Origin of the sequence: Streptomyces sp. NPDC101225 (genome assembly GCF_044767585.1) — a bacterium.
Lineage (GTDB): Bacteria > Actinomycetota > Actinomycetes > Streptomycetales > Streptomycetaceae > Streptomyces.
In genome coordinates this window covers 1-57,107 of sequence record NZ_JBIWOE010000031.1, presented here as the reverse complement: position 1 = coordinate 57,107, position 57,107 = coordinate 1, and the positions used below count along the sequence as shown (strand labels likewise).

Sequence of the window (57,107 nt, the reverse complement as noted above, 5' to 3'; positions counted from 1 at the left end):
CGTACAGCGCATGACCCTACGGGGCCGCCCTTCACGGGCGTAATGCAGCAACCTTGCTCGTGCGCGCAAGATCGTTGCGTTCCTCGGAGACGGCTCGCCCATTCGTTGCACAGGGGCGGCCGGTCGCCTCACATCCAGCTGGCGTGCAGCGGCTTGCCCTCCGCGTAACCGGCGGCGCTCTGGATGCCGACGACGGCCCGCTCGGCGAACTCCGCGAGGGAGTTGGCACCCGCGTAGGTGCAGGAGGAGCGCACACCGGCGATGATCGAGTCGATCAGGTCCTCGACGCCGGGGCGGGAAGGGTCGAGGAACATGCGGGAGGTGGAGATGCCCTCCTCGAACAGCGCCTTGCGGGCGCGGTCGTAGGACGACTCCTCGGACGTGCGGTTGCGGACCGCGCGCGCCGAGGCCATGCCGAACGACTCCTTGTAGAGGCGGCCGTCGGCGTCCTGCTGAAGGTCGCCCGGGGACTCGTAGGTGCCGGCGAACCAGGAACCGATCATCACGTTGGAGGCGCCGGCCGCCAGTGCCATGGCGACGTCACGCGGGTGGCGCACACCGCCGTCGGCCCACACGTGCTTGCCGTACTTCCTCGCCTCGGCGGCGCACTCCAGGACGGCGGAGAACTGCGGCCGGCCGACGCCGGTCATCATGCGGGTCGTGCACATGGCGCCGGGGCCGACCCCGACCTTGACGATGTCCGCGCCCGCCTCGATCAGGTCCCGCACGCCCTCCGCGGCGACGATGTTCCCGGCCACGATCGGGACGTCCGGGCCGAGCGCCCGCACCACCCTGATCGCGCTGATCATCGACTCCTGGTGGCCGTGCGCCGTGTCGATGACGAGCGTGTCCACGCCCGCGTCGAGCAGCTGCTTGGCCTTGCCCGCGACATCGCCGTTGATGCCCACGGCGGCGGCGACGCGCAGCCTGCCGCGCGCGTCGACGGCCGGGGTGTAGAGCGTGGCGCGCAGGGCGCCCTTGCGGGTGAGGATGCCGGCGAGGCGGCCGTCCTCGTTGACGGCGGGCGCATAGCGCCGGTTGGCCGTGTCGAGGCGGATGAAGGCCTCGCGCGGGTCGATGCCGGCGTCCAGCAGCAGCAGGTCCTTGGACATGACGACCTCGAGCTGCGTGAACCGGTCCACGCCGGTCAGGTCCCGGTCGGTGACGACACCGACGGGCCGGCCGTCCCCGTCGACGACCACACCGGCGTTGTGCGCGCGCTTGGGCAGCAGGGCCAGGGCGTCGGCGACGGTCTGGTGCGGGGTGAGGACGATCGGGGTGTCCAGCACGTGGTGGCGGCTCTTCACCCAGGAGACGACCTCGGTGACGACCTCGATCGGGATGTCCTGCGGGATGACCACGAGGCCGCCGCGCCGGGCCATCGTCTCGGCCATACGGCGGCCGGCGATGGCGGTCATGTTGGCGACGACCAGCGGGATGGTGGTGCCGGTGCCGTCCGGGGAGCTGAGGTCCACACCCTGCCGCGAGCCGACCGCACTGCGGCTCGGGACCATGAAGACGTCGTCGTACGTCAGGTCGTACGCGGGCTGGATGTCGTTGAGGAAACGCACGTGCTGCACATCCCAGTCGATCAGAGGTGGCCCCCGGACAGGTCAGCCAGGGGGAAGAGCACGTACTTCATTGTCCCATGTCGGCCGGAATGCGATGCCCGGGCGGATCGTCCAGGCAGGTCAGGGGGCCGCTAGGAGGATCCTCCAAGCGGGGGTCACGGCGAGGGCGGGGGTCCGGCCGGGCAGCCCCGGCGAAGACCTCCTGGGCGGTCTCCCACGCGCCGGGACGCGCCTTCGCGTACGGCCCCCGGTCCCGTACGACGGGCAGCGGCCCCCGCTCGACCGCGCCCTCGGGCCGGAGGGTGGTCGCCGAGGCGGTCGGCGAGGGCGTCCCCGCCCGGCCGGACCGGCCGGGCAGCCGCAGGGCACCGGCGCGGCGGTCCATCGGGCCCGTCCTGCCGGTGACCCCGTCGAGGTCGAGCGGGACGACGAGTTTCGTCACCGCGGCACCGCCCGAGCGCGGCGTGGTGGCCGCCGGTGCGGGAACCGTCCGCGGGACGCCGCCCCGCGCGGGCGCGGGGGACGCACCGCGCCACCGGGCCGGCGACGGCCCCGCGGCCGTCTCCCGCCCGACGCGATGTCAGGGACCGTCGGGGTCGGCCCGGTTGAGGGCCGGCCTGGGCGTCGGGCCCGCCACCATCAGGGCGTCCGCGGCCGCAGTGTCCGTCACCAGACTGGTGACGAGACCGGACCGCAGCACCGCGTCGATCGCGGTCGCCTTGCGCGCGCCGCCCGCGATCGCGACGACCTCGGGGATACGGCGCAGCTGGTCGGTCTTGACCGTGATGCAGCGCTCGCCCAGGTCCCGGCCGACCCGGCGGCCCTCGGCGTCGAACAGGTGCGCGGACATCTCGGCCGCGACCCCCAGGGAGGCGTAGTGCGCGCGTTCCTCGTCGCTCAGCATGTCGTGCACCGTCGAGATGCCCGGCTCCCAGGAGCCGATGGAGACACAGGCGACCGTGACCTTGTCGAAGTACTCGAAGGCCCGGGCGATCCCGGTCTGGTTGCGCAGCGCCGCCGCGGTGGCGGCGTCCGGCAGCAGCATCGGCGCGTAGATGGGGTGGGCGTCGCCGCCGGACACCTGGGCGGCGCGGCGGACCGCCTCGACCGAGCCGCGCTCGGCGGTCCCGGCGTCGTACACGCCGGTCAGCTGCACCACCGTGCAGGGCGGCAGCCGGTCGAGGGCCGCGGCCATGTGGATGGTGGAGCGGCCCCAGGCGAGGCCGAGCACGTCGCCCTCGCTCACCAGCTCGCCGAGCAGGTCGGCGGCCACCTCGCCGAGGTTCTCGGGGTCCGGCGTCTCCTCCGCCTCGGCCGGGGACTCGACCACGACCGCGTGCCGGAGGCCGTAGCGGGCACGCAGCGCGTCCGAGCGCTCCGCGTCCAGCTCCGCGGGGACGCGGATCTCGATGCGCACGAGATCCCGTTCGAGGGCCGTCTCCAGGACCCGGGCCACCTTGAAGCGGCTGACGCCGAACTCCTCCGCGATCTGGATCTTCGATTTGCCCTCGAGGTAGAAGCGGCGGGCCATGGCCGCCGCCTGCACCAGCTCAGCGGGTCCCATCCGCACTGCTGACCGGCCCGCCGTCATACCCGACACGGCGATCTCCTCACTGCTGTTCACGCACTGGATTCGCCGTTCATCCTTGCAGATTCGGCGTACTTGATCCGCCCTGATGGGCGCCGTTCATATAGCTGTTCACGTTCCTGTCGGTCAGTGGTCGCATGCCCAGGACGCCTTCGAGATCACGTTCTCCGCCCGGGTGCGCAGCGCGCGGACCGCCTCGGCCGCGTCGTCGGCCCCGTAGACCGCCGATCCCGCGACGAAGACGTCCGCGCCGGCCTCGGCGCAGCGGTCGATGGTGGAGGCCGAGACACCTCCGTCGACCTGGAGCCACAGCTCCAGGCCGTGCTTGCTGATCAACTCGCGGGTGCGCCGGATCTTCGGCAGCATGATGTCGAGGAACGCCTGCCCGCCGAAGCCCGGCTCCACCGTCATGATCAGCAGCATGTCGAGCTCGGGGAGCAGGTCCTCGTACGGCTCGATGGGCGTCGCGGGCCGGAGTCCCATGGACGCGCGGGCGCCCTTGGCCCGGATCTCCCGGGCGAGCCGCACGGGGGCGGTGGCCGCCTCGACGTGGAAGGTGACGGAGGAGGCCCCCGCTTCGACGTACTGGGGTGCCCACCGGTCGGGGGCCTCGATCATCAGATGGCAGTCCAGCGGGGTGTCCGTCGCACGGGCCAGGGACTCTACGACCGGCACGCCGAGCGTGAGGTTCGGGACGAAATGGTTGTCCATGACGTCGACGTGGAGCCAGTCGGCTCCCTCGACCGCCTTCGCCTCGTCCGCGAGGCGGGCGAAGTCGGCGGACAGGATGCTGGGGTTGATCTGCGCGGCCATGACCCAAGCCTGCCATGTCCGGGCACGTTTGTTCGCGCCGGTCCAGACCTAAGCCGTTCCAAGGATGTTGCCCACGGTCGGGGCGTGCCATGCTGGGCCGCCGAGCGGCGCCGCATTCGTCTACGGGGGTGGCCATGAGGCAGCTGCAGACCTGGAAGCGGAACGCCATCCGGTTCGTGTGCGGACGGCGCTCGAAGTGGCTGATCGTGGCCCTGTGGCTGGTGGTCCTGGTGATCGCCGCTCCGTTCGGGGCGAAGCTCGGCGACGCCCAGGACAACGACGCCCAGTCGTGGCTGCCGGGCTCCGCCGAGTCCACCCAGGTGCTGAGCACCTCCCAGCACTTCAGGCCCGAGCAGATCCCCGCCGTCGTCGTCTACGCACGCCCCGGCGGGCTCACCGTCCGGGACCGGGCGCAGATCGCCGAGGACGCCCGTCAGATCAAGGGCCTGGACGACCACGGCATCCGCGGCGCCGAGACCCGCGGTCCCGTCTACGACCGCCCGGTCGCCCCGCGCGCCGCCCAGATCTACGTGCCGATCACCATGGACGCACAGGGCTGGCAGCGCATCGCGCCCGCGGTCGACTCGATCCGCGACCAGGTGGGCAAGGGAGGCGGCGGGCTCGCCGTGCACATCACCGGGCCCGGCGGCACGTCCGCGGACTTCTCCAAGGCCTTCGAGGGCATCGACTCGACCCTGCTGTTCTCCGCGATGGCCGTCGTCGTCGTGATGCTGCTGCTGACGTTCCGCAGTCCGACGCTGCTGTTCGTGCCGCTCCTCGGGGTGGTGGCGGCCCTGTTCACGGCGCAGGCACTGATCTATCTGCTCGCCAGGCACGCCGGTCTGACGGTCAACGGGCAGAGCGCCGGCATCCTCACGGTGCTCGTCTTCGGCGCGGGCACGGACTACGCGCTGCTGCTCGTCGCCCGTTACCGGGAGGAACTGCGCCGCCACGAGGACCGCCACGAGGCGATGGAGCTCGCCATGAACCGCGCGGGTCCGGCGGTGCTGGCCTCCGGTCTGACGGTCGTGCTGAGCATGCTGGTGCTGCTGGTCGCCGAGATGAACTCCACGCGCGGCCTGGGCCCGGTGGCGGCCATCGGCGTGACGGTCGCCCTGCTGGCCATGCTCACCCTCTTCCCGGCCCTGCTGCTGATCTTCGGGCGCTGGATCTTCTGGCCGGCCGTCCCGCACCTCGGGTCCCCCGACCCCACCGAGCGGGGCGTCTGGGCCCGTATGGGCCGTCACATCGCGCGCCGCCCGCGCATGGTCTGGAGCATCACGGCCGGTGTGCTCGTCGTCCTGTCCCTGGGGCTGTTCCAGTTGCGCGCGGCGGGGATCGCCAACGCGGACGCCTTCACCAACACACCGGACTCGATCACCGGCCAGAAGGTGTCCGCGCGGTACTTCCCGGCGGGCACCGGCGATCCGCTGGTGATCGTCTCGAACAAGGCGCAGGCCGTACAGGTGGGCCGCGCGGTCGCCGCGGACCGCGGGGTGGTGCCGCAGAGCATCGGCGTACCGCCCGGCACGGCGCCCGAGCACGACGGCCAGGTGCTGTTCGAGGCGACCATGCGCGCCCCGTCGGACAGCGACGCGGCGAAGGTGACCGTGGAGCGGGTGCGCGACGCGGTGCACGCGGTCCCCGGCGCCGACGCCCAGGTCGGCGGGGGCACGGCCGCTCTGATCGACATGGAGAACGCCCAGACCCACGACAACTACCTGGTCATCCCGCTCGTCCTGGCCGTCGTCCTGCTGGTGCTCGGCGTCCTGCTGCGCGCGCTCGTGGCACCTCTGCTGCTCATCGGCACCGTGATGCTGTCGCTGGCCACCGCGCTGGGGCTGAGCGCACTGGCCTTCCGCCATGTCTTCGACTACGCGGGCGAGGACGTGGCCTTCCCGCTGTTCGTCTTCGTCTTCCTGGTGGCCCTGGGTATCGACTACAACATCTTCCTGACCACCCGCATCCGCGAGGAGGCCGTCCGCCAGGGCACCCGCCCCGGCGTGGTCACCGGCCTCGCCGCGACCGGCGCGGTGATCACCTCGGCCGGACTGGTACTGGCCGGCACGTTCGCCGCCCTGGGCACCCTGCCGATGGTGGGCTTCGCGGAGATCGGCTTCGCGGTGGCGCTGGGCGTCCTGCTGGACACCTTCGTCGTCCGGTCGGTGCTGGTCACCTCCCTCTTCCTGGACGTGGGCAGGAAGGTGTGGTGGCCGCACCACCTGTCCCGGCAGGACGGCCCGGCCGCCGCCGTGCCGCCCGCCCAGGACCGGGTCAGCCAGTCCTCCGAATGAGCGCGAGGTACATGGCGTCGGTCCCGTGCAGATGCGGCCACAGCTGGACGTCGGGGCCCTCGCCGAGATCCGGTACGCCCGGCAGCAGCGGGCGCGCGTCGAGGAGTTCGGCGTCGGGGTGCTGCTTGAGCAGGTCCTCGACGACCGCCCTGGTCTCGGCGAGGTGCGGCGAGCAGGTGGCGTAGCCGACGACACCGCCCACCCGTACGGCGTCCAGGGCGCTGCGCAGCAGGGCGCGCTGCAGCGGCGCGAAGCCCTCCAGATCCTCGGGACGGCGCCGCCAGCGGGCCTCGGGACGTCTGCGCAGGGCGCCGAGCCCGGTGCAGGGCACGTCCATCAGCACGCGGTCGAAGGAGCCGGGCTGCCACGGCGGCCGTGTCCCGTCGGCGGCGACGACCTGGTAGGGCCCGGGGTTGCCCGCCAGCGCCCTGGCGACCAGGCCCGCCCGGTGCGGCTGCTTCTCGGCGGCGAGCAGGACGGCACCGCGCCCGGCGGCGAGCGCGGCCAGCAGCGCGGCCTTGCCGCCGGGCCCGGCGCACCCGTCGAGCCACCGCTCGTCGCGCCCCTCGACGGGCGCGGCGGCCAGCGCGAGGGCCACCAGCTGGCTGCCCTCGTCCTGCACGCCGGCCCGGCCGTCCCGCACCGCCTCGATCGCCCCGGGCTCGCCGCCCTCGGTCAGCCGCACCGCGTACGGCGACCAGCGGCCCGGCACGGCGGCTTCCTCCGCGAGCAGTTCCCCGGTCGTGGCCCGCCCGGGCCGCGCGACGAGGGTGACCTCGGGCCGTTCGTTGTCCGCGGCCAGCAGTTCCTCGATGCCGGCCCGGCCCCCGCCGAGGGAGTCCCACAACGCGGAGACGACCCAGCGCGGGTGCGAGTGCACGACGGCGAGATGGTCCTCGGGGTCCTCGTCGTAGGGCGGCGCCACGCGCGCGATCCAGGTGTCGAGATCGGCCTGCGCGACCTTGCGCAGCACGGCGTTGACGAACTTCGCCCGCCCGTCGCCGAGCACGACCCGGGCGAGCTCGACGCTGGCGGACACGGCGGCATGGGTGGGGATGCGCGTCCCGAGCAGCTGGTGGGTCCCGAGGCTCAGCACGTCCAGGACCGGCGGGTCGACCTCGCGCAGCGGACGGTCCACACAGGCGGCGATGACCGCGTCGTACGTCCCCTGCCGCCGCAGCGTCCCGTAGACCAGCTCGGTGGCGAGCGCCGCGTCCCGCGCGTCGAAGTCGCCCTTCTCCCGGGCCTTGCGCAGCAGCGGCGGCAGCACGAGGTTGGCGTAGGCGTCCCGCTCGTCCACGGCCCTCAGCGCGTCGAAGGCGAGGATGCGGACGGGGTCTTTCTTCGGCCGCCGGTAGGGCTTGCCGGGCCTGCGGGGCCCACGGGAGGTGTCGCTCACGAAAAAGGTGCTCCGGATGTCTGGGGGAGGTACGCACCCAGCCTACGTCGGGCCCGCACCGCCGCCGCCCGGAGCCTCGCCCCGTGCCGGGCTCAGCCGCCGAGGGTCTCCTCGTCGCCGATGCGCACGCCGCGCGCCCAGTCCGCCGCCCGCATCGGCTTCTTGCCCTGGGCCTGCACCCACAGCAGCTCGACGGCGTACGAACCGGTGCCGGCGTGCACGCTGTTCTTGCCGACGGACAGCTGCGCCGGTGCGAGGTCGGTGCGGTCCGGCACCGACCTGACCTGGACGAGCTTCAGACGCTCGCCGCGGAAGGTGGTCCAGGCGCCGGGCGCCGGCGTGCAGCCGCGCACCACCCGGTCGACCCTGAGCGCGGGGGCGGACCAGTCGACCGCGGCGTCCTCGACGGTGATCTTCGGCGCCAGGCTGATGCCCTCGGCGGGCTGGGGCACCGCCTTCAGCGTCCCGTCCTCGATGCCGTCCATGGTGGCGGCGAGCAGCCCCGCGCCCGCGAAGGCGAGGCGGGTGAGCAGGTCGCCGCTGGTGTCGGTGGGCCGGATCGACTCGGTGACGGTGCCGTAGACGGGCCCGGAGTCGAGCCCCTCCTCGATGAGGAAGGTGGAGGCGCCCGTCATCTCGTCCCCGGCCATGATCGCGGCCTGTACGGGCGCGGCCCCGCGCCAGGCGGGCAGCAGCGAGAAGTGCAGGTTGACCCAGCCGTGGGCGGGGATGTCGAGGGCGACGCGGGGCAGCAGGGCGCCGTAGGCGACGACGGGGCAGCAGTCGGGGGCGATCTCCCGCAGCCGCTCCAGGAAGGCGGGGTCCCGCGGCTTGGGGGGCCTCAGCACCTCGATGCCGGCCTCCTGGGCCCGCTGCGCCACGGGCGACGCGATCAGCCTGCGGCCCCGGCCGGCCGGGGCGTCGGGCCGCGTGACGACGGCGGCGACCTCGTGCCGCTCGGAGGCGATGAGAGCGTCCAGGGCGGGAACGGCGACCTCGGGGGTACCGGCGAAGACGAGCTTCATGGGTGGGCGGGGCCTCTCGGGCGGGGGCTGGTGCGGCGACCTACAAGTCTATGGCCCCGGCCCCGGAGCGCCGCGTCCACGGGCGCGTACGGGACGGGTCGCGCCGAGGCCCGCGGCGCGCAGCCACCCCTGGGGGCGTATGCATATGCCCCTACGCCCCCTGAGCGTGACCCTCGGAGCAAAAACACGTTGGTCAAGTGAGAGTTGACCACATCGGGCCGCGACCGCGCGGCCCGGATCCGTTTTCAACGCCGGTTCGAGAGGCTTGTTCATGGCCGACCACGCAACCCACGACGCCCAGGCTCGGGCCAGCCTGCACTTGCTGGTGCGGGACATCGAGCGGGTCCGCCGGCAGGTGGACGCACTGCGCACCCTCACCGCCCAGTTGGGCAACGTCTACCGCCCGCGTCGCTCCGGTCCCTCCACGGGCTTCGTCGTCTACGGACGCGCCCCCGCCCCGACGGTGCGCCTCGCCCAGGAGTTGCGGGACAGCGTCGAGACCCTGGTCACCGCCGCGGTCGACTTCGACCGCTCCCTCGGCTTCTCGTGGGACGCGGTGGGTTCCGCGCTCGGGGTCACCAAGCAGGCCGTGCACCGCCGGTACGGCGCCCGTCGCGCCGCGACCCAGGCGGCCGCCGAGACCGAGCGGACGGCCGAGCCGGCGGCACCCCGCCCGGTGGGCGTCAACAGCGGCGTGCAGGCCATGCCCACGGTCCCGGCCGCCCGCTCCATGCCGACCCAGCCGACGGCCGGCAGTCCGTCCCTCCGCGACGAGGCCAGGCCGACGGCCTTCCCCGGCCCGCGCAACGGCTGAGCCGCTTCCCGCTTCCCCTCCTGCCCTCCCGGCGAGCACCGGGAGGGCAGACGCATGCGGGGGCGTGCCCGCGGCACAGACGGGTTCACGCGGGGCGGCCCGGCCGGCTCATCCGATGTCCGGCGGATCGATCCGCACCCGCACCGCCGCCTCCCCCGGCCCCCGTGCCATCCGTGCCGCCTGCGCGGCCTTGAGCGCCGCGGCCAGGGCGGCTCCGCGGCCCGGCGGTACGCGGACCAGGGCCCGCTCCCAGTGCTCGCCCGCGGGCGGCGCCCCCGGTCGGCGTGGTCCGCCCGCACGGGCGACCGGCAGCGGCACGGGGCCCAGCACCTCGGCCTCGCGCGGCAGTTCGGCCGTGCCGAGGAAGCCGGCGACCGCCTCCGCCGGCCCGGACACCGCCGCCATCCGCGACACCGGCGGGAAGCCGAGTTCGGCGCGCTCGGCCAGTTCCCGCACCGCGTGGCCGACGGGGTCCCACCGCACCAGCGCCTGCACCGGCCGCAGCGTCGGCTCGGCGAGCACGACCACGGTGCCGCCGGCGCCCTGCGGCCGCACGAGCGCGGCGGCCGCGATCCAGCGCCGCAGCGCGTCCTCACCGGCGCGCAGGTCGGGCCGTCCGAGCATGGCCCAGCCGTCCAGCAGCAGCGCCGCCGCGTATCCGCCCTCGGCGACCGGCTCGGCGCCCGGCGTGCTCACCACCAGCGCGGGCGTGCCCGGCACGGTGTCCAGCACCTGCTCGCGTCCGGAGGTGCGCACCGGCACGGCGGGAAACGCCCGCCCGAGCTCCTCCGCGGTCCGCCGCGCGCCCACGACCTGGGCCCGCAGCCGGAAGCCGCCGCACTCCGGGCAGTGCCAACCGTTCTCCTCCCGCCCGCACCATCCGCACCGCAGCGCGGCACCCGACTCCTGTCCCTCCAGCGGGCCCGAGCAGTGCCGGCACCGTGCGGGCTCCCGGCAGTCGGCGCACGCCATCCGGGGGACGTAGCCCCGCCGCGGCACCTGCACCAGCACCGGCCCGTGCCGCAGGCCCTCCCTGACGGTCTGCCAGGCGAGGGTGGGCAGCCGGGCGGCCCGCGCCGCCTCGTCCCGTGCGAGATCCGTGTCCCCGACCGTCCGTACCAGGGGAGCGGCCCGCCGCACCTGTTCGCGCGCGGCGACGAGCGGCCGGGCCCAGCCGCTCTCGACGAGCTGTGCGGCCTCCACCGTGCAGCTCCAGCCGCCCAGCAGGAACCCGCACCGGTCGAGAGCGGCCCGCAGCAGCAGCACCTCCCGGGCATGCGGCTGCGGCGCGTGCTGCTCGCTGTGGCTGTCGTCCCCGTCGTCCCAGACGGCGACGAGGCCGAGGTCCCGCACCGGCGCGAACATCGCGGCGCGGGTGCCGATGACGGCCCGTACCGACCCTCTCCGCACCGCGAGCCACTCGCGGTACCGCTTCTCGGGCCCGGCGTCGGCGGTGAGCACGGCATGCCGGCCCTTCCCCAGCAGCGCCGTCAGCGCGGCGTCGACCCGGGCCACCGCCCGTCCGTCGGGCAGCACGGCGAGCGCCCCGCGCCCCGAGGCCAGGGTCGCGGCCACGGCACGCGCCAGCTCCTCGCTCCAGCCGGGCCCGGGCAGCGCGTTCCACACCGCGCGTGGCGCGCCCCCGGACGCCAGCGCCGTCAGGAACCCCGCGCCCCGCTCGTAGCGCTCCCAGGACCCCGTGTCCGGCTTCTCGGGCGGGGGCAGCGGCTGCGGGGACGGCCTTTGCTCGGCCCGGGCGCTGCGCGGCGGCACGGCCAGCTGGAGCACATCGGCGAGGCTCCCCGCGTAGCGGTCGGCGACGGCGCGGGCGAGCCCCAGCAACTCCTCGCTGAGCACCGGCTCGGGCGAGACGACCTGTGCCAGCGCGGCCAGCGGCCCGGAGTAGTCCGACGCCGCCAGCCGCTCGACGAGGAATCCGTCGATCAGCCCGCCGCCCTCGCGCCGTCCCTCCCGCACCCGGTGCCTCCCGGCCCCGAACCGCACCCGCACCCGCACCCCCGGCCGGGCGTCGGCGTCCAGTTCCTCGGGCACCGCGTAGTCGAAGTACCGGTCGAGATGGAGCACGCCCTTGTCGACCAGCACCCGCGCCACCGGCAGCTCCCTGGCCAGCGCGGCCCCCCGCCAGGTGCGCGGCTTGGCCCTGGGCACCTGCGCCTTGCGCACGCTGTCCCGGATGAGCGCGAGCTGCTCCGGGGGCGCCTCTTCGGCCCCGCCGTCCACCGACCCGTTCTCGCTGCTCACGCTTGCATTGTTCCAAACGGCACCGACATCGACGCGGCCCGAGGCCGGTCCGGCCGCGGATCGTGGACGCCGTCCGGGGCCTGTGCCGCAACGCGCCGAGGCCCGGCTCCCTCGGGGGAGCCGGGCCTCACGGACTTCGGGGAGCCTACAGCCCCACGGCCTTGCGCAGCGCGTCCACCCGGTCCGTGTTCTCCCAGGTGAACTCGGGGATCTCACGGCCGAAGTGGCCGTACGCCGCGGTCTGGGCGTAGATCGGGCGGAGCAGGTCGAGGTCGCGGATGATCGCGGCCGGGCGGAGGTCGAAGACCTCGTCGATGGCCTTCTCGATCTTCTCGGTGTCGACCTTCGCGGTACCGAAGGTCTCGACGAAGAGACCGACCGGCTCGGCCTTGCCGATCGCGTACGCGACCTGGACCTCGCAGCGGGAGGCCAGACCGGCGGCGACGACGTTCTTGGCCACCCAGCGCATCGCGTAGGCGGCGGAGCGGTCCACCTTGGACGGGTCCTTGCCGGAGAAGGCGCCGCCGCCGTGCCGGGCCATGCCGCCGTACGTGTCGATGATGATCTTGCGGCCGGTCAGGCCGGCGTCGCCCATCGGGCCGCCGATCTCGAAGCGGCCGGTGGGGTTGACCAGGAGGCGGTAGTTCTCCGTGTCCAGCTTGATGCCCTCGTCCAGGAGCGCCTTCAGCTCCGGCTCCACGACGAACTCGCGGATGTCGGGGGCGAGGAGGGACTCCAGGTCGATGTCGCTGGCGTGCTGCGAGGAGACCACCACGGTGTCGAGACGGACGGCCTTGTCGCCGTCGTACTCGATGGTGACCTGCGTCTTGCCGTCGGGGCGCAGGTAGGGGATGGTGCCGTTCTTGCGGACCTCCGACAGGCGCTTGGACAGTCGGTGCGCCAGGAAGATCGGCAGCGGCATGAGGGTGGGCGTCTCGTCGCTCGCGTAGCCGAACATCAGGCCCTGGTCGCCGGCGCCCTGGCGGTCCAGCTCGTCCTCGTCGCCCTCGACGCGGTTCTCGTACGCCGTGTCGACACCCTGGGCGATGTCCGGGGACTGCGCGCCGATGGACACCGAGACGCCGCAGGAGGCGCCGTCGAAGCCCTTCTTCGAGGAGTCGTAGCCGATCTCGAGGATCTTGCCGCGGACGAGGGTCGCGATGTCCGCGTAGGTCTTGGTGGTGACCTCACCGGCGACATGGACCAGGCCGGTGGTGATCAGCGTCTCGACGGCGACCCGGGAGGACGGGTCCTCCCGCAGAAGCGCGTCGAGAATGGTGTCGCTGATCTGGTCAGCGATCTTGTCGGGGTGACCCTCGGTCACAGACTCCGAAGTGAACAGGCGACGGGACACAACGCTCCCTGGGGTTGCAGCGGCTGCTGGCTGATCATGGGCGGACGGGCTCGGGGGCTGCGCCCGGCCTCGTCCGAGAACAGTTTATCGGTCGTGCTCGGCCATCGGCCTCCCTGTCTCGCCTCTCGGGAGGGCTGTGACCTGCGGCACGGGCATTCTGCCCAATCCTCTGCGGACTTGGCCAGAGCCGCCACACCCCTGTGGCGGAGGTTTGAGAGGTTCGAGAAGCGAATGAAACATTCAGCGCAGTCGCTCCGCCACCAGGTCCCAGACCGTTTCGGCCAGGTGCTCCTTGGGGCCGTGCGAGACCGGGGTCTCGGTGCCGTCGGCCCCCAGCACCACCGCCTCGTTCTCCTCCGAGCCGAAGGTCTTGCGCTCCCCCACCTCGTTCACCACGAGGAGGTCGCAGCCCTTGCGGCGCAGCTTCGCCCGGCCGTTGGCCAGGACGTCGTCGGTCTCGGCGGCGAAGCCGACGACCACCTGGCCCTGGCGGGCGCGCTCCGCGGAGATCTCCGCCAGGATGTCCGGATTCCGTACGAGGACGATGGGGTCCGGGTCCTTGTCGTCCTTCTTCTTGATCTTCCCGGCCGCGTACGCCGCGGGGCGGAAGTCGGCGACCGCGGCCGCCATCACGACGGCGTCGGCGTCCGCCGCCGCCTTCAGCACGGCCTCGCGCAGCTGCACGGCCGTGCCGACCTGGACGACGTCCACGCCGGCCGGATCGGGCAGGCCGGTGTTCGCGGCGACGAGCGTGACCCGGGCGCCGCGCGCGGCCGCGGTGCGGGCGAGGGCGTAGCCCTGCTTGCCGGAGGAGCGGTTGCCGAGGAAGCGCACCGGGTCGAGGGGCTCGCGCGTGCCGCCCGCGCTCACGACGACGTGCCGCCCCGTGAGATCCGGCTCGGCCGCCCCGCGGTCCAGCACGCGGCGGCAGACGGCGAAGATCTCCGCCGGGTCGGGCAGCCGGCCCTTGCCGGTGTCGACGCCGGTCAGACGGCCGACGGCGGGCTCGATGACGACGGCGCCGCGGCGGCGCAGCGTCGCCACGTTCTCCTGGGTGGCCGGGTGCTCCCACATCTCCGTGTGCATGGCGGGCGCGAAGACCACCGGGCAGCGGGCCGTCAGCAGGGTGTTGGTGAGCAGGTCGTCGGCGATGCCGTGGGCGGCCTTCGCGAGCACGTCCGCGGTCGCCGGGGCGACGACGACCAGGTCGGCGTGCTGCCCGATGCGCACGTGCGGGACCTCGTGCACGTCGTCCCAGACCTCGGTGGAGACGGGGGTGCCGGAGAGGGCGGACCAGGTCGCGGCGCCCACGAAGTGCAGGGCGGAGGCGGTGGGGACGACGCGCACGCCGTGTCCCGACTCCGTGAGCCTTCGCAGCAGTTCACAGGCCTTGTACGCGGCGATGCCGCCGCTGACCCCCAGCACGACCTTCGGCTTGTCCACCGGGCCTCCCCGCACTCGACATCCCTACGCCGCGGCTCCCGGCGTACGCCTCCATCACACACCACAGGCCCGACAGTCGCGCTGCCGGGCCTGTGGAAAAGCTAACCGCGATACGAACGTCCTACTGCGCCGGGCCCTCGATGGCCTCGGAGGTCAGCAGTCCGGCGTTGATCTCGCGCAGGGCGATCGAGAGCGGCTTCTCGTGCACGTGGGTGTCGACGAGCGGACCGACGTACTCGAGGAGGCCCTCGCCGAGCTGCGAGTAGTACGCGTTGATCTGGCGGGCACGCTTGGCCGCGTAGATCACGAGGCTGTACTTCGAGTCGGTGGCCTCGAGGAGCTCGTCGATCGGCGGGTTGATGATGCCCTCGGGCGCGGAGATGGAAGAGGACACGCTCTACCTTCCGATGGATGGGAAAGATTCAGTGCGGATGATCAAGCCTGAAACCATCAGGCACGATCACACAACGTCCATCAAGGCTAGCAGCTCGCGCGCCACGTCCTCGACGGAGGTGTTGACCAAGGTCATGTCGAACTCCGGCTCGGCCGCCAGCTCGATCTTCGCGGCGTCCAGCCGGCGCTCGATCACCGCGGGCGGCTCGGTGCCCCGCCCGGTGAGCCTGCGCACCAGCTCCTCCCAGGAGGGCGGAGCCAGGAACACCAGCCGGCCCTCGGGCATGGTCTCGCGGACCTGCCGGGCGCCCTGGAGGTCGATCTCCAGGAGGACCGGCACACCGGCCTCCAGGTGCTCCAGGACGGCCCCGCGCGGCGTGCCGTAGCGGTTGCCGGCGAACTCGGCCCACTCCAGCAGCTCGCCGTTGGCGATCAGCTTGTCCATCTCGTCGTCCGTGACGAAGAAGTAGTGGACACCGTGCTTCTCGCCCGGGCGGGGCGTGCGGGTCGTCGCCGACACCGAGAGCCAGACCTCGGGGTGTTCCTTGCGCATATGGGCGACGACCGTGCTCTTGCCGACCCCCGAGGGGCCGGAGAGCACGGTCAGCCGCGGACGTTCACTCATGCAGCGATTATTCCAGCAATCCCGGCATGCCCGGGACTCCGGTCCGGAGATCCCGGACTCAGGAGCCGGTGCTGCCGAACTCACGCTCCAGGGAGGCGATCTGGTTGGAACCGAGGCCGCGCACGCGGCGGCTCTCGGAGATGCCGAGTCGCTCCATGATCTGCTTGGCGCGGACCTTGCCCACGCCCGGCAGGGACTCGAGCAGCGCGGAGACCTTCATCTTGCCGATGACGTCGTTCTCCTGGCCCTGCTTGATGACCTCGTGCAGGGAGGCGCCGGAGTGCTTGAGTCGATTCTTGACCTCGGCCCGCTCCCGGCGAGCCGCGGCGGCCTTTTCGAGCGCGGCTGCGCGCTGTTCAGGGGTAAGGGGCGGAAGAGCCACGCCTACGTCACCTCGGATGTCGAACTGTCGGATACGGACCGGTGAGGAACCTAGTCGCCCCACACCTGGGGAGCCACGAGCAACACGCTTGCCCGTCGTCCCCCACTACCTAAAGGGTGTGGGGGTGCCCCCACCCGTCGGAGACTAGCGGGCAAGTCCGCCAGAGTCAGCGAGAACAGCGGAAAAGTCCTGGTCAGCCTCCATCAGGTCGGGCATTTAGGACATACTGCCCCGGATTTGAGGATGTATCCAGGCTCAAGAGGTTCCTAGAACACCCGTCCGGCCGCGCCGCACGGCACCGGCTCGACCGGCGCGAACGCCCGGGAGGGTGACCGCGGCGGCCGCCGGGGGCCGCCCCGAAGATCTCACACGGCCGCCACGGCGGCGCCGATCTCCTCCGCGAAGCGGGACGCGGCGGAGCGCAGCGCAGCGGTGTCGGGGCCGTGCCGCAGCACCCCCCGGCTGACGTTCGGCACGACGTTGTGCACCGCGGAACCGAAGACGGCCGGGAGATCCGCGGCGGTGGCACCCTGGGCACCGATGCCGGGCGCCAGGAGCGGCCCGTTGATGTCCAGGTCGTAGGAGGACAGGTCGCCCAGCGTGGCGCCGACGACCGCGCCGAAGGATCCCAGGGGCCGCTCCCCCTCGTTCTCCGCGGCGAGATGGGCCAGCATCGTCGCTGCGACGGTCCGCCCGTCCGAGCGCACGGCGTGCTGCACCTCGCCGCCCTCCGGGTTGGAGGTCAGCGCGAGCACGAACAGGCCCGTGCCGCTCTCCCGGGCCAGTGCGACGGCAGGGGAGAGCGAGCCGTAGCCGAGGTAGGGCGAGACGGTGAGCGCGTCCGAGAACAGCGGGGAGTCCTTGTGCAGGAACGTCTCGGCGTACGCGGCCATGGTCGAGCCGATGTCGCCGCGCTTGGCGTCCGTCACGACCAGCGCACCGGCCGCCCGGGCCTCCTCGACGGACTTCTCCAGAACGCGGATGCCGCGGGACCCGAAGCGCTCGAAGAACGCGCTCTGCGGCTTCAGGACGGCGACCCGGTCGGCCATGGCCTCCACGACCGTACGGCTGAACCGCTCCAGACCTGCGACGTCGTCGTTCAGGCCCCATTCGGCGAGCAGGGAGGCGTGCGGGTCGATGCCGACGCACAGCGGCCCGCGCTCGTCCATCGCGCGGCGCAGCCGGGCGCCGAAGGGTTCGCCGGACAGGCGCTGCGGCCCGGAGGGGCTCGTCGAGGGGCGGCGGTCGGGCGACGGGTGGGCGCTCATGCGGGCTTCCTTGTGTCGGCGCCGACCGCGTCGGCGAGGGTGGCGTACGGGCTGGTGCGCAGGCGGGCGGCGAGGCCCTTGTGGACGGCACGGCCCCAGAAGGGCCCCTCGTAGACGAAGGCGCTGTAGCCCTGGACGAGCGTGGCGCCGGCCAGGATGCGCTGCCAGGCGTCCTCGGCGTTGTCGACGCCGCCGACACCCACCAGGGTGATGCGGTCGCCCACGCGCGCGTACAGGCGGCGCAGCACCTCCAGGGAGCGGGCCTTGAGCGGCGCGCCGGACAGGCCGCCGACCTCCTCGACCAGCGAGGGTTCGGATCTCAGACCGAGGCCCTCGCGCGCGATGGTGGTGTTGGTGGCGATGATCCCGTCGAGGCCGAGCTCGACCGCGAGGTCGGCGACGGCGTCGACGTCCTCGTCCGCGAGGTCCGGCGCGATCTTGACCAGGAGGGGGACGCGGCGGGTGGTCACCGTGCGGTCGGCGGCCTCGCGGACGGCGCTCAGCAGCGGGCGCAGGGCCTCGGTGGCCTGGAGGTTGCGCAGCCCGGGGGTGTTGGGCGAGGAGACGTTCACCACCAGGTAGTCGGCGTACGGTGCCAGCCGCTCGGTCGACTTCACGTAGTCGGCGGCGGCCTCGTCCTCGGGGACGACCTTGGTCTTGCCGATGTTGACGCCCACGACGGTCCGGAAGACCGTCTGGCGGGAGGCCAGGCGGGCCGCCACGGCCAGCGAGCCCTCGTTGTTGAAGCCCATGCGGTTGATCAGCGCGCGGTCCTTCACGAGCCGGAACAGCCGCTTCTTGGGGTTGCCGGGCTGCGCCTCGCCGGTCACCGTGCCGATCTCGACGTGGTCGAAGCCCAGCATCGACATGCCGTCGACGGCGACCGCGTTCTTGTCGAAGCCGGCGGCGAGGCCGAACGGGCCGTGCATGCGCAGCCCGAACGCCTCGGTGCGCAGTTCCTCGAAGCGCGGCGCGAGCGCGGCGGCGACGAAGGTGCGCAGCACGGGGACGCGGACGGCGAGGCGGATCCAGCGGAAGGCGAGGTGGTGCGCCCGCTCGGGGTCCATCCGCCGGAAGACCAGTCGGAAGAAGAGCTTGTACATCTCGGATGTGTCCTCTGTGTCCTCATGCAGAGGGGGACACCGTTTCCGGTGTCCCCCTCTCCGGCTGCTAGTCGCGGGCCGCGGTCAGATGCTGCGCGTGTTCCTGGAGCGAACGGACGCCCACGTCGCCGTGGTTGAGTGCGTCGATGCCCTGGACGGCGGCGGCGAGCGCCTGGACCGTCGTCAGGCACGGGACCGACCGCGCCACGGCCGCCGTACGGATCTCGTAGCCGTCGAGACGGCCGCCGGTGCCGTACGGGGTGTTGACGATGAGGTCGACCTCGCCGTCGTGGATGAGCTGGACGATGGTCCGCTCGCCGCCCGGGCCCACGCCCTCGGAGAGCTTGCGCACGACCGTGGCGTTGATGCCGTTGCGCTTGAGGACCTCGGCGGTGCCCGAGGTGGCGAGCAGTTCGAAGCCGTGGGCGACGAGTTCGCGCGCCGGGAAGATCATCGAGCGCTTGTCGCGGTTGGCGACCGAGATGAACGCCCGGCCCTTGGTGGGCAGCGGACCGTACGCGCCCGCCTGCGACTTGGCGTACGCCGTGCCGAAGACGGAGTCGATGCCCATGACCTCACCGGTGGAGCGCATCTCCGGGCCGAGCACCGTGTCGACGCCGCGGCCCTGGATGTCGCGGAAGCGCGACCAGGGCATGACGGCCTCCTTGACGGAGATCGGCGCGTCGAGCGGCAGCTCGCCGCCGTCGCCGCTCGCCGGGAGCAGGCCCTCGGCGCGCAGCTGCGCGACGGTCGCGCCCAGCGAGATCCGGGCGGCGGCCTTCGCCAGCGGCACCGCGGTCGCCTTCGAGGTGAAGGGGACGGTGCGGGACGCGCGCGGGTTGGCCTCCAGGACGTAGAGGATGTCGCCCGCCATCGCGAACTGGATGTTGATCAGGCCGCGGACGCCGACGCCCTTGGCGATGGCCTCCGTCGAGGCGCGCAGGCGCTTGATGTCGAAGCCGCCGAGGGTGATCGGGGGCAGCGCGCAGGCCGAGTCGCCGGAGTGGATGCCGGCCTCCTCGATGTGCTCCATGACGCCGCCGAGGTAGAGCTCGGTGCCGTCGTAGAGGGCGTCGACGTCGATCTCGATCGCGTCGTCGAGGAAGCGGTCGACCAGGACCGGCCGGGAGGGGCTGATCTCGGTCGACTCGGCGATGTAGGACTCCAGCCGGGTCTCGTCGTAGACGATCTCCATGCCGCGGCCGCCGAGGACGTACGACGGGCGGACCAGGACCGGGTAGCCGATCTCGTCGGCGATGGCCTTGGCCTCGGCGAAGGTGGTCGCGGTGCCGTGCTTGGGGGCCGGCAGGCCCGCCTCGGCGAGGACGCGGCCGAAGGCGCCGCGGTCCTCGGCGGCGTGGATCGCCTCGGGGGACGTGCCGACGATCGGCACGCCGTTGTCCTTCAGCGCCTGCGACAGGCCCAGCGGGGTCTGGCCGCCGAGCTGGACCACGACGCCCGCCACCGGGCCGGCCTGCTGCTCGGCGTGGACGATCTCCAGCACGTCTTCCAGCGTCAGCGGCTCGAAGTACAGGCGGTCGGAGGTGTCGTAGTCCGTGGAGACGGTCTCCGGGTTGCAGTTGACCATCACGGTCTCGTAGCCCGCGTCGCTCAGCGCGAAGGACGCGTGCACGCACGAGTAGTCGAACTCGATGCCCTGGCCGATGCGGTTGGGGCCGGAGCCCAGGATGATGACGGCCGGCTTCTCGCGGGGCGCGACCTCCGTCTCCTCGTCGTAGGAGGAGTAGAAGTACGGCGTGCGGGCGGCGAACTCGGCGGCGCAGGTGTCGACCGTCTTGTAGACCGGGCGCACGCCCAGGGCGTGCCGGACCTCGCGCACGACGTCCTCGCGCAGCCCGCGGATCTCGGCGATCTGCACGTCGGAGAAGCCGTGCCGCTTGGCCTCCGCGAGCAGGTCGGGCGTCAGCTCGGGCGCCTCGGCGAGCTCGTCGGCGATCTCCTTGATCAGGAAGAGCTGGTCGACGAACCAGGGGTCGATCTTCGTGTGGTCGAAGATCTCCTCCTGCGTGGCGCCGGCCCGGATCGCCTGCATGACCGTGTTGATCCGGCCGTCGGTCGGGCGGACCGCCTCCTCGAGGAGGGCGGCCTTGTCGCCGGGCTCACCGACGAAGGTGAACTGGCTGCCCTTCTTCTCCAGCGAGCGCAGCGCCTTCTGGAACGCCTCGGTGAAGTTGCGGCCGATGGCCATGGCCTCGCCGACCGACTTCATGGTCGTGGTCAGCGTGGAGTCGGCCTGCGGGAACTTCTCGAAGGCGAACCGCGGGGCCTTCACGACCACGTAGTCGAGCGTCGGCTCGAAGGAGGCCGGGGTCTCCTGGGTGATGTCGTTCGGGATCTCGTCGAGGGTGTAGCCGACGGCGAGCTTGGCCGCGATCTTGGCGATGGGGAAGCCGGTCGCCTTGGACGCCAGGGCGGACGAGCGCGACACGCGCGGGTTCATCTCAATGACGATCACGCGGCCGTCCTCGGGGTTCACCGCGAACTGGATGTTGCAGCCGCCGGTGTCGACGCCGACCTCGCGGATGATCGCGATGCCGACGTCCCGCAGGACCTGGTACTCGCGGTCGGTCAGCGTCATCGCGGGCGCGACGGTGATCGAGTCACCGGTGTGCACGCCCATGGGGTCGAAGTTCTCGATGGAGCAGACGACCACGACGTTGTCGTTCTTGTCGCGCATCAGCTCCAGCTCGTACTCCTTCCAGCCGAGGATGGACTCCTCCAGGAGCACCTCGGTGGTCGGGGAGAGCGTGAGGCCCTGGCCGGCGATGCGGCGCAGCTCCTCCTCGTCGTGCGCGAAGCCGGAGCCGGCTCCGCCCATGGTGAAGGAGGGGCGCACGACGACCGGGTAGCCGCCGAGGCTCTCGACGCCCTTCAGGACGTCGTCCATGGAGTGGCAGATGACCGAGCGGGCGGACTCGCCGTGGCCGATCTTCCTGCGGACCTCCTCCACGACGTCCTTGAACAGGTCGCGGTCCTCGCCCTTGTGGATCGCCTCGGGCCGGGCGCCGATCAGCTCGACGCCGTACTTGGCCAGCACGCCGTTGTCGTGCAGCGAGATCGCGGTGTTGAGCGCCGTCTGGCCGCCCAGGGTGGGCAGCAGGGCGTCCGGGCGCTCCTTGGCGATGATCTTCTCGACGAACTCCGGGGTGATCGGCTCGACATAGGTGGCGTCGGCGATCTCCGGGTCGGTCATGATCGTCGCCGGGTTGGAGTTCACCAGGACGACCCGGAGGCCCTCGGCGCGCAGGATGCGGCACGCCTGGGTGCCGGAGTAGTCGAACTCGGCGGCCTGGCCGATGACGATCGGGCCGGAGCCGATGACCAGGACGGACTGGATATCGGTGCGCTTAGGCACGCTGGCCCTCCATCAGGGATACGAAGCGGTCGAACAGGTAGGCGGCGTCGTGCGGGCCGGCTGCCGCTTCGGGGTGGTACTGGACGCTGAAGGCCGGGCGGTCGAGGAGCTGCAGCCCCTCCACCACGTCGTCGTTCAGGCAGACGTGCGAGACCTCGGCGCGGCCGTAGGGGGTCTCGGAGACCTGGTCGAGCGGGGCGTCGACGGCGAAGCCGTGGTTGTGCGCGGTGACCTCGACCTTGCCCGTCGTGCGGTCCTGCACGGGCTGGTTGATGCCGCGGTGGCCGTACTTGAGCTTGTACGTGCCGAAGCCCAGCGCCCGGCCCAGGATCTGGTTGCCGAAGCAGATGCCGAAGAGCGGGGTGCCGCGCTCCAGGACGGAGCGCATGACGGAGACGGCGTGGTCGGCGGTGGCCGGGTCGCCCGGGCCGTTGGAGAAGAACACGCCGTCGGGGCTCACGGCGTAGACGTCCTCGGCGGTGGCCGTGGCGGGCAGCACGTGCACCTCGATGCCGCGCTCGGCCATGCGGTGCGGGGTCATGCCCTTGATGCCGAGGTCGACGGCGGCGACGGTGAACTTCTTCTCGCCGATCGCCGGGACGACGTACGCCTCCTTGGTGGCGACCTCGGCGGAGAGGTCGGCGCCCTTCATCTCGGGGGCCTGGCGGACCTCGGCGAGCATGGTGCCCTCGTCGGGCAGCGCGTTGCCGGAGAAGACGCCGACGCGCATCGCGCCGCGCTCGCGCAGGTGGCGCGTCAGGGCGCGCGTGTCGATGCCGGAGATGCCGACGACGCCCTGGTGGCGCAGCTCGTCGTCGAGCGAGCGCCGGGAGCGCCAGCTGGACGGCACGCGCGCGGGGTCGCGCACGACGTAGCCCGCGACCCAGATACGCCTGCTCTCCGGGTCCTCGTCGTTGACCCCGGTGTTGCCGACGTGCGGGGCGGTCATCACCACGACCTGGCGGTGGTACGACGGGTCGGTCAGGGTCTCCTGATAGCCGGTCATGCCGGTCGAGAAGACCGCTTCGCCGAAGGTCACCCCCACGGCCCCGTAGGCACGGCCGCGGAAGATCCGGCCGTCCTCCAGGACGAGTACGGCGGGAGTCCTGCTGGCTCCCCTGGTGGAGGTTGTCATCGTGCGCCTTCCGTCTTGTTGATCATGTGGTTCAGGGTCTCGGCCCATTCCGTGTGCTCGGCCGCGTGGTCGGAGCGGAAGCCCGAGTCGATCAGCCGCTCGCCGTGCTGCCAGGTCACCACCAGCAGTCCGCCCTCGGTCAGCACCTTGCCGGCGATGCCCTTGTCCAGCCGGGCCTCGCGCAGCTGCCCGAGGGGGACGAAGAAGTCGGTCGCGCCGGGGCGTACGACGTCCAGTCCCGCCTCGGTCAGCGTGAGCTCGACCCGGCTGCGGGTGCCGAGGCCGCGCGCCACGATCCGGTCGAGCCACTGACCGGCGGTGGTGGAGCCGTGGTAACGGCCGCTCATCGACAGCACCGTCAGTCTCGCCTCGCCGGGCTCGTCCGGCGCGCTGGGGAGCTCGGGCAGGTCGCCCTGGAGCGTGCCGCGCCACTTCCAGCCCTCGCGCATCAGCCAGTAGACGAGCGCGACGAAGAGCACGAGTCCGACGAGCCAGCCGACGCGGGCGGCCCAGTCGGTGACCTCGGCCGACTTCTTCGCCTCGGCCAGATACGTCAGATGCAGAGGTGTCACGTGAGCTTCCCGTCGACGAGCGTGGCCTTGCCCCGGAGCCACGTGTGCGTGACACGGCCCGGCAGCTCACGCCCCTCGTACGGGGTGTTCCGGCTGCGCGAGGCGAAGCCCGCGGGGTCCACCGACCCACGGTATGCCGTGTCGACGAGCGTGAGGTTGGCGGGCTCACCAGCCGAGACGGGACGCCCGTGGCCCTTCGCCCCGCCGATCTCGGCAGGCTTGGCGGACATGCGCTCGGCGACCCCGGCCCAGGTGAGGAGCCCGGTGTCGACCATGGTCTCCTGCACCACCGACAACGCGGTCTCCAGGCCCACCATCCCCATGGCGGCCGCGGCCCACTCGCAGTCCTTGTCCTCGTGCGGGTGCGGGGCGTGGTCGGTGGCGACGATGTCGATGGTGCCGTCGGCGAGCGCCTCGCGCAGGGCGATCACGTCCCGCTCGGTGCGCAGCGGCGGGTTGACCTTGTAGACCGGGTTGTAGGTGCGCACCAGCTCGTCCGTCAGGAGCAGGTGGTGCGGGGTCACCTCGGCCGTGACGTCGATGCCGCGGGACTTGGCCCAGCGCACGATCTCGACGGACCCCGCGGTCGACAGGTGGCAGATGTGCACGCGGGAGCCGACGTGCTCGGCGAGCAGGACGTCCCGGGCGATGACCGACTCCTCGGCCACCGCCGGCCAGCCCCCGAGCCCCAGCTCGGCGGAGACGACGCCCTCGTTCATCTGGGCGCCCTCGGTCAGCCGCGGCTCCTGCGCGTGCTGGGCGACGACACCCCCGAAGGCCTTCACGTACTCCAGCGCGCGCCGCATGATCACGGCGTCGTCGACGCACTTGCCGTCGTCCGAGAAGACGGTGACCCCGGCGGCCGACTCGTGCATGGCGCCCAGCTCGGCGAGTTTCCTGCCCTCCAGGCCGACGGTGACGGCGCCGATGGGCTGCACGTCGCAGTAGCCGTGCTCCTGGCCGAGCCGGTAGACCTGCTCGACGACGCCGGCGGTGTCGGCCACCGGGAAGGTGTTGGCCATGGCGAAGACGGCCGTGAAGCCGCCGCTCGCCGCCGCGCGCGTGCCGGTCAGCACGGTCTCGGAGTCCTCACGGCCCGGCTCGCGCAGGTGCGTGTGCAGGTCGACGAGGCCCGGCAGCAGCACCTTTCCGGCGGCCTCGACGACCTCGGCGCCCTCGCCGGACAGCCCCGTGCCGACCGCCTCGACGACGGAGCCGTTGATCAGGACGTCCTGGGCCTCGCCGCCGAGCACCTTCGCACCACGGATCAGGATCTTGCTCATGGTCTTACTTCTCCTCGGGACCGGCGGGGCGGGTGTGGGTGTGGGCGGGCTCGTTGCCGCCGAGCAGCAGGTACAGGACCGCCATCCGGATGGAGACTCCGTTTGCGACCTGCTCGACGACGGTGCAGCGGTCGGAGTCGGCGACCTCGGCGGTGATCTCCATGCCGCGGACCATCGGGCCGGGGTGCATCACGATGGCGTGCTCGGGCATCCTCGCCATGCGCTCGCCGTCCAGGCCGTAGCGGCGGGAGTACTCGCGCTCGGTCGGGAAGAACGCGGCGTTCATGCGCTCGCGCTGGACGCGCAGCATCATCACCGCGTCGGACTTGGGCAGCACGGAGTCCAGGTCGTACGACACCTCGCACGGCCAGGTCCCGACGCCGACCGGCACCAGGGTGGGCGGCGCGACGAGGGTGACCTCGGCGCCCAGCGTGTGCAGCAGGTCGACGTTGGAGCGGGCGACGCGGCTGTGCAGGACGTCGCCGACGAGCGTGATGCGCTTGCCGGACAGGTCCTGGCCGAGCCCGGCGTCCCGGCCGACCAGCCGGCGGCGCATGGTGAACGCGTCGAGCAGGGCCTGCGTGGGGTGCTGGTGCGTGCCGTCACCGGCGTTGATGACGGCGGCGTCGATCCAGCCGGAGTTGGCCAGGCGGTACGGCGCTCCGGAGGCGCCGTGCCGGATGACCACGGCGTCCACGCCCATGGCCTCCAGCGTCTGGGCGGTGTCCTTCAGGGACTCGCCCTTGGAGACGCTCGAACCCTTGGCGGTGAAGTTGATGACGTCCGCGGACAGCCGCTTCTCGGCGGCCTCGAAGGAGATACGCGTGCGTGTGGAGTCCTCGAAGAAGAGGTTGACGACCGTGCGCCCGCGCAGGGTCGGCAGTTTCTTGATCGGCCGGTCGGCGACCCGGGCCATCTCCTCGGCGGTGTCGAGGATCAGGACGGCGTCGTCGCGGGTGAGGTCGGCGGCCGAGATGAGATGACGCTGCATCTGTCAGGCTCCGTAAGGCAGTTCAGGATTCGGGAGATTCCGGGCAGGCCAGGGCGCACCGGGGCGGTGCGGGTCCCGCGGCCGCTACTGGGTCTGCTTCACACCGAGCAGCACGGTGTCGCGACCGTCCTCCTCGGCGAGCAGGACCTTGACCGTCTCCCGCAGCGACGTGGGGAGGTTCTTGCCGACGTAGTCGGCGCGGATGGGCAGTTCGCGGTGGCCGCGGTCGACGAGGACCGCGAGCTGGACCGCGCGCGGGCGCCCGACGTCGTTCAGCGCGTCGAGGGCCGCTCTGACGGTGCGGCCGGAGAAGAGCACGTCGTCGACGAGGACGACCAGCTTGCCGTCGATGCCGTCACCGGGGATCTCGGTGCGGGCCAGCGCACGCGGCGGATGCATGCGCAGGTCGTCGCGGTACATGGTGATGTCGAGCGAACCGACCGGGATCTTGCGGGCGGTGATCTCCTCCAGCTTGGCGGCGAGCCGCTGCGCGAGGAAGACGCCTCGGGTCGGAATGCCGAGGAGCACCACGTCGTCGGCGCCCTTGGCGCGCTCGACGATCTCGTGGGCGATGCGGGTCATGACCCGCGCGATGTCAGGGCCTTCGAGCACGGGCCGGGCATCGGACGACTGAGAGTCCTGCGTGTCCATACGAAACGGACCTCCTTCTCCGCCTCACGGGACGGACCTTAAAGGACGTCGGATTTGCGCCATCAACGGTAGCAGGCCCGCACGACACCCCAGATCACCCCCCTGGCGTAATCAGCCACCGCCGCCTCGGAAGAGTCGGTGTGGACCATTCGGCTTGACGCACGAGAGTCACGCTGCGTAACCTCACAGTGAGTTACGAGACGCGCGGCTCGGGACCCCTCGAGCTGCGCCGACCCAGTGTCCGGGGAGCTATATGTCCAGCGAATACGCCAAACAGCTCGGGGCCAAGCTCCGGGCCATCCGCACCCAGCAGGGCCTTTCCCTCCACGGTGTCGAGGAGAAGAGCCAGGGACGCTGGAAGGCGGTCGTGGTCGGATCGTACGAGCGCGGCGACCGAGCCGTGACCGTGCAGCGCCTCGCCGAGCTGGCGGATTTCTATGGGGTCCCGGTGCAGGAGCTCCTGCCGGGCACCACCCCGGGCGGCGCCGCCGAGCCGCCGCCGAAGCTGGTGCTGGACCTGGAGCGGCTGGCGACCGTGCCGCCGGAGAAGGCGGGCCCCCTCCAGCGGTACGCGGCCACGATCCAGTCGCAGCGCGGCGACTACAACGGCAAGGTGCTGTCGATCCGCCAGGACGACCTGCGCACACTCGCCGTCATCTACGACCAGTCGCCCTCGGTCCTCACCGAGCAGCTGATCAGCTGGGGTGTGCTGGACGCCGACGCACGCCGCGCGGTCGTCCACGAGGACGCCTGACGGCCCACCCAGCAGAAACGTGCCGCCGGGGTGGCCGGACCATCATGGTTCCGGCCACCCCGGCGGCTTTCTGCGGCCGTCCGGGGCGCCGGAGGCCCGAGGGGACCTCGGAGCACCGCACGACACGCCAGGGGGCCCGCGGCGCTCACGCCGCGGGCCCCCTGATCCATGTCTGGCTGTTTCTACGCCTCGTCCCGGCGCAGCGAGGGCTTCAGCTCCTTGAGCCGGCCCAGCAGACCGTTGACGAACGCGGGCGACTCGTCCGTGGAGAACTCCTTCGCCAGCTGCACCATCTCGTCCAGCACGACGGCGTCCGGGGTCGCGTCGACCCAGATCAGCTCGTAGGCACCGAGACGCAGGACGTTGCGGTCCACCACCGGCATCCGGTCCAGCGTCCAGCCCACCGAGTACTGGGCGATGAGCTCGTCGATGCGCTTCGCGTGCTTCGCGTAGCCCTCCACGAGCTGCATCGTGTACTCGCTCACCGGCGGCTGCCGGGTGTCGTCCCGGGACAGCCGGATCCAGTCCGCGAGGACCGTCAGGACGTCGGCGCCGCGCTGGTCGCCCTCGAAGAGGATCTGGAAGGCGCGCTTGCGGGCCGTGTTGCGGGCAGCCACGGTTAGCTGTTCACCCGGCCGAGGTAGTCGCTCGTCCGCGTGTCGACCTTGATCTTCTCGCCGGTGGTGATGAAGAGCGGGACCTGGATCTGGTGGCCGGTCTCCAGCGTGGCGGGCTTGGTGCCGCCGGTGGAGCGGTCGCCCTGGACGCCCGGCTCGGTCTCCTGGACGACGAGCTCGACGGCGGCCGGGAGCTCGACGAAGAGCACCTCGCCCTCGTGCTGCGCGACGGTGGCGGTGAAGCCCTCGATCAGGAAGTTGGCGGCGTCGGCGACCGTCTTGCGGTCGACCATGAGCTGGTCGTACGTCTCCATGTCCATGAAGACGAAGTAGTCGCCGTCCATGTACGAGAACTGCATGTCGCGCTTGTCGACAGTGGCCGTCTCGACCTTGACGCCGGCGTTGAAGGTCTTGTCGACGACCTTGCCGGAGAGCACGTTCTTGAGCTTGGTGCGCACGAAGGCCGGGCCCTTGCCGGGCTTGACGTGCTGGAACTCGACGACGGACCAGAGCTGGCCGCCTTCGAGCTTGAGCACAAGGCCGTTCTTGAGGTCGTTCGTGGAAGCCACGGTTGCGGAATCTCCTGGACTGACGTGGACGACCCCGGGGCACGCACCTTGCCTAGAGTGCGAGCAGCTCCTTGGTCGTGATGGTGAGTAGCTCGGGTCCGCCGTCCGCCTCGGGGCGGACGACGAGCGTGTCATCGATCCGGACACCGCCCCGGCCCGGGAGGTGGACCCCCGGTTCGACGGTGACCGGCACGCAAGCGTCCAGTTTACCCATGGCCGCAGGGGCAAGCTGCGGGTCCTCGTCGATTTCGAGTCCCACGCCGTGCCCCGTCAGGGGCGGCAGCCCCTCGGCGTGCCCCGCGGACCCCAGCACCTGACGGGCGGCCCGGTCCACGTCACGGCAGGCCGCGCCGGGCATGAGCGCCTCCCGGCCGGCCCGCTGGGCGGCGAAGACGAGGTCGTAGAGCTCGATCTGCCAGTCCGCGGGAGAGGTGCCGATGACGAAGGTGCGGCCGATCTCGCAGCGGTAGCCGCGGTAGTTCGCGCCCAGGCAGACCGAGAGGAAGTCGCCCTCCTCGACGCGCCGGTCGGTGGGCCGGTGGCCGCGCCGCCCGGCGTGCGGACCGGTGGCCACCGACGTCGGGAAGGCGGGACCGTCGGCACCGTGGTCGACCAGGCGCCGTTCCAGCTCCAGCGCGAGGTGCCGTTCGGTGCGGCCGACCAGGATGGACTCCAGGAGTTCGCCCAGCGCCTGGTCGGCGATCTCCGCGCCGATGCGCAGGCAGGAGATCTCCTCCTCGTCCTTGACGATCCTCAGCTGCTCCACGGAGGCCGCGAGATCGGTCAGGCGCAGCCGCGGGACGACCGAGCGGATGGCGCGATGCCGCGCCACGGTGAGGTGGTGCTCCTCCACGGCGAGGGTGTCGGCCCGCTGCGCCTCGGCGAGGTCGGCGGCGGCCACGGCGGGATCGCCGGCCGTGCCGGGCAGGGTCTGCGCGCGCAGGGCGTCGTCGGCCCGGCCGTCCGCGGTGCGGTCGTCCGGCGGGCCGCCGCAGAGCAGCACGTCCTCGGTCCTGCCCAGGAGCAGCACGGCGCCCCGCGGGGCCGTGCCCGCGAGGTAACGGACGTTGGCAGGGCGGGAGATCAGCGCGGCCGCGCTGCCGCTCGCCCGGCACTGCTCCCGGAGCCGCCTGCGGCGGGTCTCGTACACCTCTGACATGACACGAGCGTAGGAGCGTCAGGCGATTTGTGCCGGTTCTGGAGGTGCCGTTCGGGGGACGGGTGCCGGGAGAGGTCGTGTGCCGGGTGCGGGTCCGCCCGGCCGACCGGGCGGTTCCCCGCACCCCTCGGGGCGCTGCCGGCTCGGGGGCCTACCAGGCCGGCGGGCTCGCGATCGACCGGGCCAGGACGTCGTCCAGGACGCGGGCCGTCGCCGGGACGTCCAGCTGGGAGTTGTCGATGATCGGCAGGCCCGAGCCGTACCACCCCGCCATGCGGCCGTGGATGCGGGCGACCTCCTCGTCGGTGAGGCGGCGGTTGCCGGAACGTTCCGCGTTGCGCTCGAGCACGATCTCCAGGCCGGGCAGCAGGACGACCGGCAGCAGACCGGGGCCCACATGGCGCTTCCAGCCGCCGAGGCCGACGACGGGGCGGTCGGGGAAGACGGCGTCGTCGAGGATGCAGGAGATGCCGTTGGCCAGGAAGTTGCGGGCGGCGAAGCCGCAGGTGCGGCGGGCGAGCCGGTACTGCGCCTCCGAGTGGTCGTTCCACCCCGACTGCGGGTCGGCGAAGCCCGAGCGGACCCATTCGCGTACGTCGTCGAGGCTGATGTGGGCGGTGGGGACGCGGCGGTGCTCCGCCCAGTACTGGGCGACGCTGGTCTTGCCGGCGCCCGCGGGGCCGATGAGCAGCACCGCGAGGGTGGTGGCCGCCAGGTCGGGCGCGCTCGGGGCCTGCGGCGCGCTGGGCACGGCGACCGGGCCGCCGGGCGGCAGCGGGACATGCCCGGTGGTGTCCGGCGGCGGGGCCGGGACGTGCGGCGGCGGGGCCGGCGCCACGGGCGCCTGCGGATGGCCCGGGGCCGGGGGCGGCGGGGGGACGGGGGGCGGGCCCTGGTGCGGGTCCGCCTGATGCGGACCCGGCTGGTGCGCGGCCGGCGACCAGCCGGCGGCCGGTCCGTGCCCCGGCCGGTGGGGCGGCGGCAGCGGAGGACCCACTGGGTGCTGCATCCGGTGCCACTCCGTCTCGTTCTCAAGGGGCTCGGTGCCAGCGCGGGCGATCAGTGCCGGCAACGAGGCACGAGTCCCGCTCGCCACCGAACGGTACCTTCCCCGGCCGTCGTTTGGTGAACGGCCGGAGAAGGCTCGAAGTGCCCAGCCACGCACGGCACATCGGGACGGATGCCGCTCCGGGGGACCTACTCCCCCACCTCGCCGTACGCGGCGAGCAGCACGGCGGGGTCGGGACCCTCCAGGACGGTCGGCTTGGCCAGGCCGTCCAGGACGATGAACCGCAGCAGGTCACCGCGGGACTTCTTGTCGACCTTCATCGTCTCCAGCAGCTTGGGCCACTGGTCGTGGCGGTAGTGCAGCGGCAGTCCGACCGACTCCAGGACCGTGCGGTGCCGGTCGGCCGTGGCGTCGTCCAGCCGGCCCGCCAGACGGCCCAGTTCGGCCGCGAAGTGCAGGCCGACCGCGACCGCGGCGCCGTGCCGCCACGTGTAGCGCTCGTTCTTCTCGATCGCGTGGCCCAGCGTGTGGCCGTAGTTGAGGATCTCCCGCAGACCGGACTCCTTCAGGTCGGACGAGACGACCTCGGCCTTGACCCGGATCGAGCGCTCGATGAGCTCGGCGGTGTGCGGGCCGGCCGGTGTGCGCGCCGCCTGCGGGTCCGCCTCGATCAGTTCCAGGATCACCGGGTCGGCGATGAAGCCGGCCTTGATGATCTCGGCGAGCCCGGAGACGTAGTCGTTGACCGGGAGGGAGTCCAGCGCGGCCAGGTCGCACAGCACGCCGGCGGGCGGGTGGAAGGCGCCCACCAGGTTCTTGCCCTCGGCGGTGTTGATGCCGGTCTTGCCGCCGACCGCGGCGTCCACCATCGCGAGGACCGTGGTCGGGATGGCGATCCAGCGCACCCCGCGCAGCCAGGTCGCCGCGACGAACCCGGCGAGGTCGGTGGTGGCGCCGCCGCCCACGCCCACGATCACGTCGGAGCGGGTGAAGCCGGACTGGCCGAGCGCCTTCCAGCAGTAGGCGGCGACCTCGGCGGTCTTGGCCTCCTCCGCGTTGGGCACCTGGATGGCCACGGCCTCGAAGCCCTGCCCGGCGAGATCGGCGCGCAGGGCGTCACCGGTCTCGGCCAGCGCCTCGGGGTGGATCACCGCGACCCGCTTGGCCCGCTCCCCCACCAGGGTGGCCAGCTCGCCCAGGAGCTGACGGCCCACCAGGACCTCGTACGGGTCGCTGCCCGCGCTCCCGCCGACCTGGATCCGGGTGACTGCCTCGCTCATGCTTCCTTCAACTCCAGTACGTCCAGGGCGACTTGGGCGACCTCTTCGGGGGTGCGGCCGTCGGTGGCCACGACCGCCGTGGCGACCTGCTCGTACAGCGGGCGCCGGGCCTCCATCAGCTCGCGCCACTGCTTGCGCGGGTTGACCGCGAGCAGCGGGCGGGCGGTGTTCAGGCCGGTGCGCCTGACCGCCTCCTCGACGTCCATCGAGAGGTAGACGACGCGCTGCCCGGCCAGCAGCGCCCGGGTGTCCGCGTCCAGGATCGCGCCGCCGCCGAGCGCCAGCACACCGTCGTGCCCGGCCAGCGCCCTGTGCACGGCCTCCTTCTCGATCGCCCGGAAGGTCTCCTCGCCCTCGTCGACGAAGATCTCCGCGATCGTCCGGCCCTGCCCGGCCACGATGTCGTCGTCGGTGTCGCGATAGCCGACACCGAGCCGACCGGCCAGCAGCTGCCCCACCGTCGACTTGCCCACGCCCATCGGGCCCACCAGCACCACCACCGGCACCGCGCTCACCGGATGGCCAGGTTCTCGAGGTAGGACCGCACGTTGCGCCGGGTCTCGGTGACGCTGTCGCCGCCGAACTTCTCCGCCACCGCGTCCGCCAGCACCAGCGCCACCATGGCCTCGGCGACGATCCCGGCGGCGGGCACCGCGGACACGTCGGAGCGCTGGTGGTGCGCCTGGGCCGCCTCGCCGGTGCTCACGTCCACCGTCCGCAGCGCCCGCGGCACGGTCGCGATCGGCTTCATCGCCGCCCGCACCCGCAGCAGCTCACCCGTGGTCAGACCGCCCTCGGTGCCCCCGGAACGGCCCGACGCCCGCCGGATGCCCTCCGGCGTGCTCACGATCTCGTCGTGCGCCTTCGACCCCGGCACCCGCGCCAGCTCGAACCCGTCACCGATCTCCACGCCCTTGATCGCCTGGATGCCCATCAGCGCGCCCGCCAGCCGGGCGTCCAGCTTGCGGTCCCAGTGCACGTGCGAACCCAGGCCGACCGGCACGTCGTAGGCGAGCACCTCGACCACACCGCCCAGGGTGTCGCCGTCCTTGTGGGCCTGGTCGACCTCCGCCACCATCGCCTTCGACGCGTCCGCGTCCAGGCAGCGCAGCGGGTCGGCGTCCAGCTTCGCCACGTCCGCCGGCGTCGGGTGGACGCCCTGCGGCGCCTTCACCGAGCACAGCTCGACGACGTGGCTGACGATCTCGATGCCCGCCGTCTCCTTCAGGTACGACCGCGCCACCGCGCCCAGCGCGACCCGGGCCGCGGTCTCCCGCGCGGAGGCCCGCTCCAGGATCGGCCGCGCCTCGTCGAAGCCGTACTTCTGCATGCCGGCCAGGTCCGCGTGACCGGGACGCGGCCGGGTCAGCGGCGCGTTGCGGGCCAGACCGGCGAGGATCTCCGGGTCGACCGGGTCGGCCGCCATGACCTGTTCCCACTTCGGCCACTCGGTGTTGCCCACCATGATCGCGACCGGAGAACCCAGGGTCAGGCCGTGCCGGACACCGCCGAGGAAGGTGACCTCGTCACGCTCGAACTTCATGCGCGCACCGCGTCCGTAGCCGAGCCGGCGCCGGGCCAGGTGGTCCGCCACCATCTCCGTCGTGATCGGCACGCCGGCCGGAAGGCCCTCCAGCGTCGCCACGAGTGCGGGACCGTGGGACTCCCCCGCGGTCAGCCAGCGCAACCTGCTCAACGGTGCTCCTCAGTGCTCGCGCCCCGGTACTGCCCTGCGTACGCGCTTGCTCGCGTACGGCGACGGCGCGACCAGGTGCGCGGCTCCGGCCCGCCACCTCCGATCCTCCCACGTCCACGGGGCGCCGTTGCTCGCGGTCCGGCAGGCGGACAGCGCCTGCCGGACGCGGCCCGCGCCCGGCAGGCGTGCAGGGAGAGCGGAGGGGCCGCCGAGGCGGCGGGGGGGTCAGCGCTGCCGCGCGGCCTCGCGCATCGCCGCCAGCGGCGAGCGCGGGTCGCCGGTGAACCGGCGGAACTGGAAGACGGCCTGGTGCACCAGCAGGTCGAGGCCGCTGAGCACCTGCCCGCCGCGTGCCTCCCAGGCGGCGGCGAGCGGGGTGGGCCACGGTTCGTAGACGACGTCGAAGAGGGTGCCGACCCGTGCGGGCAACCGCTCGGCGAGCGCGTCGGCGCCTCCGGCGGGCGTCGTGGAGATCACCAGGGGCGCCTCGAAGGCGCGCTCCGCCTCGGCCCAGCCGGCCGGGCGGACCTGCACGCCGAGCCGCTCACCCCACTGCCGCATCTCCTCCGCGCGCCGCTCGCTGCGGACGTAGACGGCGACCTCACCGGTGCAGACGCGGGCGAGCGCCGCGAGCGCGGAGGAGGCGGTGGCACCGGCCCCCAGGATCGCCGCCGACTCGGTCTTCTCCATGCCGCGTTCGTGCAGCGCGGCCACCAGTCCGGGGATGTCGGTGTTGTCGCCGACGCGGCGCCCGTCGGGCCGGAACACCACGGTGTTCACGGCCTCCACCGAGGCCGCCGTGTCGCTGATCTCGTCGAGCAGCGGGATCACCGCCCGCTTCAGCGGCATCGTCAGGGACAGCCCCGCCCACTCGGGACCGAGCGTCTCGAAGAACCCGGGCAGCGCCACCTCGTCGATCTCGAACCTGCCGTACGACCAGCCCTCCAGGCCGAGCGCTCGGTATCCCGCGGTGTGCAGCCGCGGGGACAGGGAGTGGGCGATGGGCGAGCCGAGCACGGCCGCCCGCCGGGTCGTCGTCATCAGTTCTTGTTCCTCGACGCATTGAATTCGTCGACCAGCTTGTTGTGCTCCGCGAGCGTCTTGGTGAACTTACTGGTCTTGCCGTCCAACGAGATGAAGTAGTACCAGCCGTCGTGCGTCGGGTCGAGCGAGCCCTTGATCGCCTCGGCGCCGGGGTTGTCGATGGGGCCGGGCGGCAGGCCCTTGATGTAGTACGTGTTGTACGGGTTGTTGTACTTGCGCAGCTCGGCGATGCTCAGGTCGATCTTGCTCTGGTTCTTCACGTAGTTGTACGTGGAGTCGAACTCGAGCGAGCCGTAGGTCTCGGGGTTGCCGGGCTTGAGGCGGTTGTAGACGACCTCGGCCATCTTGCGGAAGTCGTCGTGGCTGGTGCCCTCGGCCTGCACCAGGCTGGCCACGGTGAGCAGCTGCCAGGGGCCGGAGAGTCCGAGGCCCTTCGCCTTCTTCTCCAGGCCGAGTTCCTCGTAGGTGTCGTTGGCCCGGGAGACCATGTCCTTCAGGACGGCCTCGGGCTTCTGGCCCTTGGAGACGGCGTAGCTGGAGGGGTAGAGGAATCCTTCCAGCGGATCCTTGAGGTCGGGGTGGTTCAGGGCCCAGGAGGGCAGGCCGAGCTTCTTGTAGTCCTTCTTCGCGGTCTTCGCCGTGGTGCCCTCGGCGACTCCGAGGCGCTTGTCGATCAGCGTGTAGACCGCTGTGTTGCGCATGCCCTCGGCGATGATCAGGTTGCTGCGGCTCTTCGGACTGAGCATCAGTTCGACCGCGCTCGCGGCCGACATCTGCTTGTGCAGCGTGTAGACGCCGTCCTGGATCGACTTGCCCTTGGGGTTCGACTGCTGCGCGGAGACGAAGGCGTCGACGGACTTGACGACGCCCGCCTCCTTGAGCTTCTGGCCGATCACATAGCCGCCGGCGCCCTTGGGGATGACGACGGTGACCTGCTGGCCGTTCCCCTCACCCGCGTAGTCCGGAGACGGGCCGAAACGATCCTGGTAGAAGTGGTAGCCGAAGTAGCCGACACCACCGACGCCGCCCGCGAAGATAGTCACCAGCACGAGGCAGGCACACCCGCTGCGGCGTTTCTTCGGTTTCCGGCCGCCGCGGCCCTTGCGGCCGTCCGGCGCGTCGTCGTCCTCGTCGTCCTCGTCACCACCGGCGAAGAAGGCGTGTTCCCCCTGGTCGGGGCCGGGGTCCCAGTCGGTCTGCGGCTGGGGCTCGGCCCGCCGGCGGGCCGGTGGCTCGGGCGGCGGGTAGGCGTCGGGGGTGCCGTACCGGTCGGGCTGCTCACCGCCGTAGGAGGCGGCCTGCCGGCCGTACGGGTCCGCGGGATCGGTGTACTGGACGTGCGTGCCGGTGCCCCAGCCGCCCTGGTCGTACGCCTGCCGGTCCTGGTCGTACTGCTGCCCCTGGTGGTACTGCTGACCCTGGTGGTACTGCTCGCTCTGGTGGTACTGCCCGCCCTGCGGGTACTGCTGGCCCTGGTGATACTGCTGGCCCTGGTGGTACTGCTGCTGGTCATGACCGGCGTAGTACTGCTGGTCGTAGCCCTGGTACTGCTGCCGGTCCTGGCCGTAGGCGGACTGATCGCCCTGGCTCCAGTCACCGTAGTGCTGCTGCTGCGGCTGCTCAGGGTAGTGCTGCGGCTGGCCGCCGTGGGAGGACTGCCCGCCCGTCCGGGCCTGCTGTCCTCCCCATCCGTCGTTCCCGTAGAGCGGGTCCTCCGGATTCCACGGTTCGGAGCCTTGGCCCCGGCCATACTCAGTCATCGAACCCCTAGAGCCGCGAGGCGGCGGTTACGCGGCTTCGGGCCGGGCATCCGTCCCGCCTCTTGCTGTGCACCCGCTGTTCGAACAGCGACGCAATCGCGCGGAACGTTACCGTATCGCGATCAGATGACCACTTCGACGCCCTCGCCGGGTGCTTTACCTGACACCCGTTCGGATTCGAGTGCCTGCTGGAGGATGATCACAGCGGCTGCCTGGTCGATGACCGATCGGCCCTTCCTGGATTTCACGCCCGAGGCCCGCAGCCCCTGGCTCGCCGTCACCGTCGTCATGCGCTCGTCGACGAGCCGCACCGGGATCGGGGCGATGTTCCGGGCGAGTTCCTGGGCGAAGCCGCGGACCTTCACCGCCGCCGGCCCCTCGCCCCCCTTGAGGGAGCGGGGCAGACCGACCACGACCTCGATCGGCTCGTACTCCTCGACCAGTTGCCCCAGCCGCCGGTGAGCCGCCGGGACGTCCCGCCCCGGGACCGTCTCCACCGGAGTGGCGAGGATCCCGTCGGGGTCGCACGAGGCGACCCCGATCCGGGCGTCCCCGACGTCCACCGCGAGCCGGCGGCCTCGGCGCATCGTCACTTCGCCGTGTCCGCCACGAGACGCTCGACGGCGTCGACGGCCTCGCCGATCGCGGCCGGGTTCTGCCCGCCGCCCTGCGCGACGTCCGGCTTGCCGCCACCGCCGCCACCGAGGGTCTTGGCCGCGGCGCGGACCAGGTCACCGGCCTTCAGGCCGCGCTCGCGGGCGGGCTCGTTGGTGGCGATGACCGTGAGCGGCTTGCCGCCCGCGACCGTGAAGAGGGCGACGACCGCGGCCCGTCCGCCCTGGATGCGGCCGCGCACGTCGAGGACCAGCCTGCGCAGGTCGTCGGCGGTGGTGCCGTCCGGGACCTGGCCGGTGACGACGGCGACGCCGCGCACGTCCTTGGCCGACTCGGCGAGACCGGCGGCGGCCTGCAGCACCTTCTCGGCGCGGAACTTCTCGATCTCCTTCTCGGCGTCCTTCAGCTTGCCGAGCATCGAGGAGACCTTCTCCGGCAGCTCCTCCGGGCGGCCCTTGAGCAGTTCGGTCAGCTGGTTGACGACCGTGTGCTCGCGGGCGAGGAAGCTGTAGGCGTCCACACCGACCAGAGCCTCGATACGGCGGACACCCGAGCCGATGGAGGACTCGCCGAGCAGCTTGACCAGGCCGAGCTGGGAGGTGTTGTGCACGTGCGTGCCGCCGCACAGCTCCTTGGAGAAGTCGCCGATGGTCACGACGCGCACGCGCTCGCCGTACTTCTCGCCGAACTCGGCGATGGCACCCTGCTTCTTCGCCTCGTCGATGCCCATGACGTCCGCGCGGACGTCGAGGTCACGGGCGAGCACCTCGTTGATCTTCTGCTCGACGTCGCTCATCACGGCCGTGGGAACGGCGGAGGGCGAGCCGAAGTCGAAGCGGAAGCGGCCGGGCTGGTTCTCGGAACCGGCCTGGGCGGCCGTCGGGCCGAGGGCGTCGCGCAGCGCCTGGTGGGTGAGGTGCGTGGCCGAGTGGGCGCGGGCGATCGCCGTACGGCGGCGGCGGTCGATGGAGGCGTGGGCCTTGGCGCCCACGGTGACCTCGCCGACCTGGACGACGCCCTTGTGGACGTAGACGCCCGGCACCGGCTTCTGGCAGTCGCGGATCTCGATGACGGCACCGGAGTCGGCCTTGATCCGGCCGGTGTCGCCGATCTGACCGCCGCCCTCGGCGTAGAACGGGGTGCGGTCGAGGACGATCTCCACCTCGTCGCCCTCGGTGGCGGCCGGGGAGGAGGCGCCGTCGACGAGGATGCCGACGATGGTCGACTCGCCCTCGGTCTCGCCGTAGCCGATGAAGTCGGTCTCGCCGACCTTGTCGGCGATCTCCCGGTAGGCGCCGGCGCCGGCGTGGCCCGTCTTCTTGGCCTGGGCGTCGGCCTTGGCGCGCTCCCGCTGCTCCTTCATCAGGCGGCGGAAGCCGTCCTCGTCCACCGACAGCCCCTGCTCGGCGGCCATCTCGAGGGTGAGGTCGATCGGGAAGCCCCAGGTGTCGTGGAGCAGGAACGCCTTGTCGCCGGCCAGGACCGAGGAGCCCGCGGCCTTCGTCTCGGTGACGGCGGTGTCGAGGATGGTGGTGCCGGCCTTCAGCGTCTTGAGGAAGGCGTTCTCCTCGGCGACGGCGACCTTCTCGATGCGCTCGCGGTCGGTGATCAGCTCGGGGTACTGCCGGCCCATCATGCCGATCACGGTGTCGATGAGGTCCAGGACGACCGGGCCGGTGGCACCGAGCAGGCGCATGTTGCGGATGGCGCGGCGCATGATGCGGCGCAGGACGTAGCCGCGGCCCTCGTTGCCGGGGGTGACGCCGTCGCCGATGAGCATCACCGACGTGCGCATGTGGTCGGTGACCACGCGCAGGGAGACGTCCGAGGCGTGGGCGTCGCCGTAGGCCACGCCGGTCAGCTCGGTGGCCTTGGCGATGACGGCCATGGAGGTGTCGATCTCGTACATGTTCTGCACGCCCTGCAGAATCATCGCGAGCCGCTCCAGGCCGAGGCCCGTGTCGATGTTCTTGCTGGGGAGCTCGCCGAGGATCTCGAAGTTGTCCTTGCCGATGCCCTCGCCGCGCTCGTACTGCATGAAGACGAGGTTCCAGATCTCCACGTACCGCTCGTCGTTGACGGCGGGACCGCCCTCGGCGCCGAACTCGGGGCCGCGGTCGTAGTTGATCTCGGAGCACGGGCCGCAGGGGCCGGGGACGCCCATGGACCAGTAGTTGTCCTTCATGCCCAGGCGCTGGATGCGCTCCTTCGGCACGCCGACGACCTCGTGCCAGATGCGCTCGGCCTCGTCGTCGTCCTGGTAGACGGTGATCCAGAGCTTCTCCGGCTCCAGGCCGTAACCACCCTTGTCCTGGGGGCTGGTGAGCAGCTCCCAGGCGTACGTGATGGCGCCTTCCTTGAAGTAGTCGCCGAAGGAGAAGTTGCCGCACATCTGGAAGAACGTGCCGTGCCGGGTGGTCTTGCCGACCTCTTCGATGTCGGGCGTGCGCACGCACTTCTGCACGCTGGTGGCGCGGTCGAAGGGCGGCTTGACCTCACCCAGGAAGTAGGGCTTGAAGGGCACCATGCCGGCCGGGACGAGGAGCAGAGTCGGGTCGTCCGCGATGAGCGACGCCGAAGGGACGACGGTGTGCCCGCGCTCCTCGAAGAAGCTCAGCCAGCGGCGGCGAATCTCGGCCGACTCCATCAGTGGTCCTCATTCCGGTTGTACGAGTACGTCTGGTACGTCGAGCCCTCGACGTACTTCGGTGTGCTGCGGTTCTCGATGGCGGTGTACCGCCGGGGCGCGGGGAGCTCGGGGGCCGCGTTGATGCCGAGGGCCTCGCCCAGCTCCTCCTCGCGCTGCGCCATGTTGTCGCGCACGTCCAGCGCGAAGCCGACCGCCCGGTCCTTGATCCGGTGGCCGGCGTCGATCGCCTTGTTCGCGGCGGCCACGGCGAGGTTCTCGGGCGTCAGCTGCCTCAGCTTGCGATTGACCTTGGTGGTGGCCCACACACCCGCGGCGACGCCGGTGCTGAACCAGAAGGTACGGCGGAACATCGGTCGCTCAGTCCTTCTTTCGCCTGTTCCGCTTCTCCCGCCGCGCGGCCGGGACGGTGCGGCCAATGATCACGGTCTCCCTCGATGTCCTGGCGGGCGCGTCCTCCCTGCGGACGCCCAGGGCGCGGCGGACGCCGTAGCCGAAGGCCGCGACCTTGACCAGCGGGCCGCCGAAGGTGGAGGCGACGGTGGTGGACAGCGCCGACGCGTTCGACGTGACCTCCTGGACGTCGGTGGCGATGGCGTCGACCCGGTCGATCTGGGTCTGCGCCGAGCGCACCGCCGCGGACGCGTCGGACAGCAGCGGAACGGCCTGGTCGGTCACCTCCGCCACCAGTTTGGTGGTCGCCCTGAGCGTCTGGGCCAGCCTCGCCAGCGCCACGGCGAGGAAGGAGACCAGGATCGCCCAGAAGACGGCCACCAGGATCCCGGCCACCTCTCCACCGGACACCTCGCGCACCCGCTCCCTGAAACGTGCCTGAACATCGAAAAGCAATGGACCGAGCCTATCGCGCCAGGCGCGGAGCTCCGCACCGGATTACCGTCGCGCGCTGCGGGGTTGCGCGAAGCGATTGTACGGAGTGCATACGTTTCAGTACGCTCCGTATTCCATGCGGGACCATCAACGGGGCCACGGACCCATGGACGGCAATGTACCGCTGGAGCTGAACGCGTTCGTCGGCCGCTCGGCCGAACTCGCCGCACTGGCGCGGTTGCTCGGCTCCGCACGTCTGGTCACGGTGACCGGGGCGGGCGGCGTCGGCAAGTCACGGCTCGCGGCGCGGGCGGCCGCGCGGTGCGCGCCGCGCGACGGCGTGTGGCGGGTGGAGCTGGCGCCGGTGCGCGATCCGGCGTTCGTCGACCACGCCCTCGTGGAGGCGCTGGGGCTGACCGACCACACCACCCGGCCGCCGCGCGAGACGCTGCTGGCACATCTCGCCGACCGCCAACTGCTGCTCGTCCTGGACGGTTTCGAGCACCTGGTCACGGCGTGCGCCGGTCTGGTGGGCGAGTTGCTCCGCGCGGTGCCCGGGCTCACGGTGCTCGCGGCGGGGCGCAGACCGCTGGCCGTGGCCGGTGAGCGGGTGTTCCCGCTGGCGCCGCTGGGCGAGGACGAGGCGGTGCGGCTGCTGCTGGACCGCGCGGCGGAGTGGGGCCCTGCCGTGGCGGACGGCCCCGAACTGCGCGAGGTGTGCCGGCGCCTGGACGGGATCCCGCTCGCCCTGGAACTGGCCGCCGGTCGGCTGCGGGCCCTTTCCCCCCGGCAGCTGCTGGACCGGCTGGACGACCGCTTCCGCCTGCTGACCTGCGGCGAGCGGGACGCGCTGCCCCGCCACCAGACGCTGCGGCTGGCCGTCGGCTGGAGCCACGAACTGTGCGCGCCCCGCGAGAGGTTGCTGTGGTCGCGGCTGTCGGTGTTCGCGGGACCGTTCGACCTGGAGGCCGTCGAGTACGTGTGCGGCGGGCAGGGCCTGAAGTCCGAAGACGTCCTGGACGTGCTCACCGAACTGCTCGCCCAGTCGGTGGTCGCCCGTGAGGAGACGCCGTCGGGCGCGCGCTACCGGATGCTGGACACGGTGCGCGCGTACGGCGCCGAGTGGCTGGAGGCGACGGGCGACGCGGCCCGGCTGCGGCGGCGGCACCGCGACTGGTACCTCGGGCTCGCCACCTGGTGCGAGCTGGACTGGTTCTCGCCGCGGCAGGCCGAGGTGGCCGCCCGGGTGGAGGCGGAGCTGCCGAATCTGCGCAGCGCGCTGGAGCACTGCCTGGGCGAGCCGGAGGACGCGCATCTCGGGCAGTACCTCGCGGGCTCGCTGTGGTTCTGCTGGGCGGGCTGCGGGCGTCTGTCGGAGGGGCGGCACTGGCTGGAGCAGGTGGTGCGGCTGGACACCGGGCACGAGCAGTCCCGGTTGAAGGCGCTGTGGGTGCTCGGCTACGTGGCGATCCTGCAGGGCGACGCCGTGCCCGCGCTGGCCGCGCTGCAGGAGTGCCGGGAGGAGGCGGAGCACGGCGGCGACCGGACGGCGGTGGCGTACGCGGAGCACCGCACCGGATGTCTCGCCCTGGTCAGTGACGACATGGAACGCGCTCAGGAGCTGCTGGAGTCGGCGCTGGAGCGCTACCAGGAGATCGGCGAGCTCAACAGCAACGTGCTGATGGCCCAGGTCGAACTGGCGATGACGCGCGCGTTCCAGGGCGATCTGCCGGAGGCGGTGCGACTGTGCGAGGACGTACGGCGGGTGTGCGAGGACCACGGCGAGCGGTGGACCCGCGGCTACGCGCTGTACGTCCTGGCGTACGCGGGCTGGGCCGACGGCGACCTCCCGCGGGCGCGCGCCCTGCTGACCGAGTGCCTCACCGGCGCCCACGCCTTCCACGACCTGCTCGGCTCCGTGCTGGCGGTGGAGCTGCTGGCCCTGGTCACCGTGGCGCAGGGCGACGCGGCGGAGGCGGCGGTGCTGCAGGGCGCGGCGTCCCGGATGTGGCGGTCGGTGGGCCTGCCGCTGTTCGGCTCGGCCCACTACGGCGCTCCGCACGGGCTGTGCGAGGCGGCGGCCCGGGAGCGGCTGGGCGACGAGCGGTACGGCGAGTGCGTGGCCGAGGGGGCGCGGCTGGTGCGGGAGGCGGCGGTGTCCCGGGCGCTGGAGCCGGCGCTGGACGCCGTGCCGTCGCCGCGCGGCCAGGTACGGCACGCGGCGGCGGGCCGGCCGATGCACGAACCCGCCGCCTCCCGCGCCCGGAAGGGCGGGGAGACGGCGGGCTGAGGTGGTGCTGCCGCCTGCCGGTGATCAGCGGGCGTAGTACTCGACGACGAGCTGCTCGTCGCAGATCACCGGGATCTCCTTGCGGTTCGGCTCACGGTCCAGGCGGAACGCCAGGGCCTTGAGGTTCACCTGGAGGTAGCGCGGGGTCTCGCCCTCGGGGGCGAAGCCGCCCTCGCGGGCGATGGAGAAGAGGGTCTTCTCCCGGCTGCGCTCGCGGACCATCACGACGTCGTCGGGCTTGACGCGGAAGGAGGGCTTGTCGACCTTCTGGCCGTTGACCTCGATGTGGCCGTGCACGACCATCTGACGGGCCTGGTAGATGGTGCGGGCGATGCCCGAACGCAGGACCAGGGCGTCGAGACGGCGCTCGAGCTCGATGATCAGGGCCTCGCCGGTCTTGCCCTGGACCTTGGAGGCACGCTCGTAGGCGCGCACGAGCTGGCGCTCGGACACGTCGTACTGCGCGCGCAGACGCTGCTTCTCGAGCAGACGGACCTTGTAGTCCGAGTTCTGCTTGCGGCCGCGGCCGTGCTCACCCGGCGGGTAGGGGCGGGCCTCGAAGTACTTGACGGCCTTCGGGGTCAGCGCGATGCCGAGGGCACGCGACTTCTTGACCTTGGGGCGGGACTGGTTCGCCACTGTCTTTAGTCTCTTCTCTCAGATTCTTCGGCTTGTCAGGGTTGAGGGAGGTCGCAATCCGCAGCCGGGGAATCCCGCCTCGTCCGGGTGGACGGGGTGGGCAGCCGCTCCCCTGGTCTGGGCACATACGTGCAGCACGCGAGTGGCCCACCGGCCCGTCCCGCCGTACGACGGGGGGTGGTGGGCTGCCCGCGACACCGTTCGACGGTGCGCGACGCTCCTGGGACCCGCTGGGGGTCCCGGCCGGATGCCCCGCTCTGACAGCACGGGACTCGGCACTTCGGGGCAGTCTACAGGCTGCTCAGGACCGCCTGCGACCGAGGTGCTTCCTGGTCCATTCGACCGCGTCCGCGTACCGCGCCTCGGCGCCGTGCCGGCTCGGGGTGTAGTACTCGCGGTCCTTGAGCGCGTCCGGGGCGTACTGCTGCTCGGCGATGCCCTCGGCCAGGTCGTGCGGGTACACGTACCCCTGGGCGTGGCCGAGCTTGGCGGCGCCCTTGTAGTGGCCGTCGCGCAGATGGGGCGGCACGGCGCCGGCCACTCCCTTGCGCACGTCGTCCATGGCGGCGCCGATCGCCGTCGTCGCCGAGTTGGACTTGGGGGCCAGGGCGAGGGCGATGGTGGCGTGGCTGAGGGTGAGGGCGGCCTCGGGGAAGCCGATCATGGCGACGGCCTGGGCGGCGGCGACGGCGATCGGCAGCGCGTTCGGATCGGCGAGGCCGATGTCCTCGCTCGCCGAGATCATCAGGCGGCGGGCGATGAAGCGGGGGTCCTCGCCGGCCTCGATCATGCGGGCCAGGTAGTGCAGCGCGGCGTCGACGTCCGAGCCGCGGATGGACTTGATGAGGGCGCTGGCGACGTCGTAGTGCTGGTCGCCGTCACGGTCGTACGTCACCGCCGCCCGGTCGACCGTCTCCTCCAGCGTCGTCAGGGAGATCTCCGGCTCGCCCTTGTCCAGGGCGGCTCCGGCCGCGGCCTCCAGGGCGGTCAGGGCGCGGCGGGCGTCGCCGCCGGCGATGCGCAGGAGGTGGTCCTCCGTGTCGCCCGGGAGGGCGACCGCGTCCTTGAGGCCCCGCTCGTCGGCGAGGGCCCGCTTGAGCAGCCCGCGGACGTCGTCGTCCGTGAGGGGTTCGAGGGTGAGCAGCAGGGAGCGGGAGAGCAGCGGGGAGATCACCGAGAAGTACGGGTTCTCCGTCGTCGCCGCGACGAGCGTCACCCAGCGGTTCTCGACCGCGGGCAGCAGGGAGTCCTGCTGGGCCTTGCTGAAGCGGTGGATCTCGTCGAGGAAGAGGACGGTCTCCCGGCCGTAGCCACCGGTGGCGCGGCGGGCGCCGTCGATGACCGCGCGGACCTCCTTGACCCCCGCGGTGATCGCCGACAGCTCCACGAAACGCTTGTTGGTGGCTTTCGAGACGACGTACGCCAGGGTCGTCTTGCCGGTGCCGGGCGGGCCCCAGAGGATCACCGAGGACGGTCCCGCGGGACCGCCCGCGCCCTCGCCGACCAGTCTGCGCAGCGGCGAGCCGGGCTTGAGCAGGTGCCGCTGGCCCACCACCTCGTCCAGGGTGCGCGGGCGCATCCGCACCGCCAGGGGGCTCCCTGCCGGGTCCTTCTCCTGGCGTTCTTCTGCGGCTGCGGTGAACAGGTCGGGCTCCACGTCCCAAACCCTAAATCACCGCACCGACAATCCCTCCGGGCCCTGGACGCGGAAGGTCAGCTGGTCCAGAAGTCCCACCAGCGGGTGAGGATCAGCATGCCGATGACGCCGATGTGCAGCACGGGCAGGACCCAGGTGAACTCGCCGAAGAAGCTCTTCAGCCAGCGGGGCGCGGGCAGGAAGCCGTTGCGGACGTTGAACGACGTCACGTACCAGAACATGATGATCGTCGCCACCCAGGCCAGCGAGCACCACAGGCACAGCGCGTTGATGCGGTACAGCGACTGGAACATCAACCAGGCGCAGAAGCTCACGCCGAAGAGGGTGCCGGCGTTGAAGGTGAGCCAGTACCAGCGCGGGAAGCGGGCGTGGGCCAGCAGGCTCATGCCGACGCAGATGACGATGCCGTAGGCGACGAGGCCGAGCATCGGGTTGGGGAAGCCGAAGACGGAGGCCTGCTTGGACTCCATGACGCTGCCGCAGGAGACGACCGGGTTGAGGCTGCACCCGGGGGTGAAGGTCTTGCCCTCGACCTTGGCCTCGAGGAGCTTGAACTTGTCGACCGTGATGACCCACGCGGCGAGCAGACCGGCCGCGCCCGTGATGACCAGCAGCAGCGCGTAGGCGCGGCTGCCGCCCACCGTCCGTGGTCCGGCGGAGCCGTCGCCCGAAACGGGTTCGGGCTCGGTGGAGACGTCTTTGACTGTGGTCTTGCTCATCACGCCGATTCCGCCTGCTCGAGAGTTGGACCTTCTTCGGGCAGGGGCCATTGTGCCGCACTCGGCCCCGTGTCCACCGTTCGGTGGACATAAGGAAGGACACACGGTCGTCCCCGAGCGTACGGTTTTGGCCGAGTGTTGGGGGCATGACAGCACACGCGAACGAACTCGCGGTGGACGTACGGGGGCTGCGCAAGCGGTACGGGGACGTGACCGCGGTGGACGGCATCGATCTCGGGATCCGCCCGGGCGAGGTGTTCGGCCTGCTCGGACCGAACGGCGCGGGCAAATCGACCACGGTGGAGATCCTCCAGGGCAATCGCAGCCGGGACGGGGGCGAGGTGTCGGTGCTGGGGTCCGACCCGGCGGCCGGCACACGCGCGTGGAGGTCCCGTGTGGGAATCGTCTGGCAGGACGAATCGGCGCCCGCCGAGTTGACGGTCCGCGAGACCGTACGGCATTTCGCTCGCTACTACCCGAGGCCGCGCGACCCGGAGGAGGTCATCGGCCTGGTGGGTCTTCAGGCCAAGGCGGACAGCCGCATCAAGGCGCTGTCGGGCGGTCAGCGCAGGCGTCTCGACGTGGCCCTCGGCGTGATCGGCGGCCCCGATCTGCTGCTCCTGGACGAGCCGACGACGGGGTTCGACCCGGCGGCTCGGCGGCAGTTCTGGGACCTGATCCGGCTCCTCGCCGACGAGGGCACGACCATCCTGCTGACCACGCACTACCTGGAGGAGGCGGAGGCGCTCGCCGACCGGCTCGCCGTCGTGTCCGAGGGCCGGGTCGTCGCCGTGGGCGAACCCGCCGGTCTGCGCAAGCGGTTCGGCACCGGGGCCACCGTCGGGTGGACCGAACCCGACGGAGCCGCCCGCACCGAGCGCACGGACACCCCGACCCGCACGGTCGCCGAGCTGATGCGCCGTTTCGACGGCGAGATCCCGGACCTGCGGGTGAGCCGCCCCACGCTGGAGGACGTCTACCTCCGGCTCACCGGACAGGAGGACGCCCGATGACCACGACCACCCTGCCGACCGGGGCCACGACGGCGACCGGGCGGCTGCCGGGGGCCTGGGGGCTGGGGCTTCGGCGGGGCGCGCTGGAGATCAGGCAGTTCTTCCGGCAGCGCGAGCAGGTGGTGTTCACCTTCGCGTTCCCGGTGGTGTTCCTGTTCCTGTTCGCGTCGATCTTCAGCGACGACGTGAAGGGCGCCGGAATCACCGCCTCGCAGCTGTACGTCCCGGCGATGACCGCCGCCGGCATCATGTCGACCAGCTTCCAGTCGCTCGGCATCTCGATCGCCATCGAGCGGGACGAGAAGGTGCTGCGCCGGCTGCGCGGGACGCCGATGCCGCCCGCCGCGTACTTCCTCGGCAAGATCTGGCTGGTTCTGTGCACCGGTGTGCTGGAGACGACGGTCCTGCTGCTCGTCGGCATCAGCTTCTACGGCGTCGACCTGCCCTCGGACCCGGCCCGCTGGTTCGACCTCGCCTGGATCTTCGTCCTCGGCCTGACGGCGTGCGCGCTGCTCGGCATCGCGGTCAGCTCGGTGCCGAGGTCGGGCAGGAGCGCGACCTCCGTGGTCGTCCTGCCCTTCCTGGTGCTGCAGTTCATCTCGGGCGTCTACATCGCGATCGACACCATCCCCGACTGGATGCTGAACATCGGGGCGCTGTTCCCGCTGAAGTGGATGTGCCAAGGTCTGCGCGGGGTGTTCCTGCCGGACTCGGCACAGATCCTGGAACAGGCCGGCCGCTGGGAGTTCGGCAAGGTCGCCCTGGTGCTCGGGGCCTGGTGCGTCGGAGGATTGGTGCTGTGTCTGCTGACCTTCCGGTGGAAGAACCGGCGCGAGGGATGACGTGTCCGGCGGAGGCCGTCGGCGCGTACACCTGGGACCGCTCCTTCCGGCTCTGGGACTGCTACTTCGCGCTGATCTGGCTGGCCACCCTGGCGTTCGTGCTCGGCACGGACCGTCCGGGGTGGCCGGTCCGCCTCACCGCGGCGGCGCTGCTGGTGCCGTTGATCCCGCTGTTCGTGCGGGTGGGGCGCCCCCTGCTGCGGGGTGATCCGCCGCCCGAGCGCCGGGCGCTGCTCTACCTCGTGGCGGTGACGGCCCTGTTCCTGCCCTCGGCGATCCTGGTCGGCGAGACCCGGGTGATGACCTTCGCGCTCGTCCCCCAGTGCTTCATGACCCTGCGGATGCGGTGGGCGATCACGGTGGTGGCCGTGATCAACGTGGTGCCGATCGTGGGCTGGGCGCTGCTGTGGTGGCCGAGCGACCAGGACGTCTTCTTCAACGGCCTGTTCGCCGTGGTCACCCTGGTCTTCTCGGTGGCCGTCGGCACCTGGGTGATCCGGATCATCGAGCAGAGCCAGGAGCGGGCCGCGCTCATCGCCGAGCTGGACGCGAGCCGGCACGAGGTCTCGCGTCTGTCCGCCGCGCACGGGGCGCTGACCGAGCGCGAGCGCATGGCCCGCGAGATCCACGACACCCTCGCGCAGGGCTTCACCAGTCTGCTGATGCTGATCCAGGCGGTGGAGGCGGAGCTCGGCCACGACGTCCCGCAGGCCCGCCGCCATCTGGCCCTGATGGACGAGACGGCCCGGCAGAACCTCGCCGAGGCCCGTGCCCTGGTCGCCGGGGCGGCGCCCGCCGACCTGGACGGCACCTCCCTGCCGGACGCGCTGCGCCGGCTCGCCGTCCGGCACGGGGCGACGCTGGACGTGACCGGCCCGGTGCGGCCGCTGCCGGCCGGAGCGGAGGTGGTGGCCCTGCGCACCTGCCAGGAGGCGCTGGCCAACGCCCGCAAGCACGCGGGGGGTTCGGCGGCCGTGGACATCGCGCTGGCGTACGCCGACGACACGCTCACCGTGTCCGTGCGGGACGACGGCCGCGGCTTCGACCCGGACGCGCCCCGCGAGGGCTACGGTCTCGCGGGGCTGCGCGCCCGGGCCACCGAGGTCGGCGGCACGGCGCGCGTCAGCAGCACACCGGGCGACGGCGCGACCGTGACGGTCAGCCTGCCCGTATCCCCGCTGAGGAGTTCACCGTGATCAGGATCGTCCTCGCCGACGACCATCCCGTCGTACGGGAGGGGCTGCGGGCGATGCTCAGCGCCGAGCCGGACCTCGACGTCGTCGCCGATGCGGCGAGCGGGCCGCAGGCGGAGGCGCTGGCGGCTCGGCTGCGGCCCGACATCGTGCTCATGGACCTGCGCATGCCGGGCGGCGGGGGCGTGGACGCGATCCTGCGGATGGGCGCGGCGGGACTGCCGTGCCGGGTGATCGTCCTGACGACGTACGAGACGGACCGGGACATCCTGCGGGCGGTGGAGGCCGGGGCGGCGGGCTATCTGCTCAAGGACATGCCGCGGGGCGAACTGGCGGAGGCGATCCGCTCGGCCGCGCGCGGCGAGACGGTCCTCGCGCCGTCGGTGGCCGCCCGGCTGGTCGACCAGCTGCGCACGAAGCCGCAGCGGCCGCGGCTGTCGGAGCGGGAGACGGCGGTGCTGCGGTTGGTCGCCGAGGGCTGCACGAACGCGGAGATCGGACGCCGGTTGTTCATCGGCGAGTCCACGGTGAAGACCCATCTGCTGCGCGTCTTCGGCAAGTTGGGCGTCGACGACCGGACGGCGGCCGTCACGAGTGCGATGCGGTTCGGGCTGCTGGAGTGAGGGGACGTGCGGCCCCCTCACTCCACCGGGCTCAGCCCAGCCGCGACTCCAGTTCCGCCACGATCTCGTTCACGCCGACCGCCGTCTGCTCGCCGGAGTCCATGTCCTTGAGCTGGACGACGCCCTCGGCGAGGTCGCGTTCACCGGCGACGACCGTGTAGCGGGCGCCGCTGCGGTTGGCGTTCTTCATGGCGCCCTTGAGCCCCTTGGCGCCGTAGGAGAAGTCGGCGGCGACGCCGAGCTTGCGCAGCTCGGTCACCTTGGCGAACAGCACGCGCCGCGCCTCCTCGCCCAGCGGCACCGCGAACACGCTGGTGGTGGAGGGGAGGTCGAGCTCGACGCCCTCCGCCTCCAGCGCCAGGACCGTGCGGTCCACGCCGAGCGCCCAGCCGACGGACGGGAGCGCGGGGCCCCCGATCATCTCGGACAGGCCGTCGTAGCGTCCGCCGCCGCCCACCGCGGACTGCGAGCCCAGACCGTCGTGGACGAACTCGAACGTCGTACGGGTGTAGTAGTCGAGGCCGCGCACCAGCTTCGGGTCGTCCTCGAAGGCCACGCCCGCCGCCGTGATCAGCTCGCGGACCTCCTCGTGGTACGCCTTGCATGCGTCGCAGAGGTAGTCCCGCAGCAGGGGGGCGCCGCCCAGCTGCTTCTGGACCGTCTCCCGCTTGTCGTCCAGGACGCGCAGCGGGTTGATCTCCGCACGGCGCAGCGTGTCCTCGTCCAGGTCCAGGCCGCGCAGGAAGTCCTGCAGCGCGGCCCGGTAGACGGGACGGCACTCCTGGTCGCCCAGGCTGTTGAGCAGGATACGGAAGTCGCTCAGGCCCAGCGAGCGGTACGCCTGGTCGGCCAGGATGATCAGCTCGGCGTCCAGCGCCGGGTCCTCGGCCCCGATCGCCTCGGCGCCCACCTGCGAGAAGTGACGGTAGCGGCCCTTCTGCGGGCGCTCGTAGCGGTAGTAGGAGCCCGAGTACCAGAGCTTGACCGGCAGGTTGCCCGCCTTGTGCAGGTTGGCCTCCAGCGCCGCGCGCAGCACGGACGCCGTGCCCTCGGGGCGCAGCGCCAGTTGGTCGCCGCCCTTGGTCTCGAAGGCGTACATCTCCTTGGTCACGATGTCGGTCGACTCGCCGACACCGCGCGCGAACAGCTCGACGTTCTCGAAGCCGGGCGTCTCGATGTAGCCGTAGCCGGAGTTGCGCAGGGGCGCGGCGATGGCCTCGCGGACCGCCAGGAACTTGGCGCTGTCCGGCGGGATCAGGTCGTACGTGCCCTTGGGGGCCTTGAAGGTGCTCACGGAAGGTCTCGTCACATTCCTCGTCGGGGAGCGTCCGCTCCCAGGCCGGCGGCCACCTGCCGCAGATACGGGTTGGTGGCGCGCTCCTGGCCGATGGTCGTCTGGGGGCCGTGGCCGGACAGCACCACGGTCGAGTCCTCGAGCGGCAGGCACACGCGGGCCAGCGAGTCGAGCATCTCGGCCATGTCACCGCCGGGCAGGTCGGTGCGTCCGACGGAGCCGGCGAAGAGCAGATCCCCGGAGAAGAAGACCGACGGGACGTCGCTCGTCTCGGGCATCCGGAAGGTCACCGACCCCTTCGTATGGCCGGGCGCGTGCGCGACGGAGAACTCCAGGCCCGCGAGCGCCAGCCGCGCGCCGTCGGTGAGCTCCTCGACGTCGTCGGGCTCCCCCACGGTCAGCTCGCCCATCAGCGGCATGCCGATGGAGCGGCCGAGCGCCTTCTCCGGGTCCGCCATCATGTAGCGGTCCTCGGGGTGGATCCACGCCGGTACGTCGTGCGCGCCGCACACCGGGACGACCGAGGCCACATGGTCGATGTGGCCGTGGGTGAGGACGACGGCGACGGGCTTGAGCCGATGCTTCTCCAGCGCGTCCTCGACGCCTTGGGCGGCCTGGTGGCCAGGGTCGATGATCACGCACTCCTCACCGGCGGCGGGGGCGACGAGATAACAGTTCGTCCCCCAGGCCCCGGCGGGGAACCCGGCAATGAGCACGATCGTCCTTCGTTGTGTCGATTACAGACGGCTACAGCTGCTGTCAGAGCCTACCGGCGCTGCCGAATCCTCAGCGAACCCATATACGGTACGGGGCACACGCAGGCGGTCGGCTCACAGGACGCACGCGTCCCGGTCGACGTACAGACGCATGAGGAGAGAACCCGGTGGTCACCCAGGAACAGCGGAAGCGCCAGCTCGCCCGGGAGAAGTTCCTGCGCCAGCAGCAGCGGCGCACGGCCGCGCGGCGCAAGGCCAAGATGCGCAATTCGGTGATCGCGTCGGCGCTCGGCGTCATCGTGATCGGCAGCGTGGTCCTCTACACGACCGGGCCCTTCAAGGGCGGCAAGAAGGACGACAAGGCCAACGCGAGCTCGCAGACCACCCCGAGCGCCGCCGCGACGAGCAAGGCGCCGGATCCGTGCGCCAAGCCGGCCAAGGGCTCCGTGAAGAAGCTCAGCTGGAAGAAGGAGCCCGCGCTCACCATCGACAAGTCGGCGAAGTACACCATGAACCTCGCCACGACCTGCGGTGACATAGGTATCGCGCTGAAGGCGTCGGCGGCGCCGCACACCGTCAACTCCTTCAACTTCCTGGTGAACAAGGGCTACTTGGACCACACCAAGTGCCACCGTCTGGTCCCGAGCGGGATCTACGTGCTCCAGTGCGGCGACCCGACGGGCACCGGCACCGGCGGACCGGGCTACACCATCCCGGACGAGAACCTCAAGGACAAGAGCCTGAAGGGCAACGTCTACCCGGCGGGCACGGTCGCCATGGCCAACCAGTACAACTCGCAGACGAAGAAGGGCCGCAACACCGGCGGCAGCCAGTTCTTCCTCGTCTACCAGGACAGCCCGCTGCCGCCCGACTACACCCCGTTCGGCACGGTCTCCAAGGACGGCATGAAGGTCCTCAAGAAGATCGCCGCCGCCGGAGCCGCCCCGGCCGACCCCACGACCGGCAACACGGCGCCCAACGCGACCGTGGTGATCAACAAGGCGACGGTCACCAAGTCCTGAGCGTCAAGTGCGAAATTTCGGTCGCGCGGGATGCGGACAGGTCACCCGCACGTCGCCTATGTTGGCCGTGACGAAACTGTGGACGATGCCCGGGGGTGCTGAGGCCCCCCGCAGGCATCATGTGGAGGAGGCGCTGTGAGCAGCGACCCGTGGGGACGCGTCGACGAGACGGGGACCGTGTACGTGCGTACGGCCGACGGCGAGCAGGTCGTCGGATCATGGCAGGCCGGCTCCCCTGAGGAGGCGCTGGCCTACTTCGAGCGCAAGTACGAGGGCCTGGTTGTCGAGATCGGCCTCCTCGAGAAGCGAGTGAAGACCACCGACCTGTCCGCGAAGGACGCGCAGACCGCCATCGACCACATCCGGGAGCAGGTCGACGCCCACCACGCGGTCGGCGACCTGGACGCCCTGAGGACCCGCCTGGACAAGCTGGTCGAGAGCGTCGAGGCGCGCCGTGAGGAGCGCAAGCAGCAGCGCGCGAAGCAGTCCGACGAGGCGCGGCACGCCAAGGAGGACCTGGTCGTCGAGGCGGAGCAGCTGGCGCAGTCCGACCAGTGGCGGGCGGCCGGCGAGCGGCTGCGGGCGCTGGTGGACACCTGGAAGAGCCTGCCGCGCCTGGACCGCAAGTCGGACGACGAGCTGTGGCACCGCTTCTCGCACGCCCGCTCGGCGTTCTCCAAGCGGCGCAAGGCCCACTTCGCGGCGCTGGACGCGCAGCGCGAGGAGGCCCGCAAGATCAAGGAGCGGCTGGTCTCGGAGGCCGAGGCGCTGTCCGGATCCACGGAGTGGGGTCCGACCGCCGCGCGCTACCGCGAGCTGATGGCGGAGTGGAAGGCCGCGGGCCGCGCCCAGCGCGAGCACGAGGACGACCTGTGGAACCGCTTCCGCGGCGCCCAGGACATCTTCTTCGCCGCCCGCAGCTCGGTCTTCGCCGAGCGGGACGCCGAGCAGGCCGAGAACCTCAAGCTCAAGGAGGAGCTGGCCGAGGAGGCCGAGAAGATCCTCCCGGTGACCGACCTGAAGGCGGCCCGCGCCGCCTTCCGCTCGGTCAACGAGCGCTGGGAGGCCATCGGCCACGTGCCGCGGGACGCCCGCCCGAAGGTCGAGGGCCGGATGCACGCCGTGGAGCGGGCCATCCAGGACGCCGAGGAGTCGGAGTGGCGCCGGACGAACCCGGAGGCACGCGCGCGTGCCGAGGGTCTGACCGGGCAGCTCCAGGCGGCCGTGGACAAGCTGCGGGGTCAGATCGAGCAGGCGCGCGCGCAGGGCAACAACGCCAGGGCCGACAAGCTCGAGCGGGAGCTGGAGGGTCGCCAGGCCCTGCTGGAGCAGGCGCTGAAGGGCCTGCACGAGTTCGGCGGCTGACCCACTCGCCGTCCGGAGGCGGACGCGTGCGAAGCATCGGAAGGGGCCCGTACCTCGCGGTACGGGCCCCTTCTCGTCGTAGGGCTGCGGCTACGACCTGCTGCGGGCCGACGTCACGCGGTAGACGTCGTACACGCCCTCCACGCCCCGTACCGCCTTCAGGACGTGCCCTAGGTGCTTCGGGTCGCCCATCTCGAAGGTGAAGCGGGAGGTGGCCACCCGGTCGCGGGAGGTCTGCACGGCCGCGGAGAGGATGTTGACGTGCTGGTCGGACAGGACGCGGGTGACGTCCGACAGCAGCCGGGAGCGGTCCAGCGCCTCGACCTGGATGGCGACCAGGAAGACCGAGGACTGGGTGGGTGCCCACTCGACGTCGAGGATGCGCTCGGGCTCGCGGGACAGCGAGTCCACGTTCACGCAGTCGCTGCGGTGCACCGATACGCCGCTGCCGCGCGTGACGAAGCCGATGATGGGGTCGCCCGGGACCGGCGTGCAGCACCGGGCCAGCTTGACCCACACGTCCTCGACACCCTTGACGATGACGCCCGGGTCGGCGCTGGAGCGGCGCTTGCGGCTGCGGCTGCGGGTCGGCGGGACCGACTCGTCGATCTCCTCGGTGGCCGCCTCCTCGCCGCCGAGCGCCTGGACCAGCTTCTGCACGATGTTCTGAGCGGAGACGTGGCCCTCGCCGATCGCCGCGTACAGCGCCGAGATGTCGGCGTAGCGCATCTCGTGGGCGAGCGTGACGAGCGAGTCGCCGGTCAGGATGCGCTGGATGGGAAGGTTCTGCTTGCGCATGGCGCGGACGATGGCGTCCTTGCCCTGCTCGATCGCCTCGTCGCGGCGCTCCTTGGAGAACCAGGCCCTGATCTTGTTGCGCGCACGCGGTGACTTGACGAAGCCCAGCCAGTCCCGGGAGGGGCCCGCGCCGGCCGCCTTGGAGGTGAAGACCTCGACCAGGTCGCCGTTGTCCAGGGTGGACTCGAGCGGGACGAGTCTGCCGTTGACCCGTGCTCCTATGGTCCGGTGGCCGACCTCGGTGTGGACCGCGTAGGCGAAGTCGACCGGGGTGGCCCCGGCCGGAAGCGCGATGACGTCGCCCTTGGGCGTGAAGACGAAGACCTCGTTGCGCGACAGGTCGAAGCGCAGGGACTCCAGGAACTCGCCCGGGTCCTCGGTCTCCTTCTGCCAGTCGAGCAGCTGGCGCAGCCACGCCATGTCGTTGAGGTGGTCGTCCTTGCCCTTGCCGGACGTCCTGGGCGCGTCGGTGCGCACCTTGGAGGTGCCGGCGACGGCCTCCTGCTTGTACTTCCAGTGGGCGGCGATGCCGTACTCGGCGCGGCGGTGCATGTCGAAGGTGCGGATCTGCAGCTCGACCGGCTTGCCGTTGGGTCCGATGACCGTCGTGTGCAGCGACTGGTACATGTTGAACTTGGGCATCGCGATGTAGTCCTTGAACCGGCCGGGGACCGGGTTCCATCGCGCGTGCACGGTGCCGAGGGCGGCGTAGCAGTCGCGGACCGTGTCGACGAGGACGCGGATGCCCACCAGGTCGTAGATCTCCGCGAAGTCGCGGCCGCGGACGATCATCTTCTGGTAGACGCTGTAGTAGTGCTTCGGGCGGCCGGTGACGGTCGCCTTGATGCGGGCCGCGCGCAGGTCCTGCTGGACCTCGTCGGTCACTATGGCCAGATACTCGTCACGCTTCGGTGCCCGCTCGGCCACCAGCCGTACGATCTCGTCGTACATCTTGGGGTAGAGGATCGCGAAGGCGAGGTCCTCCAGCTCCCACTTGATGGTGTTCATGCCGAGGCGGTGGGCGAGCGGCGCGTAGATCTCCAGGGTCTCGCGCGCCTTCTTCTCCTGCTTCTCGCGCTTGAGGTACCGCATGGTGCGCATGTTGTGCAGGCGGTCGGCGAGCTTGATGACCAGGACCCGCGGGTCCTTGGCCATGGCGACGACCATCTTGCGCACGGTCTCGGCCTGCGCGGCCTCGCCGAACTTGACCTTGTCCAGCTTGGTGACACCGTCGACCAGCAGGGCGACGGAGTCCCCGAAGTCGCGGCGGAGCTGGTCGAGGCCGTACTCGGTGTCCTCGACGGTGTCGTGCAGCAGGCCCGCCATCAGGGTGGCCGGATCCATGCCCAGCTCGGCGAGGATGGTGGTGACCGCGAGCGGGTGCGTGATGTACGGGTCGCCGCTCTTGCGCTTCTGGCCGCGGTGCCAGCGCTCGGCGACCTGGTAGGCCTTCTCTATCTGCCGGAGCGTGGCCGTCTCGATCTTCGAGTCGTTGCTGCGCACTATCCGCAGCAGCGGCTCCAGCACCGGGTTGTACGGGTTGGAGCGCTGGACGCCGAGCCGGGCGAGGCGGGCGCGGACGCGGTTGGAGGAGCCGGTGCGGGCGGGCTGGCCCGTGTTCGGGCGGGCCGCCGGCTGCGAGGGGGCGGAGTGCCCGGGAGACGGGGCCTTCTCCGCTCGGGCGGAGTCGAGCGGAGGAGAGGGCTTCGGGCGCGACTGCTCGGCCGACTTGTCGACGGGCGCCGACTGGGCGTGCTCCACCGGCCCGCCCGCGTCGTTCTTCGCGTGCGGCGTGCTCGGCGCGGGCTTGGCCGCGGCTGCCGAGGCTGACTCGGGCTTGGCGGCAGTCAGGTGCTGGGCCTCGTCTGGCAAGAGGACTCCTCGTGCGCGATCCGGGTCCCCCGGTCAGGTTCCGGAGACCCCATGGTAGCGATCCTGCGCCCCAGGATCGCCTTCAGGCCGATGTGAGGAACATCCAGCCGTGCAACGCCGGGGGCGCCCCCATCATTCCCATGGGGCATGTGCGAAATTTACCCTTTTCCTGTTACGTCACTGATCGAGCGGAATAGAAAAGCAATTGACCCGAAGATCAACAAGCAGATAAGGTCAATTTCGACCAGTGATGGAAAAGGTTCACTTTTCCATTTCTTTAATAAGAAACGGGACAAGAACATGAAGTTGTTCGGAAAGACAGTTGCCGCCGCAGTGGTGACGGTGGGCCTGAGTGCCGCATTCGCGCTTCCCGCCCAGGCGGCGACCGTGGCGCCCATGTCGATGCACCGAGGCAGCTCGGGGTGCTTCAACTGGTCCTGGGCCGACGGGACCGCCACGAGCACCATCTACTACCACAACACGTGCAGCACGACGGAGCACCTGTGCGTCTGGTGGAAGGACGGCAAGGAGAACAACCTCCACCGCATCACCGCGCGCGGCGGGGCCAAGGGCCACCTCAAGGAGTCCGGCACCATCAAGTCCCAGGACATCGAGGACTGCTGATTCCGCAGTCGGCCGGATGGTATGAGTACTCAGGTTGAATCGGTGATGTCCGGGCTGTGGTGACGGGTCGTGATCCCTGCGGTACGACGTCTTCATGCGGTATGCGCAAGGGGGCGGGCT

Annotated in this window: 51 protein-coding genes; 11 read left to right on the top strand and 40 right to left on the bottom strand. The window is 71.6% G+C overall.

The annotated features are described in order from the left end of the window. Window positions 1-128: 128 nt before the first annotated feature. From ACIRPX_RS33040 to rpe, 4 genes are all read right to left on the bottom strand, one after another. Window positions 129-1,571, bottom strand: coding sequence for a GuaB1 family IMP dehydrogenase-related protein (locus ACIRPX_RS33040; RefSeq protein ID WP_404202229.1), 1,443 nt, complete (start codon window positions 1,569-1,571; stop codon window positions 129-131). 67 nt (window positions 1,572-1,638) lie between these two features. Then, window positions 1,639-2,013, bottom strand: a complete 375-nt coding sequence (locus tag ACIRPX_RS33035; RefSeq protein WP_404202143.1) for a hypothetical protein — start codon at window positions 2,011-2,013, stop codon at window positions 1,639-1,641. Between the two features lie 138 nt (window positions 2,014-2,151). Then, on the bottom strand, window positions 2,152-3,195 hold the full coding sequence (locus tag ACIRPX_RS33030; protein ID WP_404202141.1) for a sugar-binding transcriptional regulator: 1,044 nt from the start codon (window positions 3,193-3,195) through the stop codon (window positions 2,152-2,154). Window positions 3,196-3,285: 90 nt separating this feature from the next. After that, window positions 3,286-3,972, bottom strand: coding sequence for a ribulose-phosphate 3-epimerase (gene rpe, locus ACIRPX_RS33025; RefSeq protein WP_404202139.1), 687 nt, complete (start codon window positions 3,970-3,972; stop codon window positions 3,286-3,288). 134 nt (window positions 3,973-4,106) lie between these two features. Between rpe and ACIRPX_RS33020 the strand changes: the two genes are divergently transcribed. Continuing rightward, the gene (locus ACIRPX_RS33020) at window positions 4,107-6,266 is read left to right on the top strand and encodes an MMPL family transporter (RefSeq protein WP_404202137.1); all 2,160 of its coding nucleotides are present in this window, start codon (window positions 4,107-4,109) and stop codon (window positions 6,264-6,266) included. On the opposite strand, the gene ACIRPX_RS33015 is transcribed toward ACIRPX_RS33020, so the two are convergent. Both ACIRPX_RS33015 and fmt read right to left on the bottom strand, forming a co-directional pair. Then, window positions 6,247-7,665 carry an RsmB/NOP family class I SAM-dependent RNA methyltransferase gene (locus ACIRPX_RS33015; protein WP_404202135.1) on the bottom strand — a complete coding sequence of 473 codons (1,419 nt, stop codon included), beginning with the start codon at window positions 7,663-7,665 and terminating at the stop codon, window positions 6,247-6,249. The two genes, ACIRPX_RS33020 and ACIRPX_RS33015, sit on opposite strands and share 20 nt — an antisense overlap. 92 nt (window positions 7,666-7,757) lie before the next feature. After that, complete coding sequence (gene fmt, locus ACIRPX_RS33010; protein WP_404202133.1) at window positions 7,758-8,690, bottom strand: methionyl-tRNA formyltransferase; 933 nt, start codon at window positions 8,688-8,690, stop codon at window positions 7,758-7,760. A 271-nt stretch (window positions 8,691-8,961) separates the two neighbouring features. Between fmt and ACIRPX_RS33005 the strand changes: the two genes are divergently transcribed. Further along, window positions 8,962-9,504, top strand: coding sequence for a hypothetical protein (locus tag ACIRPX_RS33005; protein ID WP_404202131.1), 543 nt, complete (start codon window positions 8,962-8,964; stop codon window positions 9,502-9,504). Window positions 9,505-9,612: 108 nt separating this feature from the next. On the opposite strand, the gene ACIRPX_RS33000 is transcribed toward ACIRPX_RS33005, so the two are convergent. From ACIRPX_RS33000 to pyrR, 14 genes are all read right to left on the bottom strand, one after another. Further along, the gene (locus ACIRPX_RS33000; RefSeq protein WP_404202129.1) at window positions 9,613-11,766 is read right to left on the bottom strand and encodes a primosomal protein N'; all 2,154 of its coding nucleotides are present in this window, start codon (window positions 11,764-11,766) and stop codon (window positions 9,613-9,615) included. 145 nt (window positions 11,767-11,911) lie between these two features. Beyond that, window positions 11,912-13,120 carry a methionine adenosyltransferase gene (metK, locus tag ACIRPX_RS32995; protein ID WP_404202127.1) on the bottom strand — a complete coding sequence of 403 codons (1,209 nt, stop codon included), beginning with the start codon at window positions 13,118-13,120 and terminating at the stop codon, window positions 11,912-11,914. Between the two features lie 240 nt (window positions 13,121-13,360). Continuing rightward, window positions 13,361-14,563, bottom strand: a complete 1,203-nt coding sequence (gene coaBC / locus ACIRPX_RS32990) for a bifunctional phosphopantothenoylcysteine decarboxylase/phosphopantothenate--cysteine ligase CoaBC (RefSeq protein ID WP_404202125.1) — start codon at window positions 14,561-14,563, stop codon at window positions 13,361-13,363. A gap of 121 nt (window positions 14,564-14,684) precedes the next feature. Continuing rightward, complete coding sequence (gene rpoZ, locus ACIRPX_RS32985; RefSeq protein WP_003977348.1) at window positions 14,685-14,957, bottom strand: DNA-directed RNA polymerase subunit omega; 273 nt, start codon at window positions 14,955-14,957, stop codon at window positions 14,685-14,687. Window positions 14,958-15,023: 66 nt separating this feature from the next. Further along, the gene (gene gmk / locus ACIRPX_RS32980; protein WP_404202123.1) at window positions 15,024-15,581 is read right to left on the bottom strand and encodes a guanylate kinase; all 558 of its coding nucleotides are present in this window, start codon (window positions 15,579-15,581) and stop codon (window positions 15,024-15,026) included. 58 nt (window positions 15,582-15,639) lie between these two features. Then, complete coding sequence (locus ACIRPX_RS32975) at window positions 15,640-15,963, bottom strand: integration host factor (protein ID WP_003977346.1); 324 nt, start codon at window positions 15,961-15,963, stop codon at window positions 15,640-15,642. A 365-nt stretch (window positions 15,964-16,328) separates the two neighbouring features. Beyond that, the gene (pyrF, locus tag ACIRPX_RS32970) at window positions 16,329-17,171 is read right to left on the bottom strand and encodes an orotidine-5'-phosphate decarboxylase (RefSeq protein WP_404202227.1); all 843 of its coding nucleotides are present in this window, start codon (window positions 17,169-17,171) and stop codon (window positions 16,329-16,331) included. A 56-nt stretch (window positions 17,172-17,227) separates the two neighbouring features. Continuing rightward, window positions 17,228-18,334, bottom strand: a complete 1,107-nt coding sequence (locus ACIRPX_RS32965; protein WP_404202121.1) for a quinone-dependent dihydroorotate dehydrogenase — start codon at window positions 18,332-18,334, stop codon at window positions 17,228-17,230. 67 nt (window positions 18,335-18,401) lie between these two features. Continuing rightward, window positions 18,402-21,710, bottom strand: coding sequence for a carbamoyl-phosphate synthase large subunit (gene carB / locus ACIRPX_RS32960; RefSeq protein WP_404202119.1), 3,309 nt, complete (start codon window positions 21,708-21,710; stop codon window positions 18,402-18,404). Further along, window positions 21,703-22,845, bottom strand: coding sequence for a glutamine-hydrolyzing carbamoyl-phosphate synthase small subunit (gene carA, locus ACIRPX_RS32955; protein WP_404202117.1), 1,143 nt, complete (start codon window positions 22,843-22,845; stop codon window positions 21,703-21,705). Before carA ends, carB begins: the two co-directional genes overlap by 8 nt. Next, entirely contained in the window at window positions 22,842-23,417 is a 576-nt protein-coding gene (locus ACIRPX_RS32950; RefSeq protein ID WP_404202115.1) for a hypothetical protein, read from the bottom strand. Before ACIRPX_RS32950 ends, carA begins: the two co-directional genes overlap by 4 nt. Beyond that, a complete protein-coding gene (locus ACIRPX_RS32945; protein WP_404202113.1) occupies window positions 23,414-24,700 on the bottom strand; it encodes a dihydroorotase in 1,287 nt (428 codons plus the stop codon). Before ACIRPX_RS32945 ends, ACIRPX_RS32950 begins: the two co-directional genes overlap by 4 nt. Before the next feature lie 4 nt (window positions 24,701-24,704). Next, on the bottom strand, window positions 24,705-25,691 hold the full coding sequence (locus tag ACIRPX_RS32940; protein ID WP_404202111.1) for an aspartate carbamoyltransferase catalytic subunit: 987 nt from the start codon (window positions 25,689-25,691) through the stop codon (window positions 24,705-24,707). A gap of 84 nt (window positions 25,692-25,775) precedes the next feature. Next, window positions 25,776-26,342, bottom strand: coding sequence for a bifunctional pyr operon transcriptional regulator/uracil phosphoribosyltransferase PyrR (gene pyrR, locus ACIRPX_RS32935; protein WP_404202109.1), 567 nt, complete (start codon window positions 26,340-26,342; stop codon window positions 25,776-25,778). Window positions 26,343-26,595: 253 nt separating this feature from the next. On the opposite strand from pyrR, the gene bldD reads away from it, so the two are divergent. Continuing rightward, a complete protein-coding gene (gene bldD / locus ACIRPX_RS32930; RefSeq protein WP_384264049.1) occupies window positions 26,596-27,096 on the top strand; it encodes a transcriptional regulator BldD in 501 nt (166 codons plus the stop codon). Between the two features lie 182 nt (window positions 27,097-27,278). Here bldD and nusB read toward each other — a convergent pair whose 3' ends face one another. The 13 genes from nusB to ACIRPX_RS32865 all read right to left on the bottom strand — a co-directional run bounded on the left by nusB (window position 27,279) and on the right by ACIRPX_RS32865 (window position 40,305). Then, window positions 27,279-27,713, bottom strand: coding sequence for a transcription antitermination factor NusB (gene nusB, locus ACIRPX_RS32925; RefSeq protein ID WP_404202107.1), 435 nt, complete (start codon window positions 27,711-27,713; stop codon window positions 27,279-27,281). A gap of 2 nt (window positions 27,714-27,715) precedes the next feature. Continuing rightward, complete coding sequence (gene efp, locus ACIRPX_RS32920; protein WP_385470944.1) at window positions 27,716-28,282, bottom strand: elongation factor P; 567 nt, start codon at window positions 28,280-28,282, stop codon at window positions 27,716-27,718. 52 nt (window positions 28,283-28,334) lie between these two features. Continuing rightward, window positions 28,335-29,441 (bottom strand): aminopeptidase P family protein, encoded by a 1,107-nt coding sequence (locus tag ACIRPX_RS32915; RefSeq protein WP_404202105.1) that lies wholly within the window; start codon window positions 29,439-29,441, stop codon window positions 28,335-28,337. A 151-nt stretch (window positions 29,442-29,592) separates the two neighbouring features. Further along, the gene (locus ACIRPX_RS32910; protein ID WP_404202103.1) at window positions 29,593-30,450 is read right to left on the bottom strand and encodes a Pro-rich N-terminal domain-containing protein; all 858 of its coding nucleotides are present in this window, start codon (window positions 30,448-30,450) and stop codon (window positions 29,593-29,595) included. Between the two features lie 188 nt (window positions 30,451-30,638). Next, window positions 30,639-31,730 carry a 3-dehydroquinate synthase gene (gene aroB, locus ACIRPX_RS32905; protein ID WP_404202101.1) on the bottom strand — a complete coding sequence of 364 codons (1,092 nt, stop codon included), beginning with the start codon at window positions 31,728-31,730 and terminating at the stop codon, window positions 30,639-30,641. Continuing rightward, the gene (locus ACIRPX_RS32900; RefSeq protein ID WP_404202099.1) at window positions 31,727-32,245 is read right to left on the bottom strand and encodes a shikimate kinase; all 519 of its coding nucleotides are present in this window, start codon (window positions 32,243-32,245) and stop codon (window positions 31,727-31,729) included. Before ACIRPX_RS32900 ends, aroB begins: the two co-directional genes overlap by 4 nt. Then, window positions 32,242-33,426: a chorismate synthase gene (gene aroC / locus ACIRPX_RS32895; RefSeq protein ID WP_404202097.1), complete on the bottom strand. Its 1,185-nt coding sequence runs from the start codon at window positions 33,424-33,426 to the stop codon at window positions 32,242-32,244. Before aroC ends, ACIRPX_RS32900 begins: the two co-directional genes overlap by 4 nt. A 225-nt stretch (window positions 33,427-33,651) precedes the next feature. Continuing rightward, a complete protein-coding gene (locus ACIRPX_RS32890; protein ID WP_404202095.1) occupies window positions 33,652-34,467 on the bottom strand; it encodes a shikimate dehydrogenase in 816 nt (271 codons plus the stop codon). Continuing rightward, window positions 34,467-36,230, bottom strand: coding sequence for an endolytic transglycosylase MltG (mltG, locus tag ACIRPX_RS32885; protein WP_404202093.1), 1,764 nt, complete (start codon window positions 36,228-36,230; stop codon window positions 34,467-34,469). Before mltG ends, ACIRPX_RS32890 begins: the two co-directional genes overlap by 1 nt. Before the next feature lie 122 nt (window positions 36,231-36,352). Then, entirely contained in the window at window positions 36,353-36,817 is a 465-nt protein-coding gene (ruvX, locus tag ACIRPX_RS32880) for a Holliday junction resolvase RuvX (protein ID WP_404202225.1), read from the bottom strand. 2 nt (window positions 36,818-36,819) lie between these two features. Continuing rightward, on the bottom strand, window positions 36,820-39,492 hold the full coding sequence (gene alaS, locus ACIRPX_RS32875; protein WP_404202091.1) for an alanine--tRNA ligase: 2,673 nt from the start codon (window positions 39,490-39,492) through the stop codon (window positions 36,820-36,822). Beyond that, window positions 39,492-39,845, bottom strand: a complete 354-nt coding sequence (locus tag ACIRPX_RS32870) for a hypothetical protein (protein WP_404202089.1) — start codon at window positions 39,843-39,845, stop codon at window positions 39,492-39,494. Before ACIRPX_RS32870 ends, alaS begins: the two co-directional genes overlap by 1 nt. Window positions 39,846-39,852: 7 nt before the next feature. Continuing rightward, entirely contained in the window at window positions 39,853-40,305 is a 453-nt protein-coding gene (locus ACIRPX_RS32865; protein WP_399137265.1) for a DUF948 domain-containing protein, read from the bottom strand. 151 nt (window positions 40,306-40,456) lie between these two features. On the opposite strand from ACIRPX_RS32865, the gene ACIRPX_RS32860 reads away from it, so the two are divergent. Beyond that, entirely contained in the window at window positions 40,457-42,610 is a 2,154-nt protein-coding gene (locus ACIRPX_RS32860; protein WP_404202087.1) for an ATP-binding protein, read from the top strand. Window positions 42,611-42,634: 24 nt separating this feature from the next. Here the strand turns inward: ACIRPX_RS32860 and rpsD are convergent, their stop codons facing one another. The 3 genes from rpsD to ACIRPX_RS32845 form a co-directional block, all read right to left on the bottom strand. After that, window positions 42,635-43,249, bottom strand: a complete 615-nt coding sequence (rpsD, locus tag ACIRPX_RS32855) for a 30S ribosomal protein S4 (protein ID WP_062674288.1) — start codon at window positions 43,247-43,249, stop codon at window positions 42,635-42,637. A 301-nt stretch (window positions 43,250-43,550) separates the two neighbouring features. Continuing rightward, window positions 43,551-44,906: a replication-associated recombination protein A gene (locus ACIRPX_RS32850; protein WP_404202085.1), complete on the bottom strand. Its 1,356-nt coding sequence runs from the start codon at window positions 44,904-44,906 to the stop codon at window positions 43,551-43,553. 56 nt (window positions 44,907-44,962) lie between these two features. Further along, window positions 44,963-45,625, bottom strand: a complete 663-nt coding sequence (locus ACIRPX_RS32845) for a vitamin K epoxide reductase family protein (RefSeq protein WP_404202083.1) — start codon at window positions 45,623-45,625, stop codon at window positions 44,963-44,965. A gap of 146 nt (window positions 45,626-45,771) precedes the next feature. On the opposite strand from ACIRPX_RS32845, the gene ACIRPX_RS32840 reads away from it, so the two are divergent. From ACIRPX_RS32840 to ACIRPX_RS32825, 4 genes are read left to right on the top strand one after another with little or no spacing between them, the layout of a single operon-like run. Then, window positions 45,772-46,638: an ABC transporter ATP-binding protein gene (locus tag ACIRPX_RS32840; protein WP_404202081.1), complete on the top strand. Its 867-nt coding sequence runs from the start codon at window positions 45,772-45,774 to the stop codon at window positions 46,636-46,638. After that, window positions 46,635-47,480 (top strand): ABC transporter permease, encoded by an 846-nt coding sequence (locus ACIRPX_RS32835; protein WP_404202079.1) that lies wholly within the window; start codon window positions 46,635-46,637, stop codon window positions 47,478-47,480. The genes ACIRPX_RS32840 and ACIRPX_RS32835 overlap by 4 nt, the downstream gene beginning before the upstream one ends. Continuing rightward, window positions 47,477-48,676 carry a sensor histidine kinase gene (locus ACIRPX_RS32830; RefSeq protein ID WP_404202077.1) on the top strand — a complete coding sequence of 400 codons (1,200 nt, stop codon included), beginning with the start codon at window positions 47,477-47,479 and terminating at the stop codon, window positions 48,674-48,676. Before ACIRPX_RS32835 ends, ACIRPX_RS32830 begins: the two co-directional genes overlap by 4 nt. Continuing rightward, window positions 48,673-49,296: a response regulator gene (locus ACIRPX_RS32825; RefSeq protein ID WP_404202075.1), complete on the top strand. Its 624-nt coding sequence runs from the start codon at window positions 48,673-48,675 to the stop codon at window positions 49,294-49,296. The genes ACIRPX_RS32830 and ACIRPX_RS32825 overlap by 4 nt, the downstream gene beginning before the upstream one ends. A 31-nt stretch (window positions 49,297-49,327) precedes the next feature. Here ACIRPX_RS32825 and hisS read toward each other — a convergent pair whose 3' ends face one another. After that, complete coding sequence (gene hisS, locus ACIRPX_RS32820; RefSeq protein WP_404202073.1) at window positions 49,328-50,590, bottom strand: histidine--tRNA ligase; 1,263 nt, start codon at window positions 50,588-50,590, stop codon at window positions 49,328-49,330. A gap of 11 nt (window positions 50,591-50,601) precedes the next feature. Beyond that, window positions 50,602-51,306, bottom strand: a complete 705-nt coding sequence (locus ACIRPX_RS32815) for an MBL fold metallo-hydrolase (RefSeq protein WP_404202071.1) — start codon at window positions 51,304-51,306, stop codon at window positions 50,602-50,604. Between the two features lie 167 nt (window positions 51,307-51,473). Between ACIRPX_RS32815 and ACIRPX_RS32810 the strand changes: the two genes are divergently transcribed. Together ACIRPX_RS32810 and ACIRPX_RS32805 are read left to right on the top strand one after the other, a co-directional pair. Beyond that, window positions 51,474-52,328, top strand: coding sequence for a peptidylprolyl isomerase (locus ACIRPX_RS32810; RefSeq protein ID WP_404202069.1), 855 nt, complete (start codon window positions 51,474-51,476; stop codon window positions 52,326-52,328). A 135-nt stretch (window positions 52,329-52,463) separates the two neighbouring features. Then, window positions 52,464-53,693 (top strand): DUF349 domain-containing protein, encoded by a 1,230-nt coding sequence (locus tag ACIRPX_RS32805; RefSeq protein ID WP_404202067.1) that lies wholly within the window; start codon window positions 52,464-52,466, stop codon window positions 53,691-53,693. 90 nt (window positions 53,694-53,783) lie between these two features. Here the strand turns inward: ACIRPX_RS32805 and ACIRPX_RS32800 are convergent, their stop codons facing one another. Both ACIRPX_RS32800 and ACIRPX_RS32795 read right to left on the bottom strand, forming a co-directional pair. Continuing rightward, window positions 53,784-56,363: a RelA/SpoT family protein gene (locus ACIRPX_RS32800; RefSeq protein ID WP_404202065.1), complete on the bottom strand. Its 2,580-nt coding sequence runs from the start codon at window positions 56,361-56,363 to the stop codon at window positions 53,784-53,786. A gap of 158 nt (window positions 56,364-56,521) precedes the next feature. Then, window positions 56,522-56,761: a hypothetical protein gene (locus tag ACIRPX_RS32795; protein ID WP_404202063.1), complete on the bottom strand. Its 240-nt coding sequence runs from the start codon at window positions 56,759-56,761 to the stop codon at window positions 56,522-56,524. Between ACIRPX_RS32795 and ACIRPX_RS32790 the strand changes: the two genes are divergently transcribed. After that, a complete protein-coding gene (locus ACIRPX_RS32790) occupies window positions 56,760-56,987 on the top strand; it encodes a hypothetical protein (RefSeq protein ID WP_404202061.1) in 228 nt (75 codons plus the stop codon). The two genes, ACIRPX_RS32795 and ACIRPX_RS32790, sit on opposite strands and share 2 nt — an antisense overlap. The last annotated feature ends 120 nt before the right edge of the window (window positions 56,988-57,107 follow it).

Coding starts and splice junctions, on each gene's coding strand:
- ACIRPX_RS32840 (WP_404202081.1), top strand. CDS start 45,772: ATGACAGCACACGCGAACGAACTCGCGGTGGACGTACGGGGGCTGCGC.
- ACIRPX_RS32890 (WP_404202095.1), bottom strand. CDS start 34,467: ATGACGACGACCCGGCGGGCGGCCGTGCTCGGCTCGCCCATCGCCCAC.
- mltG (WP_404202093.1), bottom strand. CDS start 36,230: ATGACTGAGTATGGCCGGGGCCAAGGCTCCGAACCGTGGAATCCGGAG.
- ACIRPX_RS32845 (WP_404202083.1), bottom strand. CDS start 45,625: ATGAGCAAGACCACAGTCAAAGACGTCTCCACCGAGCCCGAACCCGTT.
- ACIRPX_RS32910 (WP_404202103.1), bottom strand. CDS start 30,450: ATGCAGCACCCAGTGGGTCCTCCGCTGCCGCCGCCCCACCGGCCGGGG.
- ACIRPX_RS32790 (WP_404202061.1), top strand. CDS start 56,760: ATGTCGATGCACCGAGGCAGCTCGGGGTGCTTCAACTGGTCCTGGGCC.
- ACIRPX_RS32830 (WP_404202077.1), top strand. CDS start 47,477: ATGACGTGTCCGGCGGAGGCCGTCGGCGCGTACACCTGGGACCGCTCC.
- aroB (WP_404202101.1), bottom strand. CDS start 31,730: ATGAGCGAGGCAGTCACCCGGATCCAGGTCGGCGGGAGCGCGGGCAGC.
- bldD (WP_384264049.1), top strand. CDS start 26,596: ATGTCCAGCGAATACGCCAAACAGCTCGGGGCCAAGCTCCGGGCCATC.
- ACIRPX_RS33005 (WP_404202131.1), top strand. CDS start 8,962: ATGGCCGACCACGCAACCCACGACGCCCAGGCTCGGGCCAGCCTGCAC.
- ACIRPX_RS32940 (WP_404202111.1), bottom strand. CDS start 25,691: ATGCAGCGTCATCTCATCTCGGCCGCCGACCTCACCCGCGACGACGCC.
- ACIRPX_RS32945 (WP_404202113.1), bottom strand. CDS start 24,700: ATGAGCAAGATCCTGATCCGTGGTGCGAAGGTGCTCGGCGGCGAGGCC.
- ACIRPX_RS32965 (WP_404202121.1), bottom strand. CDS start 18,334: ATGTACAAGCTCTTCTTCCGACTGGTCTTCCGGCGGATGGACCCCGAG.
- carA (WP_404202117.1), bottom strand. CDS start 22,845: ATGACAACCTCCACCAGGGGAGCCAGCAGGACTCCCGCCGTACTCGTC.
- ACIRPX_RS32835 (WP_404202079.1), top strand. CDS start 46,635: ATGACCACGACCACCCTGCCGACCGGGGCCACGACGGCGACCGGGCGG.
- alaS (WP_404202091.1), bottom strand. CDS start 39,492: ATGGAGTCGGCCGAGATTCGCCGCCGCTGGCTGAGCTTCTTCGAGGAG.
- ACIRPX_RS32915 (WP_404202105.1), bottom strand. CDS start 29,441: ATGTCAGAGGTGTACGAGACCCGCCGCAGGCGGCTCCGGGAGCAGTGC.
- fmt (WP_404202133.1), bottom strand. CDS start 8,690: ATGAAGCTCGTCTTCGCCGGTACCCCCGAGGTCGCCGTTCCCGCCCTG.
- ACIRPX_RS32860 (WP_404202087.1), top strand. CDS start 40,457: ATGCGGGACCATCAACGGGGCCACGGACCCATGGACGGCAATGTACCG.
- ACIRPX_RS33020 (WP_404202137.1), top strand. CDS start 4,107: ATGAGGCAGCTGCAGACCTGGAAGCGGAACGCCATCCGGTTCGTGTGC.
- rpe (WP_404202139.1), bottom strand. CDS start 3,972: ATGGCCGCGCAGATCAACCCCAGCATCCTGTCCGCCGACTTCGCCCGC.
- pyrR (WP_404202109.1), bottom strand. CDS start 26,342: ATGGACACGCAGGACTCTCAGTCGTCCGATGCCCGGCCCGTGCTCGAA.
- ACIRPX_RS32870 (WP_404202089.1), bottom strand. CDS start 39,845: ATGTTCCGCCGTACCTTCTGGTTCAGCACCGGCGTCGCCGCGGGTGTG.
- ruvX (WP_404202225.1), bottom strand. CDS start 36,817: ATGCGCCGAGGCCGCCGGCTCGCGGTGGACGTCGGGGACGCCCGGATC.
- gmk (WP_404202123.1), bottom strand. CDS start 15,581: ATGAGTGAACGTCCGCGGCTGACCGTGCTCTCCGGCCCCTCGGGGGTC.
- ACIRPX_RS32795 (WP_404202063.1), bottom strand. CDS start 56,761: ATGGGCGCCACGGTCGCCGCCTGGGCGGGAAGCGCGAATGCGGCACTC.